The organism is Pseudomonas sp. RIT-PI-o (assembly GCF_001297215.1).
Lineage (GTDB): Bacteria > Pseudomonadota > Gammaproteobacteria > Pseudomonadales > Pseudomonadaceae > Aquipseudomonas > Aquipseudomonas moraviensis_A.
On record NZ_LHPA01000005.1, the window covers coordinates 1 to 56,661 of the forward strand.

At 60.9% G+C, this 56,661-nt stretch carries 52 protein-coding genes, 4 tRNA genes and 2 pseudogenes; 43 read left to right on the plus strand and 15 right to left on the minus strand.

Annotated elements, in window-relative coordinates:
- Together AEQ63_RS28860 and AEQ63_RS00565 are read right to left on the minus strand one after the other, a co-directional pair.
- Positions 1–112, minus strand: a pseudogene (locus tag AEQ63_RS28860) (two-component sensor histidine kinase); the annotation flags it as partial.
- On the minus strand, positions 112–861 hold the full coding sequence (locus AEQ63_RS00565; protein ID WP_064361435.1) for a response regulator: 750 nt from the start codon (positions 859–861) through the stop codon (positions 112–114). The pseudogene AEQ63_RS28860 and the gene AEQ63_RS00565, both read right to left, overlap by 1 nt.
- Positions 862–1,123: 262 nt before the next feature.
- Between AEQ63_RS00565 and pyrF the strand changes: the two genes are divergently transcribed.
- Positions 1,124–1,822: an orotidine-5'-phosphate decarboxylase gene (pyrF, locus tag AEQ63_RS00570; RefSeq protein WP_064361436.1), complete on the plus strand. Its 699-nt coding sequence runs from the start codon at positions 1,124–1,126 to the stop codon at positions 1,820–1,822.
- An 85-nt stretch (positions 1,823–1,907) separates the two neighbouring features.
- On the opposite strand, the gene AEQ63_RS00575 is transcribed toward pyrF, so the two are convergent.
- On the minus strand, positions 1,908–2,912 hold the full coding sequence (locus AEQ63_RS00575; protein WP_016773662.1) for an NADP-dependent oxidoreductase: 1,005 nt from the start codon (positions 2,910–2,912) through the stop codon (positions 1,908–1,910).
- A gap of 235 nt (positions 2,913–3,147) precedes the next feature.
- Here AEQ63_RS00575 and AEQ63_RS00580 point away from each other — a divergent pair, with 235 nt between their 5' ends.
- From AEQ63_RS00580 to AEQ63_RS29215, 4 genes and pseudogenes are all read left to right on the plus strand, one after another.
- Positions 3,148–3,909, plus strand: coding sequence for an SDR family oxidoreductase (locus AEQ63_RS00580; RefSeq protein WP_042610735.1), 762 nt, complete (start codon positions 3,148–3,150; stop codon positions 3,907–3,909).
- Positions 3,910–4,096: 187 nt separating this feature from the next.
- The gene (locus AEQ63_RS00585; RefSeq protein ID WP_042610672.1) at positions 4,097–5,497 is read left to right on the plus strand and encodes an aminotransferase-like domain-containing protein; all 1,401 of its coding nucleotides are present in this window, start codon (positions 4,097–4,099) and stop codon (positions 5,495–5,497) included.
- 1,017 nt (positions 5,498–6,514) lie between these two features.
- A pseudogene (locus AEQ63_RS29210) lies at positions 6,515–6,712 on the plus strand (HAMP domain-containing protein); the annotation flags it as partial.
- Positions 6,710–7,573 carry a methyl-accepting chemotaxis protein gene (locus AEQ63_RS29215; protein ID WP_411269064.1) on the plus strand — a complete coding sequence of 288 codons (864 nt, stop codon included), beginning with the start codon at positions 6,710–6,712 and terminating at the stop codon, positions 7,571–7,573. The pseudogene AEQ63_RS29210 and the gene AEQ63_RS29215, both read left to right, overlap by 3 nt.
- 649 nt (positions 7,574–8,222) lie before the next feature.
- Here AEQ63_RS29215 and AEQ63_RS00595 read toward each other — a convergent pair.
- Entirely contained in the window at positions 8,223–8,981 is a 759-nt protein-coding gene (locus AEQ63_RS00595; protein WP_064361438.1) for a hypothetical protein, read from the minus strand.
- Between the two features lie 384 nt (positions 8,982–9,365).
- On the opposite strand from AEQ63_RS00595, the gene AEQ63_RS00600 reads away from it, so the two are divergent.
- From AEQ63_RS00600 to AEQ63_RS00615, 4 genes are all read left to right on the plus strand, one after another.
- A tRNA-Glu gene (locus AEQ63_RS00600) sits at positions 9,366–9,441 on the plus strand.
- A gap of 2 nt (positions 9,442–9,443) precedes the next feature.
- Positions 9,444–9,519, plus strand: a tRNA-Gly gene (locus AEQ63_RS00605).
- A gap of 104 nt (positions 9,520–9,623) precedes the next feature.
- Positions 9,624–9,699, plus strand: a tRNA-Glu gene (locus AEQ63_RS00610).
- Positions 9,700–9,702: 3 nt separating this feature from the next.
- Positions 9,703–9,778: transfer RNA gene (locus AEQ63_RS00615), tRNA-Gly, on the plus strand.
- 127 nt (positions 9,779–9,905) lie between these two features.
- Here AEQ63_RS00615 and aceE read toward each other — a convergent pair.
- Positions 9,906–12,575, minus strand: a complete 2,670-nt coding sequence (gene aceE / locus AEQ63_RS00620; protein WP_064361439.1) for a pyruvate dehydrogenase (acetyl-transferring), homodimeric type — start codon at positions 12,573–12,575, stop codon at positions 9,906–9,908.
- Between the two features lie 171 nt (positions 12,576–12,746).
- Here aceE and AEQ63_RS00625 point away from each other — a divergent pair, with 171 nt between their 5' ends.
- A complete protein-coding gene (locus tag AEQ63_RS00625; protein ID WP_064361440.1) occupies positions 12,747–13,199 on the plus strand; it encodes a MarR family winged helix-turn-helix transcriptional regulator in 453 nt (150 codons plus the stop codon).
- 9 nt (positions 13,200–13,208) lie between these two features.
- On the opposite strand, the gene AEQ63_RS00630 is transcribed toward AEQ63_RS00625, so the two are convergent.
- The 5 genes from AEQ63_RS00630 to AEQ63_RS00650 all read right to left on the minus strand — a co-directional run bounded on the left by AEQ63_RS00630 (position 13,209) and on the right by AEQ63_RS00650 (position 18,587).
- Positions 13,209–14,309 (minus strand): transketolase-like TK C-terminal-containing protein, encoded by a 1,101-nt coding sequence (locus AEQ63_RS00630; RefSeq protein ID WP_152972313.1) that lies wholly within the window; start codon positions 14,307–14,309, stop codon positions 13,209–13,211.
- A gap of 223 nt (positions 14,310–14,532) precedes the next feature.
- Complete coding sequence (locus AEQ63_RS00635; RefSeq protein WP_064361441.1) at positions 14,533–16,272, minus strand: dipeptidase; 1,740 nt, start codon at positions 16,270–16,272, stop codon at positions 14,533–14,535.
- Positions 16,273–16,460: 188 nt separating this feature from the next.
- Complete coding sequence (locus AEQ63_RS00640; RefSeq protein WP_042610677.1) at positions 16,461–17,099, minus strand: LysE family translocator; 639 nt, start codon at positions 17,097–17,099, stop codon at positions 16,461–16,463.
- Position 17,100: 1 nt separating this feature from the next.
- On the minus strand, positions 17,101–17,871 hold the full coding sequence (locus AEQ63_RS00645) for a 2OG-Fe(II) oxygenase (RefSeq protein ID WP_064361442.1): 771 nt from the start codon (positions 17,869–17,871) through the stop codon (positions 17,101–17,103).
- An 89-nt stretch (positions 17,872–17,960) separates the two neighbouring features.
- On the minus strand, positions 17,961–18,587 hold the full coding sequence (locus AEQ63_RS00650; RefSeq protein ID WP_064361443.1) for a hypothetical protein: 627 nt from the start codon (positions 18,585–18,587) through the stop codon (positions 17,961–17,963).
- 89 nt (positions 18,588–18,676) lie between these two features.
- Here AEQ63_RS00650 and AEQ63_RS00655 point away from each other — a divergent pair, with 89 nt between their 5' ends.
- Positions 18,677–19,675 carry a LysR family transcriptional regulator gene (locus AEQ63_RS00655; protein WP_064361444.1) on the plus strand — a complete coding sequence of 333 codons (999 nt, stop codon included), beginning with the start codon at positions 18,677–18,679 and terminating at the stop codon, positions 19,673–19,675.
- A 481-nt stretch (positions 19,676–20,156) separates the two neighbouring features.
- Here AEQ63_RS00655 and AEQ63_RS00660 read toward each other — a convergent pair whose 3' ends face one another.
- Together AEQ63_RS00660 and AEQ63_RS00665 are read right to left on the minus strand one after the other, a co-directional pair.
- A complete protein-coding gene (locus AEQ63_RS00660) occupies positions 20,157–20,564 on the minus strand; it encodes a PA2817 family protein (protein ID WP_007967565.1) in 408 nt (135 codons plus the stop codon).
- A gap of 73 nt (positions 20,565–20,637) precedes the next feature.
- Entirely contained in the window at positions 20,638–23,085 is a 2,448-nt protein-coding gene (locus tag AEQ63_RS00665) for an acyl-CoA dehydrogenase (protein WP_064361445.1), read from the minus strand.
- A gap of 247 nt (positions 23,086–23,332) precedes the next feature.
- On the opposite strand from AEQ63_RS00665, the gene AEQ63_RS00670 reads away from it, so the two are divergent.
- The 4 genes from AEQ63_RS00670 to AEQ63_RS00685 all read left to right on the plus strand — a co-directional run bounded on the left by AEQ63_RS00670 (position 23,333) and on the right by AEQ63_RS00685 (position 26,501).
- Entirely contained in the window at positions 23,333–23,992 is a 660-nt protein-coding gene (locus AEQ63_RS00670; RefSeq protein ID WP_064361446.1) for a transglutaminase-like domain-containing protein, read from the plus strand.
- A gap of 43 nt (positions 23,993–24,035) precedes the next feature.
- Positions 24,036–24,659, plus strand: a complete 624-nt coding sequence (locus AEQ63_RS00675; protein WP_042610684.1) for a glutathione S-transferase family protein — start codon at positions 24,036–24,038, stop codon at positions 24,657–24,659.
- A gap of 133 nt (positions 24,660–24,792) precedes the next feature.
- Positions 24,793–25,725, plus strand: a complete 933-nt coding sequence (locus AEQ63_RS00680) for an ABC transporter ATP-binding protein (protein WP_042610685.1) — start codon at positions 24,793–24,795, stop codon at positions 25,723–25,725.
- Positions 25,722–26,501 carry an ABC transporter permease gene (locus tag AEQ63_RS00685; RefSeq protein WP_039760202.1) on the plus strand — a complete coding sequence of 260 codons (780 nt, stop codon included), beginning with the start codon at positions 25,722–25,724 and terminating at the stop codon, positions 26,499–26,501. The genes AEQ63_RS00680 and AEQ63_RS00685 overlap by 4 nt, the downstream gene beginning before the upstream one ends.
- A 140-nt stretch (positions 26,502–26,641) precedes the next feature.
- On the opposite strand, the gene AEQ63_RS00690 is transcribed toward AEQ63_RS00685, so the two are convergent.
- On the minus strand, positions 26,642–27,160 hold the full coding sequence (locus AEQ63_RS00690) for a DUF2062 domain-containing protein (protein ID WP_042610686.1): 519 nt from the start codon (positions 27,158–27,160) through the stop codon (positions 26,642–26,644).
- Between the two features lie 136 nt (positions 27,161–27,296).
- Between AEQ63_RS00690 and AEQ63_RS00695 the strand changes: the two genes are divergently transcribed.
- From AEQ63_RS00695 to AEQ63_RS00750, 12 genes are all read left to right on the plus strand, one after another.
- Positions 27,297–29,531, plus strand: a complete 2,235-nt coding sequence (locus AEQ63_RS00695) for a DNA internalization-related competence protein ComEC/Rec2 (protein WP_064361447.1) — start codon at positions 27,297–27,299, stop codon at positions 29,529–29,531.
- A gap of 101 nt (positions 29,532–29,632) precedes the next feature.
- Positions 29,633–30,268: a MotA/TolQ/ExbB proton channel family protein gene (locus tag AEQ63_RS00700; protein ID WP_007908216.1), complete on the plus strand. Its 636-nt coding sequence runs from the start codon at positions 29,633–29,635 to the stop codon at positions 30,266–30,268.
- Complete coding sequence (locus tag AEQ63_RS00705; protein WP_064361448.1) at positions 30,265–30,693, plus strand: ExbD/TolR family protein; 429 nt, start codon at positions 30,265–30,267, stop codon at positions 30,691–30,693. Before AEQ63_RS00700 ends, AEQ63_RS00705 begins: the two co-directional genes overlap by 4 nt.
- Positions 30,693–31,703, plus strand: coding sequence for a tetraacyldisaccharide 4'-kinase (gene lpxK, locus AEQ63_RS00710; protein ID WP_064361449.1), 1,011 nt, complete (start codon positions 30,693–30,695; stop codon positions 31,701–31,703). The genes AEQ63_RS00705 and lpxK overlap by 1 nt, the downstream gene beginning before the upstream one ends.
- Before the next feature lie 24 nt (positions 31,704–31,727).
- Positions 31,728–31,913, plus strand: a complete 186-nt coding sequence (locus AEQ63_RS00715) for a Trm112 family protein (RefSeq protein WP_003179363.1) — start codon at positions 31,728–31,730, stop codon at positions 31,911–31,913.
- Entirely contained in the window at positions 31,910–32,674 is a 765-nt protein-coding gene (kdsB, locus tag AEQ63_RS00720) for a 3-deoxy-manno-octulosonate cytidylyltransferase (RefSeq protein ID WP_042610690.1), read from the plus strand. Before AEQ63_RS00715 ends, kdsB begins: the two co-directional genes overlap by 4 nt.
- The gene (locus AEQ63_RS00725; RefSeq protein ID WP_064361450.1) at positions 32,674–33,138 is read left to right on the plus strand and encodes a low molecular weight protein-tyrosine-phosphatase; all 465 of its coding nucleotides are present in this window, start codon (positions 32,674–32,676) and stop codon (positions 33,136–33,138) included. Before kdsB ends, AEQ63_RS00725 begins: the two co-directional genes overlap by 1 nt.
- Positions 33,135–34,154 carry a UDP-N-acetylmuramate dehydrogenase gene (gene murB, locus AEQ63_RS00730; protein ID WP_064361451.1) on the plus strand — a complete coding sequence of 340 codons (1,020 nt, stop codon included), beginning with the start codon at positions 33,135–33,137 and terminating at the stop codon, positions 34,152–34,154. The genes AEQ63_RS00725 and murB overlap by 4 nt, the downstream gene beginning before the upstream one ends.
- 250 nt (positions 34,155–34,404) lie before the next feature.
- Complete coding sequence (locus tag AEQ63_RS00735; protein WP_041479453.1) at positions 34,405–34,875, plus strand: (2Fe-2S)-binding protein; 471 nt, start codon at positions 34,405–34,407, stop codon at positions 34,873–34,875.
- A complete protein-coding gene (locus AEQ63_RS00740; protein ID WP_064361452.1) occupies positions 34,872–37,193 on the plus strand; it encodes a xanthine dehydrogenase family protein molybdopterin-binding subunit in 2,322 nt (773 codons plus the stop codon). Before AEQ63_RS00735 ends, AEQ63_RS00740 begins: the two co-directional genes overlap by 4 nt.
- Positions 37,193–38,173, plus strand: a complete 981-nt coding sequence (locus AEQ63_RS00745; protein ID WP_064361453.1) for an XdhC family protein — start codon at positions 37,193–37,195, stop codon at positions 38,171–38,173. Before AEQ63_RS00740 ends, AEQ63_RS00745 begins: the two co-directional genes overlap by 1 nt.
- A complete protein-coding gene (locus AEQ63_RS00750; RefSeq protein WP_064361454.1) occupies positions 38,170–38,766 on the plus strand; it encodes a nucleotidyltransferase family protein in 597 nt (198 codons plus the stop codon). The genes AEQ63_RS00745 and AEQ63_RS00750 overlap by 4 nt, the downstream gene beginning before the upstream one ends.
- A gap of 191 nt (positions 38,767–38,957) precedes the next feature.
- On the opposite strand, the gene rne is transcribed toward AEQ63_RS00750, so the two are convergent.
- Positions 38,958–42,245, minus strand: a complete 3,288-nt coding sequence (gene rne / locus AEQ63_RS00755; protein ID WP_064361455.1) for a ribonuclease E — start codon at positions 42,243–42,245, stop codon at positions 38,958–38,960.
- Positions 42,246–42,944: 699 nt separating this feature from the next.
- Between rne and rluC the strand changes: the two genes are divergently transcribed.
- Genes rluC through sppA form a run of 3 tightly spaced genes read left to right on the plus strand, consistent with a single transcriptional unit; the run spans position 42,945 to position 45,567 of the window.
- A complete protein-coding gene (rluC, locus tag AEQ63_RS00760; protein WP_064361456.1) occupies positions 42,945–43,904 on the plus strand; it encodes a 23S rRNA pseudouridine(955/2504/2580) synthase RluC in 960 nt (319 codons plus the stop codon).
- Positions 43,891–44,553 carry an HAD-IA family hydrolase gene (locus AEQ63_RS00765; protein WP_064361457.1) on the plus strand — a complete coding sequence of 221 codons (663 nt, stop codon included), beginning with the start codon at positions 43,891–43,893 and terminating at the stop codon, positions 44,551–44,553. The genes rluC and AEQ63_RS00765 overlap by 14 nt, the downstream gene beginning before the upstream one ends.
- A gap of 24 nt (positions 44,554–44,577) precedes the next feature.
- Entirely contained in the window at positions 44,578–45,567 is a 990-nt protein-coding gene (gene sppA, locus AEQ63_RS00770) for a signal peptide peptidase SppA (protein WP_042610699.1), read from the plus strand.
- Positions 45,568–45,686: 119 nt separating this feature from the next.
- On the opposite strand, the gene AEQ63_RS00775 is transcribed toward sppA, so the two are convergent.
- Entirely contained in the window at positions 45,687–46,265 is a 579-nt protein-coding gene (locus AEQ63_RS00775) for a Maf family protein (RefSeq protein ID WP_064361458.1), read from the minus strand.
- A gap of 105 nt (positions 46,266–46,370) precedes the next feature.
- Between AEQ63_RS00775 and AEQ63_RS00780 the strand changes: the two genes are divergently transcribed.
- From AEQ63_RS00780 to AEQ63_RS00840, 13 genes are all read left to right on the plus strand, one after another.
- On the plus strand, positions 46,371–46,898 hold the full coding sequence (locus tag AEQ63_RS00780) for a YceD family protein (RefSeq protein ID WP_003204262.1): 528 nt from the start codon (positions 46,371–46,373) through the stop codon (positions 46,896–46,898).
- 13 nt (positions 46,899–46,911) lie between these two features.
- Positions 46,912–47,094 (plus strand): 50S ribosomal protein L32, encoded by a 183-nt coding sequence (gene rpmF, locus AEQ63_RS00785; RefSeq protein ID WP_003179396.1) that lies wholly within the window; start codon positions 46,912–46,914, stop codon positions 47,092–47,094.
- A 4-nt stretch (positions 47,095–47,098) separates the two neighbouring features.
- Positions 47,099–48,109 (plus strand): phosphate acyltransferase PlsX, encoded by a 1,011-nt coding sequence (plsX, locus tag AEQ63_RS00790; protein WP_082367680.1) that lies wholly within the window; start codon positions 47,099–47,101, stop codon positions 48,107–48,109.
- Between the two features lie 123 nt (positions 48,110–48,232).
- Entirely contained in the window at positions 48,233–49,171 is a 939-nt protein-coding gene (gene fabD, locus AEQ63_RS00795; protein WP_064361460.1) for an ACP S-malonyltransferase, read from the plus strand.
- 16 nt (positions 49,172–49,187) lie between these two features.
- Positions 49,188–49,931 carry a 3-oxoacyl-ACP reductase FabG gene (gene fabG, locus AEQ63_RS00800; protein WP_016770989.1) on the plus strand — a complete coding sequence of 248 codons (744 nt, stop codon included), beginning with the start codon at positions 49,188–49,190 and terminating at the stop codon, positions 49,929–49,931.
- 196 nt (positions 49,932–50,127) lie between these two features.
- On the plus strand, positions 50,128–50,364 hold the full coding sequence (acpP, locus tag AEQ63_RS00805) for an acyl carrier protein (protein WP_003175607.1): 237 nt from the start codon (positions 50,128–50,130) through the stop codon (positions 50,362–50,364).
- Positions 50,365–50,472: 108 nt separating this feature from the next.
- Positions 50,473–51,717: a beta-ketoacyl-ACP synthase II gene (fabF, locus tag AEQ63_RS00810; protein ID WP_038860467.1), complete on the plus strand. Its 1,245-nt coding sequence runs from the start codon at positions 50,473–50,475 to the stop codon at positions 51,715–51,717.
- Entirely contained in the window at positions 51,717–52,532 is an 816-nt protein-coding gene (pabC, locus tag AEQ63_RS00815) for an aminodeoxychorismate lyase (RefSeq protein ID WP_064361461.1), read from the plus strand. Before fabF ends, pabC begins: the two co-directional genes overlap by 1 nt.
- Before the next feature lie 3 nt (positions 52,533–52,535).
- Complete coding sequence (mltG, locus tag AEQ63_RS00820) at positions 52,536–53,729, plus strand: endolytic transglycosylase MltG (RefSeq protein WP_064361462.1); 1,194 nt, start codon at positions 52,536–52,538, stop codon at positions 53,727–53,729.
- A gap of 19 nt (positions 53,730–53,748) precedes the next feature.
- Positions 53,749–54,381 carry a dTMP kinase gene (gene tmk / locus AEQ63_RS00825; RefSeq protein ID WP_042610705.1) on the plus strand — a complete coding sequence of 211 codons (633 nt, stop codon included), beginning with the start codon at positions 53,749–53,751 and terminating at the stop codon, positions 54,379–54,381.
- Positions 54,374–55,357 carry a DNA polymerase III subunit delta' gene (locus AEQ63_RS00830; RefSeq protein WP_064361463.1) on the plus strand — a complete coding sequence of 328 codons (984 nt, stop codon included), beginning with the start codon at positions 54,374–54,376 and terminating at the stop codon, positions 55,355–55,357. The genes tmk and AEQ63_RS00830 overlap by 8 nt, the downstream gene beginning before the upstream one ends.
- Positions 55,358–55,399: 42 nt before the next feature.
- The gene (locus AEQ63_RS00835; RefSeq protein WP_016770983.1) at positions 55,400–55,756 is read left to right on the plus strand and encodes a PilZ domain-containing protein; all 357 of its coding nucleotides are present in this window, start codon (positions 55,400–55,402) and stop codon (positions 55,754–55,756) included.
- 15 nt (positions 55,757–55,771) lie between these two features.
- Positions 55,772–56,563 (plus strand): TatD family hydrolase, encoded by a 792-nt coding sequence (locus tag AEQ63_RS00840; protein WP_042610707.1) that lies wholly within the window; start codon positions 55,772–55,774, stop codon positions 56,561–56,563.
- Positions 56,564–56,661 lie beyond the last annotated feature (98 nt).

Genomic DNA, 56,661 nt, shown 5'->3' on the forward strand with positions numbered 1-56,661 from the left:
GCGGAGGGCCGTAGAGCTTGAACCAGGCGAAGGCCAGCAGGTGGGCCAGGACAATTGCCACGAACAGCACACCGAATAGCCTGCCGAACAATGTGTCGAAGCGCACCCTCATCAGCCAATGTCCCGCGCGTCGAACAGGTAGCCTTCACCGCGCACGGTCTTGATCAGCTGCGGGGCTTTCGGGTCGTCGCCGAGTTTTTGCCGCAGGCGCGAGACCAGCAGATCGATACTGCGGTCGAATGCTTCGATCGAGCGACCGCGGGCGGCGTCGAGCAGTTGTTCGCGGCTGAGCACGCGGCGCGGGCGTTCGAGGAAGACCCAGAGCAGGCGGAACTCAGCGTTGGACAGCGGCACTACCAGGCCGTCGTCGGCGATCACTTGGCGCAGGACGCTGTTCAGGCGCCAGTGGTCGAAGCGAATGTTCGCCCGCTGCTCGGTGCGGTCGTCGCGCACGCGGCGCAGGATGGTCTGGATGCGGGCCACCAGTTCGCGCGGTTCGAAAGGCTTGGCCATGTAGTCGTCGGCGCCCAGTTCCAGGCCGATGATGCGATCGGTGGGTTCGCAGCGAGCGGTGAGCATCAGGATCGGGATGTCCGATTCGGCACGCAGCCAGCGGCACAGCGACAGACCGTCCTCGCCGGGGAGCATCAGGTCGAGGACGATGACATCGAAGTGTTCGGCCTGCAGCGCCTGGCGCATTGCCGCTCCGTCGGTGACGCCGCTGGCGTGGATGTTGAAGCGGGCGAGGTAATCGATCATCAGCTCACGGATCGGCACGTCATCGTCGACGATCAGCGCGCGGATGCTCCAGCGCTTGTCGTCTTTGCTTTCATCCGTCACGGTTGTCGGGGCGTTGGGCATGGGGCTGTTCACTACCAGGGGTGGTTTCAGCATAGGCGTCCAGCCGGGAGGCGGGAAGTGCTGTTGTAAGGGCGTGTTGCGCCGGGCGAGGCTAACCCGGGTGCGTGTTGCCGGCGTGTCGGTTGTGTATCGGAGTCGCCACAATGACCGTGGCGGCTACGCTGAACACCGCCGGCGCGACGATTTACCGATCATCGGGTGCCGCGCCGCCGCCGGTTCCGCTACAATGCGCGCCGTTTTCGACCAGCCTGAGAGCCCATCCATGTCCGCCTGCCAGACTCCTATCATCGTCGCCCTGGATTTTCCCACCCGTGACGCCGCACTGAAGCTGGCCGACCAGTTGGACCCGAAACTGTGCCGGGTCAAAGTGGGCAAGGAACTGTTCACCAGTTGCGCGGCGGAAATCGTCGGCACCCTGCGTGACAAGGGCTTCGAAGTGTTCCTGGACCTGAAATTCCACGACATCCCCAACACCACGGCGATGGCCGGGAAAGCCGCTGCGGAGATGGGCGTGGGGATGGTCAGCGTGCACTGCTCCGGTGGCCTGCGCATGATGGCCGCCTGCCGTGAAGAGCTGGACAAGCGCAGCGGCCCGCAACCGCTGTTGATCGGTGTGACCGTGCTGACCAGCATGGAGCGCGAGGATCTGGCGGGTATCGGTCTGGACATCGAACCGCAGGAGCAAGTGCTGCGGCTGGCGGCCCTGGCCGAGAAGGCCGGGATGGACGGTCTGGTGTGTTCAGCGCTGGAGGCGTCGGCGCTGAAAACCGCGCACCCGTCGCTGCAACTGGTCACCCCGGGGATTCGCCCGGCGGGCAGCGCGCAGGACGATCAGCGCCGCATTCTGACCCCGCGTCAGGCGCTGGATGCCGGTTCCGACTACCTGGTGATCGGTCGCCCGATCAGCCAGGCGGCGAACCCGGCCCAAGCCTTGGCCGCGGTCGTAGCCGAAATCGCCTAAAAGATCGCAGCCTTCGGCAGCTCCTACAGAGCCATGTGAACACCTGTAGGAGCTGCGGAACGCTGCGATCTTTTGATCTTCTGTCTTAAACCTTCAACACCAATTTGCCAAAGTTCTCACCGTTGAACAGTTTCATCAGCGTCTCCGGGAACGTCTCCAGCCCTTCAACCACATCTTCCTTGCTCTTGAGCTGCCCGTTGGCCATCCAGCCGGCCATCTCCTGCGCGGCACTGGCAAACTGCGCGGCGTAGTCCATCACCACAAAACCTTCCATACGCGCGCGATTGACCAGCAGTGACAGGTAATTGGCGGGCCCCTTGACCGCCTCTTTATTGTTGTACTGGCTGATCGCGCCGCAGATCACCACCCGCGCCTTCATGTTCAAGCGGCTCAGCACCGCATCGAGAATGTCGCCGCCGACGTTATCGAAGTACACGTCGACGCCTTTCGGACATTCGCGCTTCAGTCCCGCCACCACGTCTTCAGCCTTGTAATCGATGGCGCCGTCGAAGCCCAATTCGTCGATGAGGAATTTGCACTTGTCGGCACCGCCGGCAATGCCGACGACGCGGCAGCCTTTGATTTTGGCGATCTGCCCGGCGACGCTGCCCACCGCACCTGCCGCGCCGGACAGCACCACGGTGTCACCGGCTTTTGGGGCGCCCACATCTAACAGGGCGAAGTAGGCGGTCATGCCGGTCATGCCCAGCGCAGACAGGTAACGCGGCAATGGTGCGAGTTTCGGATCGACCTTGTAGAAGCCGCGCGGCTCGCCGAGGAAATAATCCTGCACGCCGAGGGCACCGTTGACGTAATCGCCCACGGCAAAACCGGGATTGTTCGAGGCGATGACTTTTCCCACGCCCAGTGCGCGCATGACTTCACCGAGGCCGACCGGCGGGATGTAGGACTTGCCTTCGTTCATCCAGCCGCGCATGGCCGGATCCAGAGACAAATATTCGTTCTTGACCAGAATCTGTCCGGCCTGTGGTTCGCCGACCGGTACTTCCTGATAAGTGAAAGTCTCGCGGGTCGCGGCGCCCACTGGGCGTTTGGCGAGCAGGAACTGGCGATTGGTCTGGTTGGTCATGACAGGCACTCGAACGGAATGAAGCTTTGTTGATAGACCTTCAGCGCCGATGTCGCAAGGTTGGCTTATCCGGCGAATGCAGGTCGATCCAGTGCAGTGATGGTTGCAGGTGGGGTTTTATCACTGCAACGCATGGACCCATAAACGGCTTCTGGATAGTGCTGACGCACCGTTACCGCAGCTGGCTATGCTGCAACGCCAACATCCCGGCTTCTTTGCCTTCGAGGACATATCCATGAGCATGACGTTTTCCGGTCAGGTGGTTGTAATCACGGGAGCGGCCCACGGCATCGGCCGGGCGACCGCTCTGGCGTTTGCCGCGCAGGGCCTGAAAGTCGTGGTGGCTGACCTGGATGCGGCCGGTGGTGAAGGCACGGTGGCGCTGATTCGTACAGCCGGTGGCGAAGCGGCCTTCGTGCGCTGCGACGTAACGCTGGAAAGTGATGTAAAAAATCTGATGGACGAGGTGATCAATACCTACGGTCGGCTCGACTACGCCTTCAACAACGCCGGGATCGAAATCGAGAAAGGCAAACTTGCCGACGGTTCGCTCGACGAATTCGACGCGATCATGGGCGTCAACGTCAAAGGCGTCTGGCTGTGCATGAAGTATCAGTTGCCGTTGCTGCTGGCTCAGGGCGGTGGGGCGATCGTCAACACGGCATCGGTGGCCGGGCTGGGCGCGGCACCGAAAATGAGTATCTACGCAGCGTCGAAACATGCAGTGATCGGTCTGACCAAATCGGCGGCAATCGAATATGCGAAGAAGAAAATCCGCGTCAACGCGGTGTGCCCGGCGGTGATCGATACGGACATGTTCCGGCGTGCTTACGAAGCCGATCCGAAGAAGGGCGAATTCGCCAACGCCATGCACCCGGTCGGGCGCATCGGCAAGGTCGAGGAAATCGCCAGTGCGGTGCTGTACCTGTGCAGCGATGGCGCGGCGTTCACTACCGGGCACTCACTGGCGGTGGACGGTGGCGTGACGGCGTTCTGAATGTGTCCGCTTCTAAAGAGCCCGCCTTCGTGCGGGTTTTTTTGTCCCGCGTTCTGTGGGCGTGAATCCGTTAAACAATGTGTATCAAATAGTTAGAACTGCTGCATTTGGCGGCGTTGTCGCACAGCCTCGGCGGCGCGGCTGTGATTTACTGCTGCCAGCAAAACTGACAGGAGTTTGCGAGCTCATGGAACTGAGAATTGACCGACAGGCAATGGTGCCGGTCGTGCAGCAGATTGTGGACGGACTGACGGACTGGATCGTGCAAAGCGGCATCCCGCCGGCCACCCGGTTGCCCTCCGTGCGGCAAATCGCCCGGGGCAATCTGCTCAGCCAGTCGTGCGTCGTCGAAGCCTGCGAGCGCCTGGTTTCGCAGGGTATCCTGACCACGCGTCAGGGGGCCGGATTTATCGTCGCGGCGTCGGCGACCGTGAGCGGTGCAGAGCCGGAACTGGGCGTGTTCGAGGGGCGCCATGCCTGGTGTGATGAGATGAGCGCCACGACCAGTCGCCTTAAGCTGGGGCAGGGCAGCCTGCCGCCGAGCTGGCGTGAGCCCGACGACCTCAGCTACGCGTTACGTGAGGTAGCGCGGACCGACATGGCCAGTCTGTTCAATTACAGCTCGCCGCTGGGCCTGCCAGCGTTGCGCGAGCAGATCGTCAAGCGTCTCAAAGCAATGAATATCGAAGCCTGTGGCAGCCGGTTGATGAGCACCAGCGGCGCCAGTCATGCGCTGGATCTGATCGTGCGCACCTTGTTCAAGGCCGGCGACTGTGTGGTGGTAGAAACGCCTGGTCATGCACCGTTGTTTGACCTGTTGCGCATGCACGGCGTACGCATGCTCGAAGTCCGACGTACGCCGAACGGGCCGGACATCGAAATGCTTGAATCGGTGCTGCGTCAGTTTCGTCCCGTCGCTTTGTTCATCGGCAGTCACCACCACAATCCCACCGGCAGTTGCCTGACGCCCGCTGTCGCCCAGCGCATCGTGCAACTGAGCAAGACCTACGATCTGCGCGTGATCGAGGACGATGTCTATGCCGATCTGCACACGGGTAACGGCACCCGCCTCGCGGCGCTGGACCATGAGGGGCGGGTCATCTATGTGGGCAGTTTCTCCAAGACCCTGAGCAGTTCGTTGCGGGTGGGTTTTGTGCTGGCTGAGCGCGAACTCGTCATGCGCCTGGCCGAGGTCAAGATGATCAGCGGCCTGGGTTGTTCAAGGCTGGCCGAGGCAGTGCTGGCCCGCCTGATGGCGACGGGCGCGTATCGCAAACTGGTGCAGCGTCAGCGCCAGCGCTTGAATGCTGATCGCGCGGCGGCCCTGCAGGCCCTGGAAGATGCCGACTGGGAAGTGTTCGGCAAGCCGGTTGGCGGGCTGTTCATCTGGGCGCGGGCGCGGTTGAAGGATCAGGCGTTGGTGCGCAGGCAGGCGCAGCGTTGCGGGCTGGAGTTATCGGCAGCGGACGCCTTCAGTCCCAGCGGCGAGGCCGGTGACTGGCAGCGCATCAATGTCGCCTGTGCCTGCGACCCGCGTGCCCGGCAGTTTTTCCGCAATACCTGCGCGGATCGACCTCCAGCATTCTGAAAACGACGCGGGCGTAGCTTTTTGCCATTATTCCGACGCCCGAGACTTGTGCTGGTCCGAGCCCGTTGCGAATCTTCGGCAACAGACTTTGGCAGGGGACTACGCGCAATGATTTCGGCCGTGCAAGGACGTTTTGCCAACCTCGGTATGGCGAAAAAACTGGGTATCGGATTTGTGCTGGTCTTGCTGCTGACTGCATTGGTCGCGGCGATCGGGGTCTGGTCCCTGCAAGCCATCAGTCTGCGTTTCGACGGCTTGAAGCAGATGTCTGCGCTCAACAGCGGCCTGCTCAAGGTGCGTCTGCTCGAGCAGGAGTACGCCCTGCGTGGCAATCCGAAAACCGCCGATGCCCTGCGCGAAGGTGTCGATGGGCTGATCGTCCTTGCCGGTGAGCTCAAGGCGCATACGCCGGCCAATGTGCCGGTGATGAGCGATGTCGAGCAAGCGCTGGGCGCGTATCGCAAGGCGTTCGATGAATTCGTTTCGCTGAGCCAGGCCAAGGACCTCGCGCTGGAAATGGCCAGTTGGTCGGTGTCCAGCGTGGCGAATAATCTCGACGTGTTGCAGGCCGGGCTCGCCGATGATGGCGCCTACACGCTCAAAGACACCGAGGGCAAGGACGGCGCCCAGTTCATCGAACAGGCCAGTCAGGTCAGTCAGGTCTCGCGGCTGATGTTGCAGGCAATGAACGAAGCGCGCGTGCGCCTGGATCAGAGTCGCAAGGGCGATCCCGACAATGCGGGTCAAGGCAATATTGAACAGGCGGCGCAAGCACAAGAGCAGGCCGAGGCGCTGAAAACCACGGTCAAGGACGAGGGCTATCTGACCGTGCTCAATGAGGTGTCGGGGCACATCGCCGGGTTCAACGAAAAACTCGCTGAATACACTGGCCTGCTGGCGCAGGAAAAAACTGTCTACGACCAACTGCATCAGCGTGCCGCGCAGGTGATGGATCGAGTGAATCAGGCCTATGTCGCCGAAGACGCTTCGATGCAGGCCGAGCTGAAGAAGAACTCGATGCTGATCATCGGCTCCTCGGCGCTGGCCTTGTTGGTCGGATTGCTCGCCGCCTGGGTGATCACGCGGCTGATCGTGGCGCCGCTGCGCAGTGTGATTCGCGTGGCTCAGCAGATTGCTGCGGGTGATCTGACGGCGAAGGTCGAGGTGACGCGCCGCGATGAAATGGGTCAGTTGATGCTGGCGATGCAGCAGATGGCTGCAGGCCTTGGCACGATTGTCAGTGGCTTGCAGGCCGGGATCGAACGCCTGGCCGGTTCCGCGCAATCGCTGTCAGCAGTGACTGAGCAAACCAACCTGGAGGTCAACAGCCAGAGAGAAGAAACCGAGCAGGTGGCCACGGCCATGAATCAGATGACCGCCACTGTGCATGACGTCGCGCGCAATGCCGAAGAAGCGGCGCTGGCAGCGCAGACAGCGGATGACAAGGTCGAGAGCGGCCAGCAGGTTGTGCGCCAGAGCATGGCGCGGATCGAGCAGTTGGCCGATTCGGCGACTTCCGCCAGTTCGAGTATCGAGAGCCTCAGCGCCGAGATTCAGAATATCGGCACGGTGCTGGAGGTGATCAAGAGCGTGGCCGAGCAGACCAATCTGTTGGCGCTGAACGCGGCCATCGAAGCGGCGCGGGCCGGTGAGCAGGGCAGGGGATTTGCGGTGGTGGCCGATGAGGTGCGCGCACTGGCACGGCGCACGCAGCAATCGACCGAGGAGATCGAGCGTCTGGTCAGTGCCTTGCGGGCGGCGGCGCAGTCGTCGGTGCAGCAGATTCGCAGCAGTGGCGAGCTGGTGAAGCTGGCGGTCAGTGATGCGTTGCAGACCGAGAGTGCGCTGGGGAGTATTGCGGCGGCGGTGTCGTTGATTCAGCAGATGAATCAGCAGATTGCGGCGGCGGCGGAGGAGCAGAGTTCGGTGGCGGAGGAAATCAATCGCAGTGTCACGCAGATTCGCGCGAGCGCGGATCACTCTTCGCTGGCGATGCGCGGGAATGCGGCTTCGAGTGTTGAGCTGGCGCAGTTGGGGGGGGAGTTGCGCTCGATGGTTGGGCATTTTCGGCTTTGAGCCTTGGCGGCCTCTGGGCCGACCAGGCTCTTGGGGTTTTGGGTGAATATCCGTTGCTTCGGGGGTTGCTGATTACGGTTTCGCCCTTACGGCGAGTCCCTTTTTCAAACGCCAAAAAGGAACCAAAAGGCTGTGCCCTGACGTTCGGCCCGCTCGCTTGGGCTCGGGGTTCCTTCGCTACGGGATCGATCCGGGCGCAGCGTCTCCGGTTTGCTTCGCTGCACCTCCTCCCGCTGTGTACGACTGCGTCGTACGGTCGCTGCGCTCCCACGCCCGGATCAATCCCTCCACTCAGCCTGCCGACGGGCTCCCAGATCAAGATCAAAAGCTACTCGAGCTTGCGCTCATCGTGTGTAGGGGTTGCCGAAGGCTGCGATCTTTTGCTGTTGCTGTTGCTGTTGCTGTTGCTGTTGCTGTTGCTGTTGTGGGAGCGAGCCTGCTCGCGAAGGCGGCCTGACAGCCGACCTGTTCTTGAGTTTTACGCGATCCGCCTGTAGGAGCTGCCGAAGGCTGCGATCTTTTGCTTTTGACTTTGCTTTTCTGTGGGAGCGAGCCTGCTCGCGATGGCGATCTTCAAATCACACCCTCTTTTAACCCCCCCCACAAAGAAGCCACCGATTACGGTGGCTTCTTTCCCGGCATTCGCGCCTCAGTCGTAAATCACTTTCTTCTTCCAGTCCGCATCCGCTTCGACATCCTTCAAACCAGCGGTCAATTGGTTTTCTTCACCTTCAACCGGGGCAATCTTGTCCATGACCTGGGCATTGGCGCGCGCGAGGAGTTTCTCCAGGTATTGCAGTTGCTCGGCGTACATCTGCGGATCCTGTTGTTTGCGCAGATATTGCACGCCACGTTCGAAGGCGAGGCGGGCCTGGCCGGGTTGGTTTTGTTGCAGGGACTGTTGGCCCAGGTTGTTAAAGAATTCGATGTGCAGCAGAACAAGGATGTGGCGCACTTCGCGAATCCATTGTTTGGCTTCGTTCGGTGGCAGGAAGCCGTCGTGGGCGGCGCGGGTGATCTGGCCGTGCAGGGCTTCGAGGAGGAAGCGTACGTCTTTGGCCTTGGCTTCGGTCAGGATCGGCGCCGGCGGGTTGTTGACCGGGATCGATTCGCCCTGGGCCACCAGGGCACTGAGTTCGGTGATGCGGGCCTTGTTGGTCGCGCTGGTTGTTTCCAGATTGAGCAGGCGCTGGCAGACGTTGAGTTCCAGGCGGGTCAGCAGCAGCTTGAGCGCCGGGGTCATGAACTGGCCGGGGAAGGTTTCGGTCAGTTCACCGCAGCGGCGCAGGCGGTCGTTGAGTTCGACTTTGGTGCGGGCCTTCTCCAGTTTATTGTTTTCCACCACATGGTTCATGTAGCCAATGGCGATCAGAATTGCGATCCCGGCTACGACTAGCAGGGTGATCATGAGTGGTGTCACCGGTAAGACCTCTTTATAGGGTTCGCATGCGAGTGTAGTGGCTGGGCATTTAGGCGCCTAGCGCCGCTCGACGGGTTTGATCGGCTGCTGCAATCTGTATCGGCCGCCGGCTGTATAGATGAATGCTGGCGCTTGATGTGCAGATTGCCATCACTGTGCGGTGGACTATAACGTCTTGGCGAGTGGCGGAATATAGGCGTCAGGTTTCGGATGACGGAAAAGCCCTGCGCAGCCCTTAATCCAGGTCGAAGTCATTGATTTAAATAAATTTATATCAGGGGGTTGACGACCTCTCAATCCATCCATAGAATGCGCGCCACTTGCAGCGTAAAGCACACAGCGAAACGCGGCAGGGAGTGAATGTTGTAGTGTGTCCCCTTCGTCTAGTGGCCTAGGACACCGCCCTTTCACGGCGGTAACAGGGGTTCGAGTCCCCTAGGGGACGCCAATGCGGGAATAGCTCAGTTGGTAGAGCACGACCTTGCCAAGGTCGGGGTCGCGAGTTCGAGTCTCGTTTCCCGCTCCAATTTTAAACAGCAGTGCTTTCGGGCTGTGCTGAGTGAAACCAGAACCAAGTCTTCGGATGCGGATCTGGACACCGAAACACACACCATGTGTTCCGGGTAGCGTGTCCCCTTCGTCTAGTGGCCTAGGACACCGCCCTTTCACGGCGGTAACAGGGGTTCGAGTCCCCTAGGGGACGCCATTTGCGGGAATAGCTCAGTTGGTAGAGCACGACCTTGCCAAGGTCGGGGTCGCGAGTTCGAGTCTCGTTTCCCGCTCCAATTTCACAAAAACGCCGATCAGTGATGATCGGCGTTTTTGTTTGTGCGCGTTTTGTAGCGGCAAAAAAAAGGACCCTGCCCTGGAACCAGTGCAGGGTGCCTTTCCAGTTTCAATGGAATCACCCAATCATACAGCTGCAGGATTCTGCTTCTCGGGGTCAATCCCATAAAGAACAATCGCCTCGGCGACTTTTTCCCGTGTTATCGCTCCGTCGTCAGCCAGCGCTTTCAGGGCCGCCAAGGCAATGAAATGGCGATCCACTTCGAAAAACCGACGCAACGATTCGCGGGTGTCCGATTGGCCGAAACCGTCAGTGCCCAGGGCGACGAAGCGGCGATTGGGCACGAACGGGCGGATCTGGTCGGCGAATATTTTCATATAGTCGGTCGCGATCACCACCGGACCCTGTGCATCCTGCAGGCAGCTTTCAACATGGCTGATGCGAGGCGTCTGTTGTGGATGAAGCAGGTTCCAGCGTTCGGCATCCTGGCCCTCCCGACGCAGTTCGGTCAGGCTGGTGACGCTCCATACGTCACTGCTGACGGCAAAATCCTGCTCCAACAATTGGGCTGCGGCGACGACTTCCTGCAGGATCGAACCGCAACCCATCAGTTGCACATGCTTGCCTTCGGCGGGCTGCGCAATGGCGCTGAGCCGGTACATGCCTTTGAGGATGTCTTGCTCGACACCCTCGGGCATCGGCGGATGGGCGTAGTTCTCGTTGAGCAGCGTGATGTAGTAAAAGATATCCTCGTTTTCGACGTACATCCGCCGCATCCCGTCCTGGATGATCACCGCCAATTCATAGGCGTAAGTGGGGTCGTAGGACACGCAGCAGGGGATGGTGGAAGACAGGACATGGCTATGGCCGTCGTCGTGCTGCAGGCCTTCGCCCATCAGCGTGGTCCGGCCGGACGTGGCGCCGAGCAGGAAGCCCCGGGCACGGGCGTCACCTGCCGCCCAAGCGAGGTCACCCACGCGCTGGAAGCCGAACATCGAGTAGAAAATATAGAAGGGCACCGTCATTACGGCGTGGGTGCTGTAGGAAGTGCTCGCGGCGATCCAGGAAGAAATTCCGCCGGATTCGTTCAGGCCTTCCTGCATGATCTGGCCATCTCTGGCCTCCTTGTAATAACTCAGTTGGCCGGCGTCCTGAGGCGTATAGAGCTGGCCGACGTGGGAGTGGATGCCAATCTGGCGGAACAGGCTTTCCATACCGAAGGTGCGTGATTCATCGGGCACGATCGGCACGATCAGTTTGCCAATGTTCGGGTCCTTGAGCAGCGTGCCGAGGATGCGCACGAACGCCATGGTCGTGGAGATCGCCCGCTCGCCAGTCCCTTTGAGCTGTGTATCCAGCGTCGACAAAGGCGGGACCTGCAATGGTGCCACGGCATTGAAACGGGCCGGGATGTAACCGCCCAACTGGCTGCGCCTGGCTTGCAGGTACAGGCTTTCGACGCTGTCCGCAGCCGGTTTGAGGTAAGGCATGTCGCCGAGCTGATCATCACTGAGTTCCAGTCCGAACCGATCACGGAACGCCTTGACCGCGTCGTCGCCCATCTTCTTGAGCTGGTGGTTGATATTCTGGCCTTCACCGGCTTCGCCCATGCCGAAACCCTTCACCGTCTTGGCGAGGATCACGGTCGGTCCGCCGATGTGGCGCATGGCGGCGGCGTACGCGTTGTGGACTTTCTCCGGATCGTGGCCACCACGGGACAGTTTCCAGATGTCGTCGTCGCTCAGGTCACTGACCAGCTCCAGCAGCTCAGGGTATTTGCCGAAAAAATGCTCCCGCACATAGGCGCCGTTCTGCGACTTGTAGTTCTGATAGTCGCCGTCGACGCACTCCATCATCCGCTGGCGCAGCAGGCCGGTCCTGTCCTTCTGCAACAGGGCATCCCAGCCGCTGCCCCAGATTACCTTGAGTACGTTCCAGCCAGCCGCCCGGTACAGGCTTTCGAACTCCTGAATCACCTTGCTGTTGCCGCGCACCGGTCCGTCCAGGCGCTGCAGATTGCAGTTGACGACAAAGATGAGGTTGTCGAGCTTTTCCCGGCCTGCGAGCGAAATCGCCGCCAGGGATTCCGGCTGGTCCATTTCACCGTCGCCGAGAAATGCCCATACTTTTCGCCCCTGATGTTCCTTCAGCCCGCGGTCCTCCAGGTAACGCATGAACCGGGCCTGATACGCGGCGGTAATTGGCCCGAGCCCCATGGACACCGTCGGGAATTGCCAGAACTCCGGCATCAGCCGCGGATGGGGATAGGATGAGATACCGTCACGATCGGTCTCGCGGCGGAAGTTGTCCAGTTGCTCTTCACTCAGGCGTCCTTCCAGATACGCCCGTGCATAGATGCCAGGTGAGGAGTGGCCCTGGATGTACACCATGTCGCCGGCGAACTGCTCGGTGCGGCCACGGAAAAAATGCTCGAAGCCGACGTCGTACAAAACCGCCGCCGATGCGTAGGACGCAATGTGTCCGCCCACGTTCGAATGTTTGCCGGCGCGCAGCACCATGGCCAGCGCATTCCAGCGAATATAGGCATTGATCCGGCGCTCCACGGCCAGGTCGCCGGGGTAGGGTTGCTGGCGTTCGACCGGGATCGTATTGACGTAGGGCGTCGTCACGCGCCCGTAGAAGTCACCGTGACGGTTGGCGTCGAAATCCAGCATCTGATCGATCAGATAGTGGGCGCGAGGGCGTCCTTCGACACTCGCCACCGACTCAATCGATTCGAGCCATTCGCGAGTCTCTTGTGGATCCTCGTCGAGAAAAGCGGGTTGTTGTGCCATCGTTGTCGTCTCCTGAACATTGCAGCAGCACCGAGTCGTTTGGTGCCTGACCAAGGGGCGTGGGTCAGCGCCAGCCTTCGAGTTTGTAGTTGCATTTGCAACTACGTGAAAGAACTTAGCCTGCCGTGCGCTACAATTGCAACTAAATCGATTTCATGAAAAAGGTGATGCATGTCTTCCAACGAGCCGGATACCTGGTTCAGATTCGTCAGGGCACACCGCTGCCTGATCCGCGAGATCGAGCGTCGGCTGGCGGCCGCCGGGCTTCCGGCCTATGCCTGGTACGACGCGTTATGGGGGTTGGAAAGCGGCCCCGATGGCAGCCGGCGAATGAACGAACTGGCGGATGTGATGGCCATCGAGCGCTACAACCTGACGCGTCTGGTGGACCGCCTGGAAGCCGAAGGTCTGGTCATCCGCAGCCGCGCCAGCGATGACGGTCGCGGCGCGTATGCCAGCATCACCGAGCAGGGCAAGGCATTACGCAAGAAAATGTGGGCCATCTACGAAGGCGCAGTGGACGAACTGTTCCTGTCGCAATTTGACGACGCCGAGCAACGGCTTTTCAGCGATGCCCTCGAGCGCGCGGCCAGCGCGGCGCGCAGCAGTGGGCGGGGGAAGTGAGGGGGCTTTTCATTGGAGCAGGTACCGATTCATGGCCTGCTGGATGAACGCTCGGCTGATGACGCCTTCCTCAGCCAGAACCTGCAGGGCCAGCCCCACGATCCAGCGCTCATCCCCCCGGCCCATGGCGGACCCGATCGAGTCGGCACCGATGGCCACGAACCGTGATTTCACATGTGCACCGATCTGCTCGGCGACATGCCGGCCATACCCGGTCACGGCCACCACCGGCCAATCCTCGTTGTCCAGGCAATCGAACAAATGCGCTGACCTGCGCGGCATCTCCGGATGCAGGCGATTCCAGCGGTGCGCATTGTCCGCATCGCGGGCAAGGCGGGTATAGCTGGGGCAGCTCCACAGTTCGCTGGCCACGCCCCAGTCCTCGCGTAGCAGCTGCGCCGCCGTCGTCACCGACTGCAACGCCAGCCCCGCCCCGAGCAAGCGCACTTTAGGGCGCGCTGAATCGACATCGATGCTGCTGAGCCGGTACATGCCCTTGAAAGCTTCGCTGGCGCGGAGTCGGTTGGTTGGAGTGATGAAGTCACTGGGCTCATCGTGAAGTGCCATGTAATAAAAACCGTCGTTGCCTTCCACATACAGACTTTGCAAAGCCGCCAGGGTAATGGCCTGCGCTTCGGCACCGCTGGCGGGGTCAAAGGGCAGGCAGTGCGTGTTGGCGACCAGCCAGAGTGGCACCCAGGGATGAGCCCCCTTGGGCCAGCGTGAAGGCAAGGTTTCGATGTCATTGCACAGAATGCCGCGATGGGCCGATTCATTGGAAAGTGCACACAACTCGGCCGATGTTGCCGAAGTGGTCAGGTACAGCAGCGGTCTCTCACTGCAGCGGGCTGTGGCGTTCAAACGCAGGGGCCAGGCGCTGATCCGGGTGTGGGCATTTGCGGTTTGGCTCTGTTTGCTGGAGCGGATGACCCAGATATGCATGGCTGTTCCCGGATCCCTCTCGAGGCGATTGGCGATATCGACCATGGTGAGCAGCGGCGAGGAAGAGCCCGCAGTCTGCTGCGGTGGAACTGTGCGGATCTTATCGATGCAGGCCTGAGCGGCCAGGCTGGTTTCTGGCGTCTTAGTGAAGCTGGAAAAGCCCATCATTCCACGATCTCCGTACGTTCCGTCGTGCCTGCACCTTACTCAAGGCTTGCATGTGATTGCAAGTGCAACGAAGTTGGGTGACGGTTGCAGGCGATCGAACTCCGACCTGCTCAGGGGGCTGACAGCCTCGACGCGCGCGTTTTGTGGGGGCAAAAAAAAGGACCCGATGCGGGTCCTTCCTTATGTTTAACCCGGTCACAAGCGACCGGGTTAAAACAGCGCATCAGAGCTTCGGCAACTGCCCGACACGCCCCATCATTTCCGTGACGATCTGCAGATCCAGCAGGAACTGGTCGACGGTCTTGAATTCGCCATCGGTGTGCCCGGTGTATTTGGCTTCCGGTCGCGCCAGGCCGAATTGCACGCCGTTCGGCAATTCGTGAACCGAAGTCGCGCCAGCGGAAGTACCGAATTCCGACTTCATGCCGAGGTTTTCGCTGGCCACCGCGAGCAGCGCCTTGACCCACTCACCTTCGGGATTGCGGTACATCGGTTCTGCCACTGAGTAGTCGAACGCCACGGCAACGTGAGTCTTCTTGCTCCAGGCGTCCAGTTTCTCGGCGATCTCGGCCTTGAGCTTTTCCGGGGATTTACCCTTCGGCACCCGCAGGTTCACCGCCAGTTTGAAGGCTTTGTCGTCCTCGCCGACATAGGTCAGCGAGGTGGTCAGTGGTCCCATGAACGAATCGGAGAAGCCCACGCCAAGTTTTTTACCCAAGTAATCCAGGCCCCAGTTGTCGTCGGCATAACGCGCCGCGTCGGTGAACTGGTTGTGCTTGAGCGCGACTTTGCCGTCCAGGCTGTTGATGAAGCTCAACATCCGCGCGACCGGGTTGACGCCGGACTCTGGTTCCGAGGAGTGCGCAGAAACCCCGGTGACGGTCAGTTTCACGTCTTTACCATCAACCTTCGCAGCGACCTGGAAGTCGCCACCGTTGGCTTTGGCATAGGCGTCGCCGGATTTTTGCAGACTGGCGGCGAGCTCGGCAGGCTTGTCGGTTACCAGGGTGACCACCGAAGCCGATGGAATCTGGTTGGTCGCCTTGCCGCCGGTCATCGAAACGATTTCCGCGCCGTTGCCTTCGCCTTTGCGCTTGGCGAAGTTGGCCATCACCGTGCCGTAGCCTTTCTCGGCAATCACCACCGGATAGCCGCCGTCCAGCGCCATGTTGTAGTTCGGCGTCGGGTTGCGCTCGAAGTAGTACGGGATGGCGTCGCCGCTGGTTTCCTCGGTGGTGTCGACCAGCAATTTGAAATTGCGTGCCAGCGGCAGCTTCTCGTCCTTGATCACTTTCATGGCGTACAGCGCGACGACAATGGCGTTTTTGTCATCCTCGGTACCGCGACCGTACATGCGATCACCAATCAGCGTGACTTTGAACGGGTCGAGCTTGGTGCCGTCTTTCAGCACCCAGTTTTCCGGGGTCACTGGCACCACATCAGCGTGCGCGTGAATACCGACGACTTCGTCGCCTTTGCCGTCCAGAGATATTTCGTAGACACGGTTATCGATGTTGCGGAATTTCAAACCAAAGGATTCGGAGAGCTTTTGAATCTCGCCGGCAATTTTGATGAATTCCGGGTTGTCGTGCTGCGCCACGCCGTCCTTGCGGAAGGTTGGAATCTCGACGAGTTGACGCAGGGTTTCCAGCGCCGCCTTGCCGTATTTCACTCGAGTGTAGATACCCAGCAGACGGTGGATTTCATTCTGCTGTTCGGCATTCAGGGGCTTGTTGTCGAGGAAGGCGCTGATGGACGGGTTGAGGTTATCCGTCTTGGCCAGGTCGCTTTTCGCCAGGCTGTCTAGGAAGCTGCGGAAATCCGTCAAGCTCTTGCCGTCGAAGGATTTCAGGATCGCTGCGCTTTGCTCGGCAGTGATGTTGGCTTGTGCGGCGCTGGTAAACGTGGCGAGGCTGGCCATGACCAGAGTGGCGGCGGCCAGTTTTTTCAGGGAAAAGACCATGGAACAGGCATTCCTTTGCAAAGGATTGGGAAAGTATTTCTGACGCTTGCGACAGAAACATTTTGTAAACCTAACACTGCGAGCGCTGGGAGAGGGAGTCGCAAACTTGATCTGTCGCACAGAAATGCAAAAGAGACGCACAAATGAAAAAGTCCCGGCGGATGATGGCCGGGACTTTTTTGGGTGGATTACATCGACAGCATCAGGCGTCCGGCGAACAGAATCAGAATGACGCCCATGCTACGCTCGAACCAATGTCCAAGGCGCATGAACAGCAGGCGCACTTTGTTGCTGGAGAAAAACAGCGCGACGATGACGAACCACAGCGCGTTGACGAAGCACATCCACAATCCATAGAACGCCTGGATCTGCAGCGGTGTGCTGGCGCTGATGATCGTGGTGAAGATCGCCAGGAAGAACAGCGTGGCCTTGGGGTTGGTCGCATTGGTCAGAAAACCGGTGCTGAAGGCTTTGAACAGCGACTGTTCGACCAGCGGCTCGTCAGCGTTTTTTTCGCCTTCGACGCTGCTTTTCGGTTTGCTGCGGATCAGGCTGACGCCCAGATAAAGGATGTAGGCACCGCCGACAACCTTGGCGACGGTGAGCAGCCAAGGCGTGGTGTGCATCAAGGCGCCGACGCCGAGCAAGGTATACAGCACATGCACGGAAATCCCCGCGCCGATGCCCAGCGCGGTGCAGATGCCGACGAGGCGTCCGAAGCGCACGCTCTGGCGGATGGTCACGGCGAAGTCCGGGCCGGGTGCAACGACGGCGAGGAAGTGGATGGTCGCCAATGCGAGAAATTCGCCCAGGTAATTGGAAAGCATGTCAGCTCCAGAAAGTCAGAGGGGAAGCATTGCCGCGATAGCCGACAAAGAACGACAGGCTCAAACGCGGATCCGTTACGCCCGGGGTCACCGAGTGCATGCGGCGCGAGTTGAACATGATGAAATCGCCGGGCTGCGGGCGCACTTCGAGCGCTGGTGGCCCCAGCAGCGATGGCTCGATGCCATAACTGTCGCCACGCATTTCGTCGAATTGGTCCGGGGTGATGTCGTCTTCCCACATCTGCAAAGCGCCACCCTCGGTGGGCATGTTCAGGTAAACGTTGCAGGCGAATTGCGCTTCCAGGCTGCGTGCCTGAAAACTGTCCGGAGCGTCCTTGGCGAAGATGTCGTGGTGGGCGAGAAAGCACACGCCGGGTTTGACCACCCGCGACAAGCCGACATACATCTTGCGCCCGTAGAGGTTTTCCAGATGCGCGCCGGCGGGCCAGGATTCGTCGAGCATGCAGCGCAGGGTGTCGATCGGCGAAGAGTAGGGCGCGCAGCGCTGGCGCAGTTCGTCGATGTTGCGGGTGGCGCGTTCGAAGTAGTCCTCGATCAGCAGCGGCTGGTTTTCCGCCTCATAAAAGGCCATGCCGATGCGGCCGATGCTCGGTGCGTTGATGTAGCCCTCAAAGCCCGGGGCGAGGATCTTGTCGCCAATCTCGACTGCCAGCGGCTCGGGCAGAAAGCGTTTGACGCGGATGGCGAGGACTTCTTCGTTGGCCAGTTTTTTTATGCACGTCTCATCGAGACGCTCGACGTCTAGCATCATTTGTTTAGGTCCATCTATCGATAGTCAACGGAACCGGCGATTGCGGTTCCCCGGCGGCGGACGCTGCGCGACGGCAACGTCCGAAATGCTCAATCCACGCTGTAGTGGACGGACAGCGTGCCTTTCTTCTGCGAAAGTGACGCGATCGTGACTGTGCCCAGATCCTTCAGGCTGCGTACGTGGGTGCCACCGCAGCCATAGGCTGGCAGTTCACCAAAACTGATTTCCCGCGCGCCTTCGCGCAGTGAGGTCAGGCGCGGCAGATCGTGTTCGATCCACTGCTCGATGCCGGTTTGCAGCGTTGGCGCGTCGACCTCTTCAGCGCCATCACCCGGCTTGAATTGCACCCGACCTTCGTCCGGCCAGTGATGCGCCTTGATCGGCATCCAGCCCATGGCCTGAATGAAATGTCCGATCAAGTGCCCGGCCGAGTGCATGCGCGTATTGAAGCGGCGGCGCTGTTCATCGACCCGGATGACGGTCATGCCCAGCGGCACTGGTCGGTCGACGAAATGCACAATGCGCTCCGGCTCTTGCACCACCCGCGAGACCTGGCTTTCACCGATCCAGCCGGTATCGCAAGGCTGCCCGCCGCCCTGCGGGTGGAACAGAGTAGCGCGCAGCACTACGGCGAATTCGTGCTCGTGGGGTGTGCAGTCGAGGACTTCGACATTCGCCTTGAGGTCATCACTGTGAAAAAACAGGCGAAGCGTCATATTCCATGCCCTGATCGAAGTTCTGTTTTTATTATATGAATCGTGCAATAACGTGATAATCCATTCGAACATCAAAGGACTTGTGCGTTGTGAGCATCAATCTTCCGCTGCCGCTGCTGGGTGAAATGGCGATTTTCGTCAAGGTTGTCGAGACCGGCAGCTTCTCTGAAGCGGCCCGGCAGATGGGTTCCTCACCCTCGGCGGTCAGTCGCAGTATTTCCCGACTGGAGAAGGCGTTAGCCACGCGCTTGCTGCAACGCACCACCCGCAAATTGCGTTTGAGCGATGGCGGGGAAGAGGTGTTCAAGCGTTGCCAGGAAATGGTCAGTGCGGCCAGGTCGGTGATGGAGATCAGCGGCCAGTTCACCCACGAAGCGGAAGGTCTGGTCCGGGTCAGCGTGCCGAAGGCGGTAGGGCGCTTTGTGATCCATCCACACATGCCGGATTTTCTGCGCCGCTATCCCAAGGTCGATGTGGAGTTGCTGTTGGAGGATCGTCAGGTGGATCTGATCGATGATCATGTCGATCTGGCGATTCGTATCACTGATCGTCCGCCGGCCGGGCTGGTCGGTCGGCAGTTGCTGACTATCGATCATTTGCTCTGCGCCACGCCGCAATACCTGGCCGAACACGGCACGCCGACGCATCCTCACGACTTGCTCAATCACAGTTGTATTTATCTGGGTGAAACCCCGAGCGATGCGCGCTGGAAATTCAAGAAGGGCAGCAAGGCTGTCACGGTCGGTGTGCGGGGGCGCTATGCCGCCAATCACACTGGCGTGCGGTTGGGGGCGGTATTGCAGCACATCGGGATTGGCAGTCTGCCGTATTTCACCGCGCGGTATGCGTTGGAGCAGAAGTTGATTGTGCAGGTGTTGCCGGACTGGACGTTTCTGGCCTCTTACCATGGCGGGTTGTGGTTGCTGCATTCGCCGACGCGTTATTTGCCGCCGAAGTTGCGGGTGTTTATTGATTATCTGGTGGAGTGTCTGCAGAAGGAGCCGACGTTGGGCAGGCCCGGGAAGTCGGCCGGCGGGAGCAATGCGGCTGTGGCGTATGAGTTGCCTGAGAGTGAGGGGTTGCTTTGAAGTTTTGGGTGTATATCCGTTGCTTCGGGTGTTGCTGATGGCGGTTTCGCCCTTACGGCGAGTCACTTTTTCAGACGCCAAAAAGTAACCAAAACGCTAGCTCCTGCGTTCGGCCCTCGCAGGCTCGGGTTCCTTCGTTGCGGGATCGATCCCTCCACTCAGCCTTCCGACGTCGCCCGTGGATCAAGATCAAAAGCACTCGAGCTAACGCTCATTGTTGAGTGGTGAAAAACTTGTGGTCTGCTTTGGATCTGCGTTGGATTCGCCCCTCACCCCAGCCCTCTCCCGAGGGAGAGGGAGCCGATTTGCGGGTTTTTCAGAATCTGCATTCGACTCGGTAATTCCAGGTCGGCGTACCTCGTCCAAACAACGCGGTCAGTCCCCTCTCCCTCCGGGAGAGGGCTAGGGTGAGGGTGTTTTTGATCTTAAAAAAAGGCCCGCATGGAATCTCCAATGCGGGCCTTTGATTACCAGTCGAGAATCAGTGCTTGCTGTCCTGTGCGGACATGGCCAGCAGTTGTTTTTCCTGGTTCCAGTCGAACGGTTCGTCGTTCTGTTCGGCTTCGTAGCGGCGTTCTTCGAGGGCCTGGTACAGGTCGATTTCTTCGTCGGAGAGGTAGTGCAGGCAGTCGCCGGCGAAGAACCACAGCAGGTCGCGGGGGATCAGGTGGGCGATTTGCGGGTAGCGGGTTATGACTTGGGTGAGGATGTCCTGACCCAGGTACTGGCTTTCGATAGGATCGATCGGCAGGGAGGCCAGCAGTTCGTCGAAGCGCTCGAGGAACAGGGCATGGCTTTCTTCGGGCACTTGTTCGGCCTCACCTACGGCGACCAGGATACTGCGCAGGTGGTCGAGCAACACGAGATGATCGGCAACGACGTTGGACACGAGATAAGTCCTCAAGAGCAAAACGGGCGCGGGAGTATAAAGCCCTCGCGCCGTTTTTTCACATAAACCGGGTTCAGCGGACTTTGCCCTCTGCCTGGGTCAGTTCTTCTTTGGCGAAATCATCGACGTCGATCACCTTGCGGCGGGCCGCTTCGGCGTCGCGCAGGCTTTGCGCTTCGACAGCTTGCAGCACGCCGGCCTCCAGGGCGGCGTCGATGGCATGTTCGTCTGCTGTCAGTTTGACCTGGCCGCTTTTCAGCGCGATGTGCAGCTTTTTGTGCAGAGGTTGCGCAGCGTTGAGCAGGTCGCTGGCGTGTTGCAGTGCGCCCACGGCATCGTCCGGCGATTGCGGGCGGTAGCAGCCGGCGAGCAGTTCTTCCAGGGCCGGATCGCCTTTGGCGCGACCGATGACCGCAGCGACTTCGGCGCCGAGTTTGTCCGACGGGCCTTTGTGTCGGCGGCCGAACGGGAACACGATAACCCGCAGCAGGCAGCCGAAGACCTTGTTCGGGAAGTTGCTCAACAGTTCATCCAGCGCGCGCTCCGACTGGCCGAGGCTTTCTTCCATGGCCCAGCGGAACAGCGGCTCCATGTAGGCCGGCGAATCCAGGTCGTGATAACGCTTGAGCGAGGCGGAGGCCAGATACAGGTTGCTCAACACATCACCGAGCCGCGCCGACAGGCGTTCGCGACGTTTCAGTTCGCCACCCAGAAGCATCATGCTGAAGTCGGCAAGCATGGCGAATGCGGCGGCCTGACGGTTGAGCGCGCGGAAGTAGCCTTGGCTGATCCTGTCGCCCGGTGCATGTTCGAAGTGACCGAGCCCGAGGTTCAGCACCAATGTACTGGCGGCATTACTGACCGCGAAGCCGATGTGCTTGAGCAGCAGGCCATCGAACTCCTTGAGTGCCTGTTCCTTGTCCGCACGACCAGCCAGGGCCATTTCCTTTAGTACGAACGGATGGCAGCGGATTGCGCCCTGACCGAAGATCATCAGGTTGCGTGACAGGATGTTTGCGCCTTCGACGGTGATGAAGATCGGTGCGCCGTTCCAGCTGCGGCCGAGGTAGTTGTTCGGCCCCATGATGATCGCTTTGCCGCCATGCACATCCATGGCGTGGCTGATGCATTCGCGGCCGCGTTCGGTGAGGTGATATTTGAGGATCGCCGACAGCACCGAAGGTTTTTCACCGAGGTCCACCGCGTTGGCGGTGAGCATGCGGGCGGCGTCCATCATCCACGCGTTGCCGCCGATGCGCGCCATCGCTTCCTGGATGCCTTCGAACGCCGACAGCGGCACATTGAACTGTTCACGAATCTGCGCGTACTGGCCGGTCACCAGACTGGTGAACTTGGCCGCGCCGGTACCGACGGCCGGCAACGAAATCGAACGCCCGACCGACAGGCAGTTCATCAGCATCATCCAGCCCTTGCCGAGCATTTCCTGACCACCGATCAGGTAGTCCAGCGGAATGAACACGTCCTTGCCGGAGTTCGGGCCGTTCATGAACGCGGCGCCCAGCGGCAGGTGACGACGACCGATTTCCACGCCTGCGGTATCGGTCGGGATCAGCGCCAGACTGATGCCAAGGTCTTCCTCTTCACCGAGCAGGTGATCCGGGTCGTAGGCTTTGAATGCCAGGCCGAGCAGGGTCGCGACCGGGCCCAGCGTGATGTAGCGCTTTTCCCAGTTCAGGCGCAGGCCGATGACTTCCTCACCTTGCCACTGGCCTTTGCAAATGATCCCCGTATCGGGCATCGCGCCAGCGTCGGAGCCGGCCAGCGGACCGGTGAGGGCGAAGCACGGGATATCGTCGCCACGGGCGAGGCGCGGCAGGTAGTGATTACGCTGTTCATCGGTGCCGTAATGCAGCAGCAGTTCGGCCGGGCCGAGGGAGTTCGGGACCATCACGGTAGAGGCGAGGTCGCCGCTGCGGGTGGCCAGTTTCATCGCCACTTGTGAGTGCGCGTAGGCGGAGAAGCCTTTGCCGCCGTATTCCTTGGGAATGATCAGGGCGAAAAAGCCGTGTTCCTTGATGTGCGTCCAGGCCTCGGGCGGCAGATCCATCGACTGGCCGATCTGCCAGTCGCTGACCATCGCGCAGAGTTCCTCGGTCGGGCCATCGATGAAGGCCTGTTCTTCTTCGCTCAGCTGCACTTTGGGATAGGCCAGCAGTTTGTCCCAGTCCGGACGGCCGCTGAACAGCTCGCCGTCCCACCATACGGTGCCGGCGTCGATTGCGTCGCGCTCGGTCTGCGACATCGGCGGCAGGGTTTTCTGGAACCAGTTGAACAGTGGCGCGGTGAAGTGTTTGCGGCGCAGGTCAGGCAACAGCAATGGCGCGGCGACCACTGCCAGCAAGACCCAGAAAATGAACAGCAGCCAGCCCGGCGCGTGACTGAAAATCCCCATCGCCAGCAAATAGACGGCGACGATGCCCAACGCGGGCAGCGGGGCGATGCGTCGATGGGCGAGATACGCCACGCCGACGATCAAAACCAGTATCCACAACAACAGCATATTCAGTCCTCCGTGAACCAAGGCAAATCGACCCTCCAGAGCTTAGACGGCATCTGTAAATCCGGGTGGTCAGAGCATGGTGATTGAAATCGTGGGAAACCCCGGATGGTTTTCGTAGGTTCGGTGGGCAACACGTGTGGGAAATCGTTCGTTGCTGCGCAGCTTTGCTTTCAGGTTTGGCCGAAACGTCGTTATCTCTGTGCTCAGGCTGTCGCTAGACTCGTGGCTTACCCAGGAGATTGCCGCCATGCACGAGTATCTGAGCCCCGGCCGCTTCATCGATAGTGACCACCCGGCAGTGGTGGAGTTCGCCGAGCAGCATCGCGGTGCCAGCAATGACCCGCGTGAGCAGGCGATCAGTCTTTATTACGCCGTGCGCGAGGCGGTGCGCTACAACCCTTACACCTTCAGCCGTGATCCGCAAACCTTGCGCGGCAGTTACGCACTGGCAGCGGGGCAGAGTTACTGCGTGCCGAAAGCCACGCTGCTTGCCGGTTGCGCGCGGCATTGCGGGATCCCGGCGCGCATCGGTCTGGCCGATGTACGCAATCACCTGTCGACGCCGCGGCTGCTTGAGTTGCTCAAAAGCGATGTGTTTGCCATGCATGGCTACACCGAGCTGTTTCTCGCCGGCCGCTGGGTCAAGGCGACGCCGGCGTTCAACCAGCAACTGTGCGAGCTGTTCAACGTCGCAGCGCTGGAGTTCGACGGGATCAACGACAGCGTTTTCCACCCGTTCAACCGGGACGGCGCGCAGTTGATGGAGTATCTGCTCGATCACGGTCAGTTCACCGACGTGCCGGAAACCTTCTTCTTCGAGCACCTGCAAAAGTGCTATCCGCATCTGTTCAGCGAGCAACTGCCCGTGCTGCTGGGTGATATGCAGACTGATTTGAGTCGCACCTGATCCGGCGTATGCTGGCCGTCCACTCATGTGCAAAGAGGCGGTCATGCTGAAGATCTGGGGACGGAAAAATTCATCGAACGTCAGGAAGCCCCTGTGGGCTGCCGAGGAGCTGGGCCTGGCTTACGAGGCCATCGATGCCGGTGGCGCGTTCGGTGTGGTCGACACGCCCGAGTACCGCGCGATGAACCCCAATGGCCGGGTGCCGGTGATCGAAGATGATGGTTTCGTGCTGTGGGAATCCAACGCCATCGTTCGCTATCTGCTGGCCAAACATGCACCGGGCAGCGCCTGGTATCCGGCCGATGCGCAAGCCCGCGCCACGGCGGACAAGTGGATGGACTGGACCACTTCGAGCTTCGCCGGGCCGTTTCGCACGGTGTTCTGGGGTGTGCTGCGCACGCCCTCCGAGAAGCAGGACTGGAAGGCGATCAACGCCGCGATCAAGGAATGCGATGAATTGCTGAACATGGCCGACCATGCCCTGATCAGCCAGCCTTATCTCTCCGGCAATGACATCGGCATGGGTGACATCCCGCTGGGCAGCTTCATTTATGCCTGGTTCGAAATGCCCATCGAGCGCGCTCCGCAGCCCCACCTGCAAGCCTGGTATGAACGTTTGAAGCAGCGTGCGGCCTATCAGAAAGCGGTCATGACCGCGTTGACTTGATAATTACTATCGACACACTTGACTGTACTTGTGCGGCGGCGGCAAGCACCATTGCGAACTTGCGCCGCGGTTGTTTCCCTCGCCGCCCGCCCTTATTTATTCCTTTCCTTCCTTCTTGGTGCGTAAATCCGATATGAGTTCCGCTCTGTCCATCCGGCAGCTAACCAAAACCTACGGCAACGGGTTCCAGGCCTTGAGTGGTATCGATCTGGACGTCGCCGAAGGTGACTTTTTCGCCTTGCTCGGCCCCAACGGCGCCGGCAAATCCACCACCATTGGCATCCTCTCGACCCTGGTCAACAAGACCAGCGGTACGGTGAATATCTTCGGCCACGATCTGGACAAGAACCCGGCGGCGCTCAAGCGCTCGATCGGTGTGGTGCCGCAGGAATTCAATTTCAACCAGTTCGAGAAGACCTTCGACATCGTCGTGACCCAGGCCGGTTACTACGGCATTCCGGCGAAAGTCGCCAAGGAACGCGCCGAGCAGTACCTGACCCAGCTCGGCCTGTGGGACAAGCGCGATGTGCCGTCACGTTCGCTGTCCGGCGGCATGAAACGTCGTCTGATGATCGCCCGTGCACTGGTGCACGAACCGCGTCTACTGATCCTCGATGAGCCGACTGCTGGCGTTGATATCGAGCTGCGCCGTTCGATGTGGACTTTCCTCACCGAGCTGAACCAGAAAGGCATCACCATCATCCTGACCACGCATTATCTGGAAGAGGCCGAGCAGTTGTGCCGCAACATCGGCATCATCGACCACGGCACCATCGTCGAAAACACCAGCATGAAACAATTGCTGGGCCAGTTGCACGTGGAAACCTTTTTGCTGGATCTGAAAAACGACCTGCATGCGGCGCCGCAATTGCTCGGCTACCCCGCCCGGTTGCTTGACAGTCATACCCTGGAAGTCCAGGTCGACAAATCCATGGGCATTACGGCGCTGTTCACCCAGTTGGCGCAGCAGAACATCGAAGTGCTGAGCCTGCGCAACAAAACCAATCGCCTCGAGGAGTTGTTCGTGTCCCTGGTGGAGAAAAATCTGTCGAAGGTGGCGGTATGAGTTCCGAGTTCGGTCCCAACCTGGTCGCCCTGCAAACCATCGTCTACCGCGAGGTCAAACGCTTCATGCGGATCTGGCCGCAGACGCTGCTGCCGCCGGCGATCACCATGGTTCTGTACTTCGTGATCTTCGGCAACCTGATCGGCCGGCAGATCGGCGACATGGGCGGCTTCACCTACATGGAGTACATCGTGCCGGGCCTGATCATGATGTCGGTGATCACCAACTCTTACGGCAACGTGGTATCGAGCTTTTTCGGCAGCAAGTTCCAGCGTTCGATCGAAGAGCTGATGGTCTCACCGGTGTCCCCGCACACGATCCTCATCGGCTTCACCATTGGTGGTGTATTGCGCGGTCTGGCGGTGGGTCTGATCGTGACGATACTGTCGCTGTTCTTCACCGATTTGCAGGTCCATCACCTCGGCGTGACCATTCTGGTGGTGGTGCTGACCGCGACGATCTTCTCGCTGCTGGGCTTCATCAACGCGGTGTTTGCGCGCAACTTCGATGATATTTCGATCATCCCCACTTTTGTGCTGACTCCGCTGACTTACCTGGGCGGGGTGTTCTACTCGATCACCTTGCTGCCGCCGTTCTGGCAGACCGTGTCGCTGGCCAACCCGGTGCTGCACATGGTCAACGCCTTCCGCTACGGCATCCTTGGTGTCTCGGATATTCGCATCGGCATCGCCATTACGTTCATGCTGGTGGCGACCGTGGTGCTGTATCTCGGCTGTGCGCGGTTGCTGGTGAGCGGGCGCGGGATGCGTACCTGATCCAGGACCGCGTCGCCTTCTTCGCGACCAGGCTCGCTCCCACACTGCAATGATGTCCGTGGGAGCGAGCCTGCTCGCGAAGGGGCCAGCCCCCAGACACAACGAAAAAACGGCCTCCCATCGCGGAGGCCGTTTTGCATTCATTTCTGCCGACTTTTCTTGCGCCGCCGCCATTGCCGCGCCACCCACCAGCGCCAGTACAGCATCACCAGAAAGTAGGCGAGGATGCCCAGCACCAGCCCGACGACCACCGAGCCCAACAGAAACGGTTGCCAAAGCGTCGACAATTCGCCGCTGATCCATTCCCAGGTCAACTCGTCCGGCAGATGCCGCGCCGGCACATCCATCAGGAACGCCCCGGCCTGATAGGTACAGAAAAACACCGCCGGCATGGTGATCGGGTTGGTCAGCCAGACCAGACTCACCGCGATCGGCATGTTGCCGCGCACCATCACCGCCAGCGCCGCCGCGACCAGCATCTGTGCTGGTATCGGCAGGAACGCGGCAAACAGGCCGACCGCCATCGCCCGGGCCACCGAGTGGCGGTTGAGGTGCCAGAGGTTCGGGTCATGCAGCAACTTGCCGAGAAAGCGTAAGGATTTGTGTTCCCTGATGCTCGTCGGGTCTGGCATGTAACGTTTGAATAAGCGCCGGGGCATAAGGCTTCTCGGTCGGTTAAGGCGGCAAGTATGTCTGGATTCTACGAACCGCCCATTCAGACTTTGTGACAATTGTTGACCACAGTGGTGCCGCAGACCCGCTATGCCTAAGGAGGGGACTCTCAAGGACGGGCATATGCGCACAGGGATGATGGCGCTGGCAGTCGGTCTGCTGGCCCCGGTTTTTTTGCCGGCCTTGCCGCCGGTCGGTTGGTGGGTGGTACTGCCGGTGGTGGCGCTGATGGTCCTACCGTTTCGCAGCTATCCACTGGCATTTTTGTTGTTTGGCTTCACATGGGCCTGCGTCGGCGCGCAGATGGCTCTGAATGACCGCTTGCCGCCGCCACTGGACGGCGAAACCCGTTGGCTCGAGGGGCGTGTGGTCGGCTTGCCGCAGCACGGCGACGGTGTGGTGCGTTTCGAACTGGCTGACGCCCGCTCGCGCCACGAAAAGCTGCCATCGCTGATGCGCCTGGCCTGGTACGCCGGGCCGCCGGTCAACAGCGGCGAACGCTGGCGTCTGGCGGTGAAGTTGAAGCGCCCGGGTGGCTTGCTCAATCCCGACGCCTTCGATTACGAGGCCTGGCTGCTCGCCCAGCGCATCGGTGCGACCGGTACGATCAAGGATGGCCAGCGTCTGGCTGAGGCCCGGTACGCCTGGCGCGACAGCGTTCGTCAGCGCCTGCTGGCGGTCGATGCGCAGGGGCGAGAGGGCGCGTTGGCGGCGCTGGTGCTCGGCGACGGTTCGGGTCTGAGTCGCGAGGACTGGCAGGTACTGCAAGACACCGGCACCGTGCATTTGCTGGTGATTTCCGGCCAGCACATCGGTTTGCTCGCCGCGGTGATGTATCTGCTGGTCGCCGGGCTTGCGCGATACGGTTTGTGGCCGTTGCGCTGGCCATGGCTGCCCTGGGCATGCGGCCTGGCCTTCGCGGCGGCGCTGGGTTATGGCTTGCTCGCCGGTTTCGATGTGCCGGTGCAGCGCGCCTGCGTGATGGTGGCGCTGGTGCTGTTGTGGCGCCTGCGTTTTCGCCATCTCGGTGCGTGGTGGCCGTTGTTGCTGGCGTTCAACGGCGTGCTGCTGTTTGATCCGCTGGCCAGTTTGCGTCCCGGGTTCTGGCTGTCTTTCGCCGCGGTGGCGGTACTGATTTTCACCTTCGGCGGGCGGCTGGGCGCTTGGCGCTGGTGGCAGACCTGGACCCGCGCGCAGTGGCTGATCGCGATTGGTTTGTGTCCGGTGTTGCTGGCGCTCAGCTTGCCGATCAGCGTCAGTGGCCCTGTGGCGAATCTGTTGGCGGTGCCGTGGGTCAGTCTTGTGGTATTGCCGCCGGCGTTGCTCGGCACGCTATTGCTGCCCGTGCCTTATGTTGGCGAAGGGTTGTTGTGGCTGGCCGGTGGTTTGATCGACTGGCTGTTTATCGGACTGGCGCTGATTGCCGGGCAATGGCCGGCGTGGATACCTGCCGCTATTCCATTGTGGGCGCTGGTCTTGGGCAGCCTCGGCGCCTTGTTATTGCTGTTGCCCCGTGGTGTGCCGCTGCGTCCATTGGGCTGGCCGTTGATGTTGCTGCTGATATTGCCGCCGCGAGAGCGAATAGAAGAGGGGCGGGCCGATGTCTGGCAACTCGACGTCGGCCAAGGCCTGGCCATCCTCGTGCGCACCCGCCATCACGCGTTGCTCTATGACGCCGGGCCGCGTTTCGGCGAGTTCGATCTCGGCGAGCGAGTGGTGCTGCCAGCGCTGCGCAAACTCAATATGCAAACGCTCGACCTGATGCTGCTCAGCCATGCCGACGCCGATCACGCTGGCGGCGCCGGGGCGGTGATGCGTGGATTGGACGTGCACCGCATCGTCAGTGGCGACCCGCCAAACCTGCCGCCGGAGTTGAGCGCCGAAGCCTGCGCAAGTGGCGAACAGTGGCAGTGGGATGGCGTGCAGTTCCAGCTCTGGCAATGGTCGGCGGCCGATGACAGCAACCAGCGCTCCTGTGTCTTGCAGATCGAAGCCAACGGCGAGCGCCTGCTGCTCACCGGCGACATCGACATTCACGCCGAGCGCGATCTGCTCGACAGTCCACTGGCGGTGCCGACGCAGTGGCTGCAATCGCCGCATCACGGCAGTCGCAGCTCATCGTCGATGGCCCTGCTCAAAGCCTTGCAGCCGGAATCAGTGCTTATCTCCCGTGGCCACGGCAACTCCTTCGGTCACCCGCATCCGACCGTGCTTGCGCGCTACCGCAAGCAAGGCCTGCGCATCTATGACAGCGCCGAGCAGGGCGCCATCCATCTGCAACTGGGCAGCTTCAAACCTCCGCGGACGATGCGTCACCAGCGGCGTTTCTGGCGCGAGCCGCCGGCGCCTGGCCGTTGATCGGTGCCAGCATGGTTGCCACCTTACGGTCGTCGGGGCGGCGGGTCTTAATCGCGGATCGGTATGGTAAAGTGGCGCACTTTTTCGAGGGGACTGTCACTGTGTGGGAATTGGTCAAATCCGGCGGCTGGATGATGTTGCCGATCATTCTGAGTTCCATTGCGGCCATGGCGATCGTTGCCGAACGCCTGTGGACACTGCGCGCCAGTCGCGTCACCCCCGAGCATCTGCTGGGTCAGGTCTGGGTCTGGATCAAGGACAAGCAGCTCAATAAGGAAAAACTCAAGGAATTGCGCGCCAACTCGCCGCTGGGGGAAATCCTCGCCGCGGGCCTGGCCAACTCCAAGCATGGTCGCGAGATCATGAAGGAGTGCATCGAAGAGGCCGCCGCGCGGGTCATTCATGAGCTCGAACGCTATGTCAACGCGTTGGGCACCATCGCCGCGATGTCGCCGTTGCTCGGTCTGCTCGGCACTGTGCTCGGCATGATCGACATTTTCAGTGCCTTCACCGGTTCCGGCATGACCACCAATGCATCGGTGCTGGCCGGCGGTATTTCCAAGGCGCTGATCACCACGGCGGCGGGCCTGATGGTGGGTATTCCGGCGGTGTTCTTCCACCGTTTCCTGCAACGCCGTATCGACGAGCTGGTGGTCGGCATGGAGCAGGAAGCGATCAAACTGGTGGAAGTGGTGCAGGGCGACCGTGACGTCGATCTGGCCGAGGGCCGCGCGTGAAATTCCGTCGCAAGCCTCGGGAAACCATCGATATCAACCTCGCGTCGCTGATCGACGTGGTGTTCATTCTGCTGCTGTTTTTCGTGGTCACTACCACCTTCACCCGTGAAACCCAGCTGCGCGTGGATTTGCCGGAAGCAGTCAGCGGTTCGCCGGCCGAAGATCAGCAAGTCAAACAACTGGACGTCGCGATCAGCGCCGAAGGCGTGTTCTCGGTGAATAACAAGATTCTGCCGAAGAATGACCTGCCGACGCTGATGGAAGCCATGCAGAAAGAATCCAACGGCGATACCAGCATGCCGCTGTCGATCAGTGCCGATGGCAAGGCCCAGCACCAATCGGTGATCACCGCCATGGACGCGGCCGGCAAGCTCGGTTTCAGCCACCTGCGCATGACCACGGTCGAGGCGGCGCCGAAATCCTGATGAGCCTCTCCGATCGCCTGCTCACCGCGTGGTATCAGGGGCACCCGGCCCTGACGCTGCTGCGGCCGCTGGAAATGTTGTATCGCCGTGTGGTGATCAACAAACGTCAGCGCTTTCTCGACGGCGAAGGTGAAATCTACCAATCGCCCGTGCCGCTGATTGTGGTCGGCAATATCACCGTCGGCGGCACCGGCAAGACACCGATGATTCTCTGGCTGATCGAGCATTGCCGGCGCCGTGGACTGCGGGTTGGCGTGGTCAGTCGTGGTTATGGCGCCAGGCCGCCGCACCTGCCGTGGCGCGTCGAAACTGCGCACAGCGCCGAGGTTGCCGGTGACGAGCCGCTGCTGATTGTCCAGCGCACCGGCGTGCCACTGATGATCGACCCTGATCGCAGCGCCGCCGTCAAAGCCTTGATCGCCAGTGAGCCTTTGGACCTGATCCTGTCCGACGATGGCATGCAGCATTACCGCCTCGCACGGGATCTGGAACTGGTACTGATCGATGCGGCTCGTGGCCTGGGCAACCAGCGCTGTCTGCCGGCCGGACCGTTGCGTGAGCCGGTCGAGCGCCTGCAAAGTGTCGACGGCGTGCTGTTCAACGGTGCCTTGGCTGATCGCGACGACGGTTTTGCCTTCCGCCTGCAACCCGCGGCGCTGGTCAATCTGCACAGCGGCGAACGTCAGTCGCTCGAACATTTTCCGCCCGGCCAGGCGCTGCACGCGGTAGCCGGGATCGGCAATCCGCAACGTTTCTTCAATACCCTCGAAGCGCTAGACTGGCGGCCAGTTCCGCATGCGTTTGCCGACCACGCCGAGTACAGCGTGCAGGCCCTGAATTTCACCCCGTCATTACCCTTGGTAATGACCGAAAAGGACGCGGTGAAGTGCCGTGCCTTTGCTGCTGCCGACTGGTGGTATCTGGCGGTCGATGCCGTGCCGTCGCCGGCCTTCGTGGCCTGGTTCGACACGCAGCTGATGCGCCTGTTGCCGGATCGTCTGTTGCCTTAACTGTTTTTATTTCTGGGAATGTTCATGGACACCAAACTGCTCGACATCCTTGCTTGCCCCGTGTGCAAAGGCCCGCTCAAGCTCAGCGCCGACAAGACCGAACTGATCAGCAAGGGCGCCGGCCTGGCGTACCCGATCCGCGACGGCATCCCGGTAATGCTGGAAAGCGAAGCGCGCACCCTGACCACCGACGAGCGCCTGGATAAATGACCACAGCCTTCACCGTTGTCATCCCGTCGCGTTTCGCCTCGACCCGTCTGCCGGGCAAGCCGTTGCTCGATATCGCCGGCAAGCCGATGATCCAGCATGTCTGGGAACAGGCGAGCAAAAGCAGCGCCACCCGCGTCGTGGTTGCCACCGATGACGCGCGCATTGTCCAAGCGTGCAAAAGCTTTGGCGCCGAAGTGGTGCTGACCCGTGAAGATCACAATTCCGGCACTGATCGTCTGGCCGAAGTCGCGGCGAAACTGGGTCTTGCGCCGGATGCGATCGTGGTCAACGTGCAAGGCGATGAGCCGTTGATTCCGCCGAGCGTGATCGATCAGGTCGCCGCCAACCTTGCTGCCCATACCGAAGCGCGCATGGCCACGCTGGCCGAGCCGATCGAAGATGTGGAAACCCTGTTCAACCCCAACGTTGTGAAGGTTTCCAGCGACATCAACGGTCTGGCCCTGACATTCAGTCGTGCAACCTTGCCATGGGCTCGCGATGCATTCGCCAGAAACCGCGAGCAACTGCCGGAAGGCGTGCCCTATCGCCGCCACATCGGTATTTATGCCTATCGCGCCGGGTTCCTCCACGACTTCGTGAGCTGGGGGCCCTGCTGGCTGGAAAACACCGAATCCCTCGAGCAACTGCGTGCCTTGTGGCACGGCGTGCGCATTCATGTCGCCGACGCGCTGATCGCGCCGCCGACCGGCGTCGACACCGTCGAAGACCTTGAGCGGGTTCGTCGCCTGCTGGGGGCCTGATGCGCGTTCTGTTTGTGTGCCTGGGCAACATCTGCCGTTCGCCCACCGCCGAAGGCGTGTTGCGCCACAAGTTGCGCGAAGCCGGATTGGCGGACGTGGTCGAAGTGGCCTCCGCCGGCACCGGTGACTGGCACGTCGGCAACCCGCCGGACAAGCGCAGCCAGGCCGCGGCGAAACTGCGCGGTTATGACCTGTCGACGCAACGCGCGCAGCAGGTCAGCCGGGCCGATTTCGCCAGCTACGACCTGATTCTCGCCATGGATAACAGCAACCTGCGCAACCTCAAAGCCTTGCAGCCGTCCGCCGGCAAGGCCGAGCTTGACCTGTTCCTGCGTCGCTATGCTGGATTGGTCGATGAAGTGCCAGATCCGTATTACGACGGTGATCAGGGGTTCGAGCAGGTGCTCGATCTGATCGAAGCGGCCTGCGATCAACTGCTGATCGAAGTGAAGGGCCGCTTATGAGTTTGCAGATACAAGCGCAAGTGTCGCTGAAAGCGTTCAACACCTTTGGCGTCGATGTGCGTGCGCAACTGTTTGCCGAAGCCCACAGCGACGCCGACGTCCGCGAGGCGCTGGCCTATGCCGCGTCCCATGACGTGCCGTTGCTGGTGATCGGCGGCGGCAGCAATTTGCTGCTGACGGCGGATGTTCAGGCGTTGGTGTTGCGCATGGCCACTCGTGGCATTCGGCTGCTCAGCGATGATGGCAGTCGCGTAGTGATCGAGGCGGAAGCGGGCGAGCCGTGGCACCCGTTCGTCCAGCACACGCTGGCCCAGGGGCTGGCCGGGCTGGAAAACCTCAGCCTGATTCCTGGCACCGTCGGCGCCGCGCCGATGCAGAATATCGGTGCCTATGGCGTCGAGATCAAAGACGTGTTTGCCGGGCTGACCGCGCTCGACCGCGAGAGCGGCGAGCTGCGTGATTTCAGTCTGGAAGACTGCAACTTCGGCTACCGCGACAGCCTGTTCAAGCAGCAGCCGGGACGTTGGCTGATCCTGCGGGTGCGCTTCAGGCTCGATCGCGCAGCGCACCTGCATCTGGAATACGGCCCAGTGCGTCAGCGCTTGAGCGAGCAGGGCATCGAGCAGCCGACGCCCACCGACGTCAGCCGCGCCATCTGCAGCATCCGCAGCGAAAAACTGCCGGACCCGGCGGTGCTCGGCAACGCCGGCAGCTTCTTCAAGAACCCGCTGGTGCCCGCCGCTGTAGTCACGCAGATCAAAGCGCAGCACCCGGATCTGGTGGCTTATCCGCAAGCCGATGGACAGATGAAACTGGCCGCCGGCTGGCTGATCGAACGCGCCGGCTGGAAGGGTTTTCGCGACGGCGATGCCGGCGTGCACAAGTTGCAGGCACTGGTGCTGGTCAACTACGGCACGGCCACCGGTCTGCAACTGCTCGACCTGGCGCAACGTATCCAGAAAGACATCGCCGAGCGCTTCCATGTCGAACTGGAAATGGAGCCCAATCGGTATTGAGGCTACGCTTGCCTGATGCCATCCAAAGCCCTGCACTGATGAAAAAAGTGCAGGGCTTTTTTGTTAATGCTGGGTTAACTTAGCGACCTAACGATACCTACCATTTGCTCCACCCAAAGGCCCGGTGCAGACGTTCCCGTCGGCGCAAGAGAGCCTGATTAGCCTGAGTCGATCTGCGCGAACCCACCGCTGATTTTCCGGCGGCAGATTGCTCGACCCCATAACCACTAAAAAATATGCGGGCGTGCCCATGATTACCCTGAAACTCAACGGTCAAGACCACTCCCTCGATGTCACCGAAGACATGCCGCTGCTGTGGGCGATTCGTGACGTAGCCGGTTACAACGGCACCAAGTTCGGTTGCGGCATGGGCCTGTGCGGCGCCTGCACCATCCACATCGACGGCTTGCCCGCGCGCAGTTGCATCACGCCGATCGGCTCGGTGATCGGCCAGAACGTCACCACCATCGATAACCTCCACGCCGATCCGGTGGGCAAGGTCGTTCAGCAAGCCTGGCTCGACAGCGCGGTCGCTCAATGCGGTTATTGCCAGGGCGGGCAGATCATGTCGGCCACCGCTCTGCTGAAAACCAATCCCAACCCGAGCGACGAGCAGATCGAAGAAGCCATGGTCGGCAACATCTGCCGCTGCGGCACCTACAACCGGATCAAAACCGCGATCCGCCAGGCCTCCACGCAACTGAAGGAGGTGAAGGCATGAGCCGCGTCCCGAATGATTTCGCCCTGAGCAACCTCAGCCGCCGTGGCTTTCTCAAAGGCGTCGGCGCCACCAGCGCGCTGGTCCTTGCGGCGAGTTGGGGCTGGCAGGATGCGCTGGCCGATGACGCGGCGAAGAAGTTCGGCGCCGACGGCATGCCCAATGGCTGGATCGACGATCCCAAGGTCTATGTAAGCATTGCCGCCGATGGCAGCGTCACCGTGGTGTGCAACCGTTCGGAAATGGGCCAGGGCGTGCGCACCAGCCTGAGCATGGTGGTTGCCGATGAACTGGAGGCCGATTGGGCGCAGGTCAAAGTGCAGCAGGCGCCCGGTGACGAAGTGCGCTTCGGCAACCAGGACACCGACGGTTCGCGCAGCATGCGTCACTGGTATGAGCCGATGCGTCGTTGCGGCGCGGCCGCGCGGACCATGCTCGAACAGGCGGCCGCTGCGCAATGGAAAGTGCCGGTCGGCGAATGCCATGCGCAACTGCACAAAGTTATTCATAAACCCTCCGGCCGTGAGCTGGGGTATGGCGAGCTCGCCGCTGCGGCCAGTGCGCTGGCAGTACCGGCGCGTGACAGCCTGCGCCTCAAGCAGCCGTCGGAGTTTCGCTACATCGGCAAAGAAGGCACCAAGGCCATTGATGGTGCCGACATCGTCAATGGCCGCGCAGTGTACGGCGCCGACGTGCATTTCGACGGCATGCTCTACGCCACCATCGCTCGCCCGGCAGTGTATGGCGGCAAGGTCAAAAGCCTCGATGACAGCGCCGCACTGAAAGTCCCGGGCGTGCTAAAAGTCATTCAGATCGAAGGCCGACCGTTGCCGTCGGAGTTTCAGCCGTTGGGCGGCGTCGCAGTCGTCGCGAGCAACACCTGGGCGGCGATCAAGGGCCGCGAGGCGCTGAAGATCGAGTGGGACGACGGCCCGAATGCCAGTTATGACTCGATTGCCTATCGCAAAGAGCTTGAAGCCGCGTCGCTGACAGCCGGCAAAGTGGTGCGCAACACCGGTGACATCGACAAGGCCCTGAGCGGCGCTGCCAGCACCCTCGAAGCCTCGTACTACCTGCCGCATCTGGCGCAGGCGCCGATGGAGCCGATGGTTGCGATTGCGCGGTTCAAGGACGGCGTGTGCGAGGCCTGGGCGCCGAGCCAGGCACCGCAGGTCACCCGTGAGCGCATCGCCGAGCGCCTGGGCGTACCGTTCGAAAAGGTCACTTTCAACGTAACGCTGCTGGGCGGTGGGTTCGGGCGCAAGTCGAAACCGGACTTCGTCGTCGAAGCGGCGATTCTCGCCAAGGAATTTCCGGGCAAGGCTGTACGGGTGCAGTGGACGCGTGAAGACGACATCCACAACTCGTATTTCCACACCGTATCGGCGGAGTACCTGAAGGCCGGCATCGACAAGAACGGCATGCCCTCCGGTTGGCTGCATCGCACCGTAGCGCCAAGCATCACTGCACTGTTTGCCCCGGACATGAACCATGAAGCCGCGTTCGAGCTGGGCATGGGCTTTACCAACATGGCCTACGCGATTCCCAGCGTGCGCCTGGAAAACCCCGAAGCCAAAGTGCACACGCGGGTCGGCTGGTACCGCTCGGTATCGAACATTCCCCATGGCTTTGCGATTCAGAGTTTCGTTGATGAATTGGCGCACAAGGCCGGTGAAGATCCGCTCAAGTACCAGATCAAACTGCTCGGGCCGGACCGGCAGATCGATCCTCGCACCTTGAGCGAAGAGTGGAACTACGGCGAATCGCCCGAGCGTTATCCGATCGACACCGGTCGCATGCGCACGGTGCTGGAAACGGCCGCCAAGGCTGCCGGTTGGGGGCGCAAGCTGCCCAAGGGCCGGGGGCTCGGTCTGGCCGTTCATTACAGCTTCGTCACCTATGTGGCGGCGGTGATTGAGGTCGAGGTCAAGGACGACGGTTCGCTGATCGTGCACAAGGCCGACATCGCCGTCGACTGCGGGCCGCAAATCAACCCTGAGCGTATCCGTTCGCAGTTCGAAGGCGCGTGCGTCATGGGCCTGGGCAATGCCGTACTCGGTGAAATCAGCTTCAAGGACGGCAAGGTGCAGCAGGACAACTTCCATATGTACGAGGTCGCGCGCATGTCGCTGGCACCGAAGGAAGTTGCGGTGCATCTGGTCACGCCGCCGGGGGACGTGCCGTTGGGTGGCGTTGGTGAGCCGGGCGTACCGCCAATTGCTCCGGCGCTGTGCAATGCGATCTTCGCCGCGACCGGCAAGCGCATCCGCAATCTGCCGGTGCGTTATCAGTTGCAAGGCTGGCAGAAGGCGGAGGCGTAATGGACAGCGTCGATCTCAACGTCCTGCGCAGCGTCCTCGAATGGCGCCGCGCCGGGCAGCGGGTGGTGCTGTTCAGTGTGGTGCAGACCTGGGGCACCGCACCGCGCTCGCCCGGCGCCATGCTCGCCTTGCGTGAAGATGGCGTGGTGATCGGCTCGGTGTCGGGCGGCTGTGTCGAGGATGACCTGATCGCGCGCCTGCACGACGGTCGCATCGCCACCGAGGGCCCGCCAGTGCAGATGATTACCTACGGCGTGACCCGCGAGGAGGCCGCGCGTTTCGGCCTGCCATGCGGCGGCACCCTGCGCCTGACCGAGGAGCGCGTCGGGGATCCGGCGTGGGTGGCCGAGCTGCTGCAGCGTTGCGAAAACCATGAAATCGTTGCCCGGGAACTGAACATCGAAACCGGCGAGGTGCTGTTAACTCCGGCGACTAAATCCGACTCACTGGTGTTCGACGGCAAAGTCCTGCGAGCGATTTATGGCCCGCGCTGGCGCCTGTTGTTGATCGGCGCCGGGCAGTTGTCGCGCTACGTCGCCGACATGGCGCGGCTGCTGGATTTCGAAGTGCTGATCTGCGATCCGCGCACCGAGTTCGTTTACGGCTGGGAAGAGCAACATGGCCGTTTTGTTCCCGGCATGCCGGACGAAGCGGTGCTGAACATCCAGACCGACGAGCGCACGGCGATTGTTGCCTTGACCCACGATCCTCGGCTGGACGACATGGCGTTGCTCACCGCGCTCGACTCGCCGGCGTTCTACGTCGGCGCGCTGGGCTCGCGGGTCAACAGCCAGAAGCGCCGGGAAAACCTCGCTCAGCTAGGCTTGTCGCAAACATCGATTGATCGCCTGCACGGGCCGATCGGCCTGCACATCGGCAGTCATTCGCCGGCAGAGATCGCCTTGTCGTTGCTGGCGGAAATTGTCGCGATCAAGAACGGTGTGGAGCTGAAACAGAAAAAAACGCTGGAGGGTGCATGAGCCAATCCATCGCAGTGATCGTGCTGGCAGCGGGCGAGGGCAAGCGCTTTCGCCAGATCGCCGGCCCTGACAAAGACAAGTTGCTCGCTGACTGCACGGGGCGCGACGGCGCCGTGCGCTCGGTGATCGAGCAAGTACTCGTGAACCTGCCGGCCAGTCTTGACAAGCGCGTACTGGTCACGACCGAAGCGCGCCCGCAGGCGATGCGCATGGCCCAGGCTTACGGCTGCGATGTGGTGTCGATCGCATCGACAGGTATGGGCGACAGCATTGCCGCAGGGGTTGCCGCTTGCCCGGACGCCGATGGCTGGTTGATTGTGCTGGGTGATATGCCGTTTATCTTGCCATCGAGTATTGAGCGAGTGGTCGCGGCGATGGCTGACGATGCGGTGAGTGTGCCGGTGCTGGGTGGCGAGTTTGGCCATCCGGTGGGGTTTGGTCGTTCATTTGGCGCGCAATTGCAGGCGCTGACCGGTGATCGTGGGGCCCGGCCGTTGTTTGCGCATGGTAGGGTGGTGGAAGTGGCGGTGGAAGATCCTGGTGTATTGTGGGATATCGATGTGCCTGAATCTTTGGTATTTCCTCATTCCTGAGCCATGCACAAATCCCCTGTAGGAGTGAGCCTGCTCGCGATAGCGGTCGTTCAGCTAAATGTGTGCTGACTGACACACCGCTATCGCGAGCAGGCTCACTCCTACAATGAACATCGGTGCGGCCTGAATCGCAGTCAATAAAAAGCCCCGCCAGGCTTTCACCTGGCGGGGCTTTTTAATCGCTTCAGGAATTACACGAGTGGTTTAGGCTCGTGCTGTTTTTCCTGGGCTTCTTCGCGCTGCTCGACCGCGTCCTGAACGGAGCGTGGTGCTTCAGCGATCACCGCTTCAACCGATGCTTCTTCAGCGACCGGGGCAGGGGCTGCCTCGACCACTTCAGCCGCAGCGGCTGGTTCGGCAGCCACTGGCGCCGCAGCGGCAGCCAGTTCGGCTTCCTTCTGCAGACGCTCGGCTTCACGCTTGCGACGACGCACTTCACGCGGGTCGTTTGGCGCGCGGCCGTTTGGCGTCAGGGCGCTGACCGGGGCCGGTGCTTCAACTACCGGGGCAGGCGCTTCGACTACGGCTGGTGCTTCTTCAACCTGAGCTTTCGCAACCGGTGCTTCGACAGCTGGTGCTTCAACCACTGGCTCTGGAGCCGGTTCGGCCGCTGCAACTACTGGCTCGGAAACCATGGCCTGCGGCACTTCGACTTCAGCGACTGGCGCTGGCGCTTCGGTGACGGCTGGCTCGGCAACCCAGTTGAACGCAGTCTGCTCTTCGCGAACTTCACGCACGGTTTTGGTCACGTCTTCAGTGACGGTTTCAACCGCTGGCTCAGTGACGGCAGCTGGCGCTTCAACGGTAGCTTCTGGTTCAGCCGCCGCTTCAGCCTGAGGTTGGGCTTCGCGAACCGGGGCCACTTCGATTTCCGGTGCAGCGGTCACTTCCACAGGGGTGGTGGCTTCGACAACCGGCGCTTCGACTGGAGCAGTTTCCAGTGTGGCGGCGGTGGCGCGTTCAGCCTGCTCGTGGGCCTGGGCTTCAGCCGGCGCGCTGATGGTGCTGCTGGCAACGGCGGCGGTGACGGCCAGGCCAGCGGCCAGATCGGCAGTGCTTGGCTCACCAGCGTTTTCAGCGGACTCGGACTCTTCCGAACCTTCGATCACGTTGCCGTTGGCATCACGCTGACGCTCGCGACGGTTGCTGCGACGACGCTGACCACGGGAGCGACGACGTGGACGATCGCCTTCGGCGCTGTCCTGACCGTCTTCCGGCAGTTGCTCTTCGTTATTGGTGTTCACTTCTTCTTCAGCGACGGCAGCAGCGGCTTGTTCGGCGCGCGGTTGACGTTCTTCACGCGGCGGACGCGGAGCGCGTTCCTCGCGTGGCTGACGGGCCGGACGCTCTTCAGCCGACACGGCAGCGGTGGCTGCGGCTGCGACTGGCGCGGCGTCCAGTGGCTCGCGCAGTTCACGTACGCGTTCTTCACGCTCGCCACGCGGCTTGCGATCTTCACGCGGTGCGCGCGGTGCACGTTCTTCACGCGGGGCACGTGGTGCGCGCTCTTCGCGAGCAACCGGTGCTTCGCTGCGAGCTTCACGGGGCTCACGGACTTCACGTGGCTGACGCTCTTCACGCGGTTCGCGCGGCGCACGCTCTTCACGTGGAGCACGTTCTTCGCGCGGCTTGCGTTCTTCATCGCGGCGACCGTTACGGTTGCGGCTCTGCTGACGACCGTTGCGACGCTCTTCGTTACGCGCTGGACGCTCGGTGGCAGCCGGTTTCGCAACGGCGACCGGTGCGGCTGGCTCTTCCTTGGTGGCGAACAGGCTGACCAGCGACTTCACCAGACCTTTGAACAGGCTCGGCTCAGGCGCGGCAACCGGTGCCGGAGCAGGGGCGGCAGGGGCAACTTCCGTCGGCACCGGCGCGTTGGCGCGGGCCGGCGCAGTCTTCACCGCAGCTTCCTGGCGAACCAGGGTACGGGTGGCAGCGGCTGGCTGGACTTCTTCGACTTCGGCAGCTGCCGCAGCGATTTCGTAGCTGGACTGGTTGGTTGCGGCTTCCGGGCTGTCATCACGCAGACGCTGAACTTCGAAGTGCGGCGTTTCGAGGTGATCGTTCGGCAGAATGACGATGCGGGCACGGGTGCGCAGTTCGATCTTGGTGATCGAGTTGCGTTTTTCGTTGAGCAGGAACGCGGCGACCGGGATCGGCACTTGCGCGCGAACTTCGGCGGTGCGGTCCTTCAGGGCTTCTTCTTCGATCAGACGCAGGATGGCCAGCGACAGCGATTCAACGTCACGGATGATGCCGGTGCCGTTGCAACGCGGGCAGACGATGCCACTGCTTTCGCCCAGCGAAGGACGCAGGCGCTGACGGGACATTTCCAGCAGGCCGAAGCGCGAGATGCGACCGATCTGCACGCGGGCGCGGTCGGCTTCCAGGCATTCACGGACTTTTTCTTCCACGGCGCGCTGGTTCTTGGCCGGGGTCATGTCGATGAAGTCGATGACGATCAGGCCGCCGATGTCGCGCAGGCGCAACTGACGGGCGATTTCTTCGGCGGCTTCAAGGTTGGTCTGCAGGGCGGTTTCTTCGATGTCGCTGCCTTTGGTGGCGCGCGCCGAGTTGATGTCGATGGACACCAGGGCTTCGGTCGGATCGATGACGATGGAGCCGCCGGAAGGCAGTTCGACGACGCGCTGGAACGCGGTCTCGATCTGGCTTTCGATCTGGAAACGGTTGAACAGCGGCACGCTGTCTTCGTACAGCTTGATCTTGCTGGCGTACTGCGGCATCACCTGGCGGATGAAGGTCAGGGCTTCGTCCTGGGCTTCAACGCTGTCGATCAGCACTTCGCCGATGTCCTGGCGCAGGTAATCGCGGATGGCGCGGATGATCACGTTGCTTTCCTGGTAGATCAGGAATGGCGCGGAGCGATCCAGCGAAGCCTCTTTGATGGCGGTCCACAGTTGCAGCAGGTAGTCGAGGTCCCACTGCATTTCTTCGCTGCTGCGGCCCAGGCCGGCAGTGCGCACGATCAGACCCATGTCGGCCGGAGCGACCAGACCGTTCAGCGCTTCACGCAGTTCGTTGCGCTCTTCGCCTTCGATGCGACGGGAGATGCCGCCGGCACGCGGGTTGTTCGGCATCAGCACGAGGTAACGACCGGCGAGGCTGATGAAGGTGGTCAGGGCGGCGCCCTTGTTGCCACGTTCTTCTTTCTCGACCTGAACGATGACTTCCTGGCCTTCGCTCAGGACGTCCTTGATGTTGACGCGGCCTTCGGGGGCTTTCTTGAAGTATTCGCGGGAGATTTCTTTGAGGGGCAGGAAGCCGTGGCGCTCGGAGCCGAAATCGACAAAGGCAGCCTCAAGGCTTGGTTCGATGCGAGTGATGCGGCCTTTATAGATGTTGGCCTTCTTCTGCTCGCGTGCACCGGATTCGATGTCCAGGTCGTAGAGGCGCTGGCCATCTACCAGTGCAACACGCAACTCTTCGGGTTGAGTTGCGTTAATCAGCATTCTTTTCATGTAGTACCGTCGGTTTCCGGGCTGCCGGAAACGGCGTTCGGCACACACGACTTCTCACGGTCGGTGTCAGGTGCGTCGGGAGTGGTTGGCCATTCCCGTGTCCAGCGATGTCCGGCCAATTGGGCCGATACCGCGACGTACGCGTCCTGCTTGCTGTGGCTACTTAAGCACTCAGTCAGGAGGAGGAATCAACCAGCGGCTGTGGACGAGATGAAGCGTCTTGATCAAAGCTTGTTGCTACACAGTCCGGCGGTTGTGCATCTCCACCCTACACGTATCCCTGATAATTCGGGTGCTGCCGCGCGCAGAATCCGCAGCGGGTTGGCATTTACCGTGAGCTCCGAAAGGGGAGGTCACGCATCATGGCTAATTCAGGCGATGTTTCCGAAACATTCGCTCGGGGTCATTCGCAGTCGACTGCACTTTGTGAACTGGCCTCGAATGTTGCCTGCCGGGCGAGTGAGAACTCTGCTCGGCGGTGTAATTCAGGCCTCATGTCACCTGCGCTCGTTACAACCGCAAACTCCACCGTTACGTAGCGAAAGCCCCGTAGGACGGCCTCGCGCCCTGGTGAATTGCGTTGGTCAGGGCCGGTCTTTGACCGTGGTTCCGCTGTCCAGGCCGCTTTTGGCGGCGTTCGCGACTATAGCAGCAATGATTAAGTGCTTCAATTCCATAAAAATTGTTATCATCCGCGGCATGACAACTACTGCCCCTTCGACTCCAGGCGTTCAACTGCTTGAAGTCTCGCCGGAGTATGCCGGCCAACGAATCGACAACTTTCTCCTCGCCCGGCTCAAAGGCGTGCCCAAGACCTTGATTTACCGCATTTTGCGCAAAGGCGAAGTGCGCGTGAACAAAGGTCGGATCAAGCCCGAATACAAGCTCCAGGCCGGCGATATCGTGCGCGTGCCGCCGGTTCGCGTGCCTGAGCGCGACGAGCCGGTGCCCCTGGCCCAGGGGCTGCTGCAGCGGCTGGAAGCGTCGATTGTCTACGAAGACAAAGCCCTGATCGTGATCAACAAGCCCGCCGGCATTGCGGTTCACGGCGGCAGCGGGCTGAATTTCGGGGTGATCGAAGCCTTTCGTCAGTTGCGTCCCGATGCCAAGGAGCTGGAACTGGTTCACCGTCTCGACCGTGACACCTCCGGCCTGCTGATGATCGCCAAGAAGCGCAGCATGTTGCGCCACTTGCACGAGCAACTGCGCGGCGATGGCGTCGACAAGCGCTACATGGCACTGGTTCGCGGCAACTGGGCAACGTCGATCAAGCAAGTCCGTGCGCCATTGCTCAAGAGCAATCTGCGTTCCGGCGAGCGCATGGTCGAGGTCAACGATGAAGGCAAGGAAGCTCTGACCGTGTTCAAGGTGCTGCGCCGCTTCGGCGACTTTGCCACCATGGTCGAGGCCAAACCGGTTACCGGGCGTACCCACCAGATTCGTGTGCACACCCTGCACGCCGGGCATTGCATTGCCGGCGACAGCAAGTACGGCGACGACGATTTCACCAGGGAAATCCGCGATCTGGGTGGCAAGCGCTTGTTCCTGCACGCCTACATGCTGACTGTGCCGCTGCCCGATGGCGGCAAGCTGACCCTGCAAGCACCGGTTGACGAAATGTGGGCCAAGACCGTGGAGCGATTGAGTGCGCCCATCTGATTACAAACTGCTGATTTTCGATTGGGACGGCACCCTCGCCGATTCCATTCACCGGATCGTCGAGGCCATACATTCGGCGTCCGGCCGTTCCGGTTTCGAGCTGCGCGATGACTTCGCCGTAAAAGGCATCATCGGCCTCGGATTGCCGGAAGCGATTCGCACCCTGTACCCCGAAATCAGCGACGCAGAACTGCTCGCTTTTCGCGAGTACTACGCCGATCACTACATCGCTGCCGAGGCCGTGCCTTCGCCGCTGTTCGAAGGGGTGGTCGAGTCGATGGCGTCGTTTCGCGAGCAGGGCTATCACCTGGCGGTGGCGACCGGCAAAAACCGGCGCGGACTGGATCGGGTGCTCAAGGCCAATGGCTGGGAAGATTATTTCGATATCACCCGTGCCGCCGATGAAACTGCCAGCAAGCCGCACCCTCTGATGCTTGAGCAGATCGTCAGCCACTGCGGCGTGCGCCCGGAGCAGGCGTTGATGGTCGGTGATTCGTCGTTCGATCTGCTGATGGCGCGCAATGCGGGAATGGATTCGGTGGCGGTCAGTTATGGCGCGCAATCGATCGAGTCCCTGCAACAGTTCGAGCCGCGGCTGTCGATCGACCGTTTTTCTGAATTGCATGCCTGGCTGGGTCAGCGGGCTTAATACGTTTTTGCTGGGGTAGATGGCATGACCGACGAATGGAAAGCACCGGCCAAGGCAAGTGCCGACGACGGTGACGCGAAAAGCTGGAAGCTGTTGGAAAAAACTCTGCTGGCTGGCGTGCAGGAACAACGCCGTTCGCGGCGCTGGGGGATTTTCTTCAAACTGCTGACGTTTGTTTATCTGTTTATTGCGCTGCTGCTCTTCACGCCGCTGATGGACATGGAAAAAAGCGCCACGCGCGGCCCGAACTACACGGCGTTGATCGAGATCGACGGCGTAATCGCCGACAAGGAGCCAGCCAGCGCCGACAATATCGTGGGCAGCCTGCGCGCGGCGTTCGAAGACAAAAAGGTCAAGGGCGTGATCCTGCGCATCAACAGCCCGGGCGGCAGTCCGGTGCAGTCGGGTTATGTCTACGACGAGATCAAGCGTCTGCGTGCTCTGCACCCGGAGATCAAGCTTTACGCAGTGATTTCCGATCTAGGTGCCTCCGGTGCTTACTACATCGCCAGCGCGGCGGACCAGATTTACGCCGACAAGGCCAGTCTGGTGGGTTCGATCGGCGTGACAGCGGCGGGTTACGGTTTCGTCGGCACCATGGAAAAGCTGGGTGTTGAGCGTCGTACCTACACTTCCGGCGAGCACAAGGCGTTTCTCGATCCGTTCCAGCCGCAAAAGCCTGAAGAAACCGCGTTCTGGCAAGGCGTGCTCGACACTACGCACAAGCAGTTCATCAACAGCGTCAAGCAGGGTCGTGGTGAACGCCTGAAAGACAAAGAGCATCCGGAGCTGTTTTCCGGGCTGGTCTGGTCGGGTGAGCAGGCGCTGCCGCTGGGCCTGATCGACGGCCTGGGCAGTGCCAGTTCGGTGGCGCGCGATGTGATTGGCGAGAAGGAACTGGTGGACTTCACTGTGCAGGAGTCGCCGTTTGATCGTTTCTCGAAGAAGCTTGGTGCCAGCGTGGCGGAGCAATTGGCGATGTGGATGGGTTTCCACGGGCCTTCGTTGCGGTAAATTGCCGGTAGATCAAAAGATCGCAGCCTGCGGCAGCTCCTACAGGATTAATGTTCACTCGCTTTTTTTGCGGTGACGCCGATTCTGTAGGAGCTGCCGAAGGCTGCGATCTTTTGCTTTTAAGGGATTTGCACACCTTCGGTCAGCAACATATCGATCAGGCGAATCAGCGGCAGGCCGATCAGGCTGGTGGCGTCCGGACCTTCGGTCGATTGAAACAGGCTTACACCCAAGCCTTCGGCCTTGAAGCTGCCGGCGCAGTCGTACGGCTGCTCAATGCGCAGGTAGCGCTCGATGCGCGCCTGATCCAGCTGACGCATGTGCACGGTGAACGGCACGCAGTCGACCTGGCATTGCCCGGTCTGGCTGTTGAGCAGCGCCAGGCCGGTGAGGAAGGTCACGCTCGCGCCGCTGGCGGCCATCAGCTGATCGCGGGCCTTTTCGAAGGTGTGCGGCTTGCCGATGATCCGTTCGCCGAGGACGGCGACCTGATCCGAGCCAATGATCAGATGAGCAGGGTGGCTGTCCGCCAAGGCCCGGGCTTTTTCCTCGGCAAGACGTTTGACCAGGTCGAGCGCGGACTCGCCCGGGCGATGACTTTCATCGATGTCCGGCGAGCTGCAGACGAACGGCAGGTGCAGGCGGGCGAGCAATTGGCGGCGATAAGTCGAGCTTGAAGCGAGTAATAAAGGCAGCATGGACGTCTCCTGAGGTAGGTGCGGATTCTAGCGGAGGCGCGCAAGTGACGGACAGGGCACAATTTCCTTTGACATGGGTGGGTGCATCCCTATAATGCTGCGCCTATGTTGAATGACCCGATTCCACCTCACGTTGACCCGCGCAAATTGGCTGACCGTGGCACCACCCTTCAAGGTGAGCTGCTGCTGGCCGATTTGAAGAGACTCTGCGACCCGCTTTCCGACGATGTCGGTACGGTGCAGGCCAAATTCGTTTTTGAACGAGATGAACGTAAGTCTGTGGTCATCCACAGCTTTATCGACACCGAAGTCAAAATGGTTTGCCAGCGTTGTCTTGAGCTGGTCACCCTGCCGATCCACAGCGAATGCAGTTACGCGGTGGTGAAGGAGGGTGCGAATACCCAGTCGTTGCCGAAAGGTTATGACGTGCTGGAACTGGGCGAAGATCCATTGGATCTGCAGTCACTGATCGAGGAGGAGCTTCTGCTCGCCTTGCCCATTGTGCCTGCTCATCATCCGGAAGAATGCCAGCAGCCGGCGGGAGCAGATGAGCCCGAACCGAGCGAGGACGAGGTAACGCGGTCCAACCCGTTCAGTGTATTGGCGCAGTTAAAGCGTGACCCAAACGTTTAGGAGTTAATCAATTATGGCTGTTCAGCAGAACAAAAAATCCCGCTCTGCCCGTGACATGCGCCGTTCGCACGACGCTCTCGAGGCTAGCACCCTGTCTGTAGAAAAAACCACCGGTGAAGTTCACCTGCGTCACCACGTATCGCCAGAAGGCGTATACCGTGGCCGTAAAGTGATCGACAAGGGCGCTGACGAGTAATCACTTGTCCGCTCAAGTCATCGCGATTGACGCAATGGGCGGGGACTTCGGTCCCCGCAGCATTGTTCAGGCCAGTCTCGCTTGCCTGTCTGCTACGCCCTCGTTGCACCTGATCCTCGTCGGTCAATCCTCCCTTCTTGAAGAACTGATCCACGGCCAATCGGCTGCCGATCGCGCGCGCCTGACGATTGTTCCGGCCAGCGAAGTCATCACCATGGACGAAAAACCTGCTCAGGCCCTGCGTGGCAAGCCGGATTCGTCGATGCGTGTCGCCCTCGAATTGCTCCGCGATGGCAAGGTGCAGGCCTGTGTCAGTGCCGGCAATACCGGGGCGTTGATGGCGTTGTCGCGTTTTGTCCTGAAGACGCTGCCCGGCATTGATCGTCCGGCCATGGTGGCGGCGATTCCGACGCAGACCGGTTATTGCCAGTTGCTCGATCTTGGCGCCAACGTCGATTGCAGTGCCGAGCACTTGTTGCAGTTCGCTGTGATGGGTTCGGTGGCTGCGCAGACCTTGGGGATTGCCCGTCCGCGTGTGGCGTTGCTGAACATCGGCACCGAAGACATCAAGGGCAATCAGCAGGTCAAACTGGCCGCAACGCTGTTGCAGGCGGCGCGCGGGATCAACTACATCGGCTTCATCGAAGGCGACGGCTTGTATCGCGGTGAGGCCGATGTGGTGGTCTGTGACGGTTTCGTCGGCAATATTCTGCTCAAATCCAGCGAGGGGCTGGCGACGATGATTGCGGCGCGCATCGAGGCTCTGTTCAAGAAAAACCTGGCTTCTCGCGCTGTAGGTGCGCTCGCGATGCCGTTGATGAAGCGTCTGCAGGCCGATCTGGCCCCGGCGCGACATAATGGCGCAAGCTTTCTCGGCTTGCAGGGCATCGTCGTGAAAAGTCACGGATCGGCCGGGGTGCAGGGCTTTCAGAGTGCGATTCAGCGGGCGCTGATCGAGATTCAGGAGAACCTGCCCGAGCGCCTCCACGGTCGTCTGGAGGATCTGTTGTCTTAGGCGTTTTCGTCGGACAATGCTTAAATGTGACCGCCCGGTTCAAAGGGCCATCCAAACTGTCAGTTTCTCCCGTCCCGAGCGGGACGTTATTTTCCGACGACAAGATCATTAGGGGCTTGTTACATGTCTGCTTCCCTCGCATTCGTCTTTCCAGGACAGGGTTCGCAGTCCCTCGGCATGCTGGCCGAGCTGGGCGCGCAACATCCGCTGATCCTCGAAACATTCCAAGAAGCCTCTGCTGCGCTGGGCTATGACCTGTGGGCATTGACCCAGCAGGGCCCGGAAGCGCTGCTCAATCAAACTGATAAAACCCAGCCGGCCATTCTGACCGCATCGATCGCCCTGTGGCGTCTGTGGCTGGCTGAAGGTGGCGCGCGTCCGGCATTCGTCGCCGGTCATAGCCTGGGTGAATACAGCGCCTTGGTCGCCGCCGGCAGCCTGAGCCTGGCTGACGCGGTCAAGCTCGTGGAGCGCCGTGGCCAGTTGATGCAGGAAGCGGTGCCGGCCGGGCAGGGCGGCATGGCCGCGATTCTCGGTCTGGAAGATGCCGATGTGCTGGCAGCCTGCGCCGAAGCGGCGCAAGGCGAAGTCGTCAGCGCGGTGAACTTCAACTCGCCAGGCCAAGTGGTGATCGCCGGCGCCAAGGCAGCCGTCGAGCGCGCCATCGAAGGCTGCAAGGCCCGTGGTGCCAAACGCGCCATGCCGTTGCCGGTGAGCGTGCCATCGCACTGTGAACTGATGCGTCCGGCTGCCGAGCGCTTCGCTGAGTCGATCGCTGCCATCGACTGGCAGGCGCCGCAGATCCCGGTCGTCCAGAACGTCAGCGCACAAGTGCCGGCCGATCTGGAAACCCTCAAGCGTGATCTGTTGGAACAACTCTACAAGCCAGTGCGCTGGGTTGAATCGGTGCAGACCCTGGCGGGCAAGGGCGCCACGAATCTGGTCGAATGCGGCCCGGGCAAAGTCCTGGCCGGCCTGAACAAACGTTGCGCCGAAGGCGTTTCGACTTCCAATCTCAATACCCCAGACGCCTTCGCTGCCGCTCGTGCAGCGCAGGCCTGAATCAGGAGAAACTTGCATGAGTCTGCAAGGTAAAGTTGCACTGGTCACCGGTGCAAGCCGCGGTATCGGCCAGGCCATCGCACTGGAACTGGGTCGTCAGGGCGCCATCGTTGTTGGCACCGCGACCTCCGCGTCGGGCGCCGAGCGCATTGCTGCGACCCTGAAGGAAAACGGCATTCAGGGTGCCGGTTTCGAACTCAACGTCACCAGCGACGAGTCGGTCAGCGCCGTGCTGGCGGGCATTCAGGAGCAGTTCGGTGCGCCGGTGGCGATTCTGGTCAATAATGCCGGTATCACCCGCGATAACCTGATGATGCGCATGAAAGATGACGAATGGTACGACGTGATCGATACCAACCTGAACAGTCTGTATCGCCTGTCCAAGGGCGTTCTGCGCGGCATGACCAAGGCACGTTGGGGTCGAATTATCAGTATTGGCTCGGTGGTGGGTGCCATGGGCAACGCCGGCCAAGTAAACTATGCAGCCGCCAAGGCCGGTCTGGAAGGTTTCAGCCGGGCGATGGCGCGTGAAGTCGGTTCGCGTTCGATTACGGTCAACTCGGTAACCCCAGGGTTCATCGACACCGATATGACCCGCGAGCTGCCTGAAGCACAGCGTGAAGCCTTGCAGACGCAGATTCCGCTGGGTCGTCTGGGACAAGCTCAAGAGATCGCGTCCGTGGTCGCTTTTCTTGCATCCGACGGTGCGGCATACGTTACCGGGGCTACAATCCCGGTGAACGGTGGGATGTACATGTAAGTAAAATGTGACGGATTGCTTCAAAAAAATGTCATACGAGCTGTCTAAAATCCGTTATAAAGCTGCAATCTATTTATAGGCAGAGGGCCGCAGGGTTTGAGGAGTGAAGCTTTCAGTTGAAAAGCTGAAAAGTCTTTCTATACACTTACCCACTGGCCAGCTGCCTGAATTTGTCCATTAGGAGTGAAAACAAGGTATGAGCACCATCGAAGAGCGCGTCAAGAAAATCGTTGCCGAGCAACTGGGTGTTAAAGAAGAAGAAGTGGTCAACACCGCTTCCTTCGTAGAAGACCTGGGTGCCGACTCCCTTGACACCGTTGAGCTGGTGATGGCTCTGGAAGAGGAATTCGAGACCGAAATCCCTGACGAAGAAGCTGAAAAGATCACTACTGTACAAGCTGCAATCGACTACGTTACCAGCCACCAGGCGTAATAGTTTGTAATCGTTGCTTGCTGTCATGGAAAAACCGCACTGCCATCATGGCGTGCGGTTTTTTCTTTAGGCCTGATGCAAAGTCGTCATTTGAAAAAGGAGAGTGCTGTGTCGCGTAGACGCGTCGTAGTCACCGGTATGGGTATGTTGTCGCCACTGGGCACGGATGTGCCGAGCAGTTGGCAGGGCATTCTGGCTGGCCGCAGTGGCATTGGTCTGATCGAACACACCGACCTTTCTGCCTATTCGACCCGCTTTGGCGGTTCGGTCAAAGGCTTCAATGTCGAGGAGTACCTGTCGGTCAAGGAAGCGCGCAAGCTCGACCTGTTCATTCAGTACGGCCTCGCCGCAGGTTTTCAAGCCGTGCGCAACGCCGGTCTGGAAGTCACCGACGCCAACCGTGAGCGCATTGGCGTGGCCATGGGTTCGGGTATCGGCGGTCTGACCAACATCGAAGAAACCAGTCGCACCCTGCACGAGACCGGTCCTCGGCGAATCTCGCCATTCTTTGTGCCTGGCTCGATCATCAATATGATTTCCGGTTTCCTGTCGATCCATCTGGGCGCACAGGGACCCAACTACGCTATCGCCACCGCGTGCACCACCGGTACGCACTGTATCGGCATGGCCGCGCGCAACATCATGTATGACGAAGCCGACGTGATGATTGCCGGCGGTGCGGAAATGGCCGCTTGCGGCCTGGGCATGGGCGGCTTCGGCGCGTCCCGTGCGCTGTCGACCCGCAACGACGAGCCGACCCGCGCCAGTCGTCCATGGGACAAGGGCCGTGATGGCTTCGTCCTGTCCGACGGCGCCGGTGCGCTGGTTCTTGAAGAACTCGAACACGCCAAGGCGCGCGGCGCGACGATCTACGCCGAGCTGATCGGTTTCGGCACCAGTGGCGATGCGTTCCACATGACCTCGCCACCCGCCGACGGCGCCGGTGCCGCGCGCTGCATCACCAATGCCCTGCGCGATGCGAAGATCAATGTCGATCAAGTGCAGTACATCAACGCTCACGGCACTTCGACCCCGGCCGGCGACCTTGCCGAAGCCAACGCGATCAAGTCGGTGTTCGGCGATCACGCCTACAAGCTGGCGGTCAGCTCGACCAAGTCGATGACCGGTCACCTGCTGGGTGCAGCGGGCGCCGTCGAGGCGATCTTCAGCGTGCTGGCAATCAACAGCCAGGTGGCACCGCCCACCATCAACCTCGATGAGCCGGACGAAGGCTGCGATCTCGATTTCGTCGCGCACACTGCGCGCAACATGGATATCGATGTCGTGCTGTCCAACTCCTTCGGTTTTGGCGGCACCAACGGCACTCTGGCGTTCCGCCGGTTCGCGGGCTGATGGAGAGCTGGGTCGACGGTCAACCGGCTGACGCGCTGTCGCTGAAAGATCGCGGCCTGGCTTACGGCGATGGTCTGTTCGAGACCATTGCTGTGCGCAGTGGTCGGCCGATCCTGCTGGATCGGCACCTGACGCGTCTGGCCGAGGGCTGTATGCGTCTGGCCATCTCTACCGATATCGAGCTGATTCGCCACGAGCTGCTGAGCTATGCGACAGCGATGGGCGAGGGCGTGCTCAAGCTCATCCTCACTCGCGGTGACGGTCTGCGCGGTTATGCACCCGACCCTGCGGCGCAGGGCCGACGCATTCTGCAAGGCAATCCGCCGGCGGCTTATCCCGCTGCCCATGCCGAACACGGCATCCGCCTGTTTCCCTGCAACACCCGCTTGTCCACGCAGCCTTTGTTGGCCGGACTCAAACATCTGAATCGACTCGAACAGGTGCTTGCCCGCGCCGAGTGGCAGGACAGCGAGCATGCCGAAGGCTTGATGCTCGATCAGGCCGGGCGCGTCGTCGAAGGCGTGTTCAGCAATATTTTCCTGGTGCGCGACGGTGGTCTGATCACGCCCGACTTGAAGCGCTGCGGCGTCGCTGGTGTGATGCGCGGGGAAATATTGTTTCAGGCCGAGTCACTGGCCATCCCTGCGCAAATCGCCGATATCAGCCTCGATCACCTGCAATGGGCTGATGAAGTGTTTGTCTGCAACAGCGTTTATGGCGTCTGGCCGGTACGCGCCTGTGCTGCACTGAGCTGGCCGGTTGGCCCGCTCACCCGTAAACTGCAAACCATTGCCCGCGCGCTACTGGATGCTTGATACGTGAGACGTAAACTTTTGCTGCTGCTGGAAACCGGACTGGTTCTGGCAGGGCTGCTGTTGGGCGCCAGCGCCTGGAAAATTCATTCGGCACTGGAACAGCCCCTGAACATCCCGCAGGAGCAACTGCTGGATGTGCCGAAAGGCTCCACTCCGACCCGTACCTTCCTTGAACTCGAGACCGATGGCGTCATCAAGGACGCGTTCTGGCTGCGCGTCTACTGGCGCTTCAACCTCGCCGGCACGCCGATTCACAGCGGCGAGTACCGCATGCAGCCGGGCATGACCGTCAACGGTCTGATCGATTCGTGGAAGCGCGGCGACGTGGTTCAGTACAGCCTGACCCTGGTCGAAGGCTGGACTTTCCATCAAGTGCGCGCCGCCCTGGCCAAGGACGACAAGCTTGAGCAGACCCTCAACGGTCTGAGCGACGGCGACGTCATGGCCAGGATTGGCCACAAGGGCTTGTTCCCTGAAGGCCGGTTCTTCCCGGACACCTATCGGTTCGTGCGCGGCATGTCCGATGCCGAGCTGCTGAAGAAGGCCTTTGACCGCCTCGACGAAGTGCTTGCCAAAGAGTGGGCGCAGCGTTCCGCCGATGTGCCTTACACCGAACCCTATCAAGCGCTGATCATGGCTTCACTGGTCGAGAAGGAAACCGGCGTACCGCAGGAACGCGGCCAGATTGCCGGCGTCTTTGTGCGGCGGATGGCGCTGGGCATGCAGTTGCAGACCGACCCGACGGTGATTTATGGCCTCGGTGATCGCTACACCGGCAAACTGACCCGCGCGCATTTGAAAGAGCCGACGCCTTACAACACGTACGTGATTCCCGGCTTGCCGCCGACGCCGATTGCGATGGTCGGACGCGAAGCGATTCACGCTGCGCTCAATCCGGTAGAAGGCAGCAGCCTGTATTTCGTCGCCCGTGGCGATGGCAGCCATGTGTTTTCCGATGATCTGGATGCGCACAACAACGCAGTGCGCGAGTACCAGCTCAAACGCCGTGCCGATTACCGTTCCAGCCCGGCGCCAGTGAACGCGCCGGAAACGGCGCCGACCACCGATGAGGCGATTCCGGCCGCTTCGCCGAACACCGCGCCCGAGGCACTGCCCGAAGTGCCATCGAAAGCGCCGCCGCAAGATCCGGCGCCAGCCCAAGAACCGGACGCCGCTGCATCGCAGAACGCGCAATGACTTTGATGAAGGACTGCCTGTGACTGGCTTGTTTATTACCCTGGAAGGCCCGGAAGGCGCGGGCAAGAGCACCAATCGCGAATACCTCGCCGAGCGCCTGCGCGCCGCCGGTATCGAAGTGGTGCTCACCCGTGAGCCGGGTGGCACGCCACTGGCCGAGCGGATTCGCGAGGTGTTGCTGACACCGGCCGACGAAGTGATGCACCCGGACGCCGAGTTGTTGCTGGTATTCGCCGCTCGCGCGCAGCATCTGGCAGAGGTGATTCGCCCGGCGCTGGCCCGTGGCGCCGTGGTGCTGTGTGATCGCTTCACCGATTCGACGTACGCCTATCAGGGCGGCGGTCGGGGTTTGTCGCTGGAGCGCATCGCCACTCTGGAGACTTTCGTGCAGGGCGACTTGCGTCCCGATCTGACGCTGATTTTCGATCTGCCCGTGGAAATCGGTCTGGCCCGTGCCAGTGCCCGTGGTCGACTGGACCGTTTCGAACTGGAAGGGCGGGCGTTTTTCGAAAGCGTGCGCAATGCGTTCCTGAAACGCGCCGAAGCCGACCCTTCGCGCTATGTGCGCATCGATGCCGGTCAGCCATTGGCCAAGGTCCAGCAATCGCTGGACACCTTGCTGCCGAATCTGCTGGAGCTGGCCCGTGGCTGAGGCCTATCCATGGCAGGACAACCTCTGGCAGCAATTGGCCGGACGAAGTCAGCACGCCCACGCGTATCTGCTGCACGGCCCTGCCGGGATCGGCAAACGTGCGCTTGCCGAACGTTTGATGGCCAGCCTGCTGTGCCAGCGGCCAACCCCCGAGGCCTGTGGCGAGTGCAAATCCTGCCTGCTGCTCAAGGCCGGCAGTCACCCGGACAATTACATTCTGGAGCCGGAAGAAGCGGACAAGGCGATCAAGGTCGATCAGGTTCGTGATCTGGTCAGTTTCGTCGTGCAGACCGCGCAGCTCGGCGGGCGCAAAGTGGTGCTGATCGAGCCGGTCGAGTCGATGAACATCAACGCTGCCAACGCCTTGCTGAAAAGCCTCGAAGAGCCCTCAGGGGATACCGTGCTGCTGTTGGTCAGCCATCAGCCGAGCCGTTTGTTGCCGACCATCAAGAGCCGTTGCGTGCAGCAGGCCTGCCCGCTGCCGGGCGAGGCGATGAGCCTGGAGTGGCTGGCTCAGGCGCTGCCGGATTGCGCCGAAGAAGAACGCGTCGAACTGCTGACCCTCGCCGCCGGCTCGCCGCTGATGGCGGTCAGCCTGCAAGCCCAGGGCGTGCGTGAACAGCGCGCGCTAGTGGTCGAAGGCGTGAAGAAGTTGCTCAAAGGGCAGCAATCGCCGACGCAGCTGGCGGAAGAGTGGAAAAGCATTCCGATGCTGCGTCTGTTCGACTGGTTCTGCGACTGGTCGAGCCTGATCCTGCGCTATCAGTTGACCCAGGACGAAGCCGGCCTTGGCCTGGCCGATATGCGCAAGGTTGTGCAATATCTGGCGCAGAAAAGCGCGCAGGGCAAAGTGCTGGAGATTCAGGACTGGATTCTCGCCCAACGGCAGAAAGTCCTGAGCAAGGCCAACCTCAATCCGGCGCTGTTGCTGGAAGCGTTGTTGGTGCAATGGGTGGGATTGCCTGGTCAAAGATAAGAATGTGTACCTAGACTCTGAAGATCAGCAGTGGAGGTGAACATGATTGAACCTGTCAGCCCGGGGCCGCGTAACGGCATCCTGTCCCTGACCATCAAGGACAAGTCGGTGCTTTACGCCGCGTATATGCCGTTCATCAAGAACGGTGGTCTGTTCATCCCGACCAACAAAAGCTACAGGTTGGGCGACGAGGTGTTCATGCTTTTGCACCTGATGGATGAAGCGGAAAAGATTCCGGTCGCCGGCAAAGTCGCCTGGATCACTCCCAAAGGCGCACAAGGCAATCGCGCCGCCGGCGTCGGCGTGCAATTCAACGACGGTGACGACACCGCGCGCAGTCGCATCGAAACTCATCTGGCCGGAGCGCTGAAATCCGACCGTCCCACTCATACGATGTAAGTTGCAGTCCTTTTTATGCTCGTAGATTCCCATTGTCACCTTGATCGCCTCGACCTCGCCGCCCATGACGGCTCGCTGGATGCCGCACTTGCTGCGGCCCGTGAGCGCGGGGTCGGACATTTTCTGTGCATCGGCGTCAGTGCCGACAACGCCGCCGACGTCAAAGCCCTCGCCGAGCGTTATGCCGACGTCGACTGCTCGGTGGGCGTGCATCCGCTGGATGTGCAGCCGGGCGCGGCACCGGCGCTTGACTGGTTGTTGCACGAACTCAACCACCCGAAAGTGGTGGCAATCGGCGAGACCGGCCTCGACTATCACTACGAGCCGGAAGCCGCCGAATTGCAGCAGGAGTCGTTTCGCCTGCATCTGCAGGCGGCGCAGCAGACCGGTAAGCCGGTGATCATCCACACTCGCGGCGCGCGTGCCGACACCCTCCAACTGCTGCGCGAAGCGGCGTTGCCCCAGGCCGGCGTGTTGCATTGCTTCACCGAAGACTGGGACATGGCCAAAGCGGCGCTGGACATGGGCTATTACATTTCCCTGTCAGGCATCGTTACGTTCCGCAACGCCGACGCGCTGCGCGATGTGGCGAGCAAAGTGCCGGCCGATCGCCTGCTGGTGGAAACCGATTCGCCGTATCTGGCGCCGATTCCTTATCGTGGCAAGCCGAACCTGCCGCAGTACGTGCGCGAAGTGGCGGAGTTTCTGGCGATGCTGCGTGGTGAGAACTACGAGCGCTTTGCCGAGCAGACCACAGAAAATTTCAAGCGTCTGTTCCCGCTGGCGAGTGTTAAATCTGCCCTGTGACGGCTGACCAAATCGCAGGCAAAAAAAACCCGGGTTCTGGGGGGTGAATCCGGGTTAAGACCATTAGGAGTAAAACAAAGGCACGCGGTCCGTTGGTA

Bases quoted from the DNA above. Each gene is read 5' to 3' on its own strand.
- pyrF (WP_064361436.1), top strand. From the start codon at position 1,124: ATGTCCGCCTGCCAGACTCCTATCATCGTCGCCCTGGATTTTCCCACC.
- rluC (WP_064361456.1), top strand. From the start codon at position 42,945: ATGACAACTACTGCCCCTTCGACTCCAGGCGTTCAACTGCTTGAAGTC.
- AEQ63_RS00685 (WP_039760202.1), top strand. From the start codon at position 25,722: ATGAGTTCCGAGTTCGGTCCCAACCTGGTCGCCCTGCAAACCATCGTC.
- AEQ63_RS00670 (WP_064361446.1), top strand. From the start codon at position 23,333: ATGCACGAGTATCTGAGCCCCGGCCGCTTCATCGATAGTGACCACCCG.
- AEQ63_RS00675 (WP_042610684.1), top strand. From the start codon at position 24,036: ATGCTGAAGATCTGGGGACGGAAAAATTCATCGAACGTCAGGAAGCCC.
- AEQ63_RS00725 (WP_064361450.1), top strand. From the start codon at position 32,674: ATGCGCGTTCTGTTTGTGTGCCTGGGCAACATCTGCCGTTCGCCCACC.
- AEQ63_RS00690 (WP_042610686.1), bottom strand. From the start codon at position 27,160: ATGCCCCGGCGCTTATTCAAACGTTACATGCCAGACCCGACGAGCATC.
- AEQ63_RS00715 (WP_003179363.1), top strand. From the start codon at position 31,728: ATGGACACCAAACTGCTCGACATCCTTGCTTGCCCCGTGTGCAAAGGC.
- AEQ63_RS00775 (WP_064361458.1), bottom strand. From the start codon at position 46,265: ATGCTGCCTTTATTACTCGCTTCAAGCTCGACTTATCGCCGCCAATTG.
- AEQ63_RS00585 (WP_042610672.1), top strand. From the start codon at position 4,097: ATGGAACTGAGAATTGACCGACAGGCAATGGTGCCGGTCGTGCAGCAG.
- AEQ63_RS00580 (WP_042610735.1), top strand. From the start codon at position 3,148: ATGAGCATGACGTTTTCCGGTCAGGTGGTTGTAATCACGGGAGCGGCC.
- AEQ63_RS00740 (WP_064361452.1), top strand. From the start codon at position 34,872: ATGAGCCGCGTCCCGAATGATTTCGCCCTGAGCAACCTCAGCCGCCGT.
- AEQ63_RS00695 (WP_064361447.1), top strand. From the start codon at position 27,297: ATGCGCACAGGGATGATGGCGCTGGCAGTCGGTCTGCTGGCCCCGGTT.
- AEQ63_RS00835 (WP_016770983.1), top strand. From the start codon at position 55,400: ATGATTGAACCTGTCAGCCCGGGGCCGCGTAACGGCATCCTGTCCCTG.
- AEQ63_RS00745 (WP_064361453.1), top strand. From the start codon at position 37,193: ATGGACAGCGTCGATCTCAACGTCCTGCGCAGCGTCCTCGAATGGCGC.
- AEQ63_RS00575 (WP_016773662.1), bottom strand. From the start codon at position 2,912: ATGACCAACCAGACCAATCGCCAGTTCCTGCTCGCCAAACGCCCAGTG.
- rne (WP_064361455.1), bottom strand. From the start codon at position 42,245: ATGAAAAGAATGCTGATTAACGCAACTCAACCCGAAGAGTTGCGTGTT.
- AEQ63_RS00645 (WP_064361442.1), bottom strand. From the start codon at position 17,871: ATGATGCTAGACGTCGAGCGTCTCGATGAGACGTGCATAAAAAAACTG.
- murB (WP_064361451.1), top strand. From the start codon at position 33,135: ATGAGTTTGCAGATACAAGCGCAAGTGTCGCTGAAAGCGTTCAACACC.
- AEQ63_RS29215 (WP_411269064.1), top strand. From the start codon at position 6,710: ATGGCTGCAGGCCTTGGCACGATTGTCAGTGGCTTGCAGGCCGGGATC.
- AEQ63_RS00640 (WP_042610677.1), bottom strand. From the start codon at position 17,099: ATGCTTTCCAATTACCTGGGCGAATTTCTCGCATTGGCGACCATCCAC.
- AEQ63_RS00780 (WP_003204262.1), top strand. From the start codon at position 46,371: ATGTTGAATGACCCGATTCCACCTCACGTTGACCCGCGCAAATTGGCT.
- AEQ63_RS00680 (WP_042610685.1), top strand. From the start codon at position 24,793: ATGAGTTCCGCTCTGTCCATCCGGCAGCTAACCAAAACCTACGGCAAC.
- lpxK (WP_064361449.1), top strand. From the start codon at position 30,693: ATGAGCCTCTCCGATCGCCTGCTCACCGCGTGGTATCAGGGGCACCCG.
- kdsB (WP_042610690.1), top strand. From the start codon at position 31,910: ATGACCACAGCCTTCACCGTTGTCATCCCGTCGCGTTTCGCCTCGACC.
- AEQ63_RS00635 (WP_064361441.1), bottom strand. From the start codon at position 16,272: ATGGTCTTTTCCCTGAAAAAACTGGCCGCCGCCACTCTGGTCATGGCC.
- rpmF (WP_003179396.1), top strand. From the start codon at position 46,912: ATGGCTGTTCAGCAGAACAAAAAATCCCGCTCTGCCCGTGACATGCGC.
- AEQ63_RS00650 (WP_064361443.1), bottom strand. From the start codon at position 18,587: ATGACGCTTCGCCTGTTTTTTCACAGTGATGACCTCAAGGCGAATGTC.
- AEQ63_RS00735 (WP_041479453.1), top strand. From the start codon at position 34,405: ATGATTACCCTGAAACTCAACGGTCAAGACCACTCCCTCGATGTCACC.
- AEQ63_RS00630 (WP_152972313.1), bottom strand. From the start codon at position 14,309: ATGATGGGCTTTTCCAGCTTCACTAAGACGCCAGAAACCAGCCTGGCC.
- fabD (WP_064361460.1), top strand. From the start codon at position 48,233: ATGTCTGCTTCCCTCGCATTCGTCTTTCCAGGACAGGGTTCGCAGTCC.
- AEQ63_RS00750 (WP_064361454.1), top strand. From the start codon at position 38,170: ATGAGCCAATCCATCGCAGTGATCGTGCTGGCAGCGGGCGAGGGCAAG.
- fabG (WP_016770989.1), top strand. From the start codon at position 49,188: ATGAGTCTGCAAGGTAAAGTTGCACTGGTCACCGGTGCAAGCCGCGGT.
- AEQ63_RS00625 (WP_064361440.1), top strand. From the start codon at position 12,747: ATGTCTTCCAACGAGCCGGATACCTGGTTCAGATTCGTCAGGGCACAC.
- AEQ63_RS00665 (WP_064361445.1), bottom strand. From the start codon at position 23,085: ATGCTGTTGTTGTGGATACTGGTTTTGATCGTCGGCGTGGCGTATCTC.
- pabC (WP_064361461.1), top strand. From the start codon at position 51,717: ATGGAGAGCTGGGTCGACGGTCAACCGGCTGACGCGCTGTCGCTGAAA.
- AEQ63_RS00595 (WP_064361438.1), bottom strand. From the start codon at position 8,981: ATGATCACCCTGCTAGTCGTAGCCGGGATCGCAATTCTGATCGCCATT.
- AEQ63_RS00565 (WP_064361435.1), bottom strand. From the start codon at position 861: ATGCCCAACGCCCCGACAACCGTGACGGATGAAAGCAAAGACGACAAG.
- acpP (WP_003175607.1), top strand. From the start codon at position 50,128: ATGAGCACCATCGAAGAGCGCGTCAAGAAAATCGTTGCCGAGCAACTG.
- sppA (WP_042610699.1), top strand. From the start codon at position 44,578: ATGACCGACGAATGGAAAGCACCGGCCAAGGCAAGTGCCGACGACGGT.
- AEQ63_RS00840 (WP_042610707.1), top strand. From the start codon at position 55,772: ATGCTCGTAGATTCCCATTGTCACCTTGATCGCCTCGACCTCGCCGCC.
- aceE (WP_064361439.1), bottom strand. From the start codon at position 12,575: ATGGCACAACAACCCGCTTTTCTCGACGAGGATCCACAAGAGACTCGC.